General features: G+C 54.3%; 50 protein-coding genes, 7 tRNA genes, 1 other RNA gene and 6 pseudogenes (2 of these 64 cut by a window edge). 31 read left to right on the top strand and 33 right to left on the bottom strand.

Translation table 11 applies throughout. The features are described from left to right. Positions 1–474, top strand: partial view of a long-chain fatty acid transporter FadL gene (gene fadL, locus QFI97_RS08895; protein ID WP_095100484.1) — the 3' portion only. Its footprint begins 855 nt before the window's first position; only the last 474 of its 1,329 coding nucleotides appear in the window; the start codon falls outside the window, past its left edge; its stop codon occupies positions 472–474. 61 nt (positions 475–535) lie between these two features. Here fadL and mlaA read toward each other — a convergent pair whose 3' ends face one another. Further along, a complete protein-coding gene (gene mlaA / locus QFI97_RS08890) occupies positions 536–1,297 on the bottom strand; it encodes a phospholipid-binding lipoprotein MlaA (protein WP_095100482.1) in 762 nt (253 codons plus the stop codon). 270 nt (positions 1,298–1,567) lie between these two features. Here mlaA and QFI97_RS08885 point away from each other — a divergent pair, with 270 nt between their 5' ends. The 3 genes and pseudogenes from QFI97_RS08885 to QFI97_RS08875 all read left to right on the top strand — a co-directional run. After that, a complete protein-coding gene (locus tag QFI97_RS08885; RefSeq protein ID WP_095100480.1) occupies positions 1,568–2,473 on the top strand; it encodes a formate/nitrite transporter family protein in 906 nt (301 codons plus the stop codon). Positions 2,474–2,547: 74 nt separating this feature from the next. Continuing rightward, positions 2,548–2,622: transfer RNA gene (locus QFI97_RS08880), tRNA-Arg, on the top strand. Positions 2,623–2,825: 203 nt separating this feature from the next. Beyond that, positions 2,826–2,987, top strand: a pseudogene (locus QFI97_RS08875) (phage integrase central domain-containing protein); the annotation flags it as partial. A gap of 91 nt (positions 2,988–3,078) precedes the next feature. Here the strand turns inward: QFI97_RS08875 and QFI97_RS08870 are convergent. The 14 genes and pseudogenes from QFI97_RS08870 to QFI97_RS08805 all read right to left on the bottom strand — a co-directional run bounded on the left by QFI97_RS08870 (position 3,079) and on the right by QFI97_RS08805 (position 15,972). Further along, a complete protein-coding gene (locus tag QFI97_RS08870; protein WP_331834768.1) occupies positions 3,079–4,326 on the bottom strand; it encodes a hypothetical protein in 1,248 nt (415 codons plus the stop codon). A 219-nt stretch (positions 4,327–4,545) separates the two neighbouring features. Next, a pseudogene (gene tssE / locus QFI97_RS08865) lies at positions 4,546–4,969 on the bottom strand (type VI secretion system baseplate subunit TssE). A gap of 15 nt (positions 4,970–4,984) precedes the next feature. Beyond that, positions 4,985–5,521, bottom strand: a complete 537-nt coding sequence (gene tssJ / locus QFI97_RS08860; protein ID WP_346432077.1) for a type VI secretion system lipoprotein TssJ — start codon at positions 5,519–5,521, stop codon at positions 4,985–4,987. Beyond that, positions 5,502–6,605 carry a type VI secretion system baseplate subunit TssG gene (tssG, locus tag QFI97_RS08855; protein WP_346430961.1) on the bottom strand — a complete coding sequence of 368 codons (1,104 nt, stop codon included), beginning with the start codon at positions 6,603–6,605 and terminating at the stop codon, positions 5,502–5,504. The genes tssJ and tssG overlap by 20 nt, the downstream gene beginning before the upstream one ends. Next, positions 6,560–6,910, bottom strand: a pseudogene (locus QFI97_RS08850) (type VI secretion system baseplate subunit TssF); the annotation flags it as partial. The pseudogene QFI97_RS08850 and the gene tssG, both read right to left, overlap by 46 nt. Then, positions 6,909–7,106: pseudogene (locus tag QFI97_RS08845) on the bottom strand (PAAR domain-containing protein); the annotation flags it as partial. The pseudogenes QFI97_RS08845 and QFI97_RS08850, both read right to left, overlap by 2 nt. 55 nt (positions 7,107–7,161) lie before the next feature. Continuing rightward, the gene (locus tag QFI97_RS08840) at positions 7,162–7,728 is read right to left on the bottom strand and encodes a tetratricopeptide repeat protein (protein ID WP_346430960.1); all 567 of its coding nucleotides are present in this window, start codon (positions 7,726–7,728) and stop codon (positions 7,162–7,164) included. Positions 7,729–7,813: 85 nt separating this feature from the next. Next, positions 7,814–8,461: a DUF2931 family protein gene (locus tag QFI97_RS08835; protein ID WP_346430959.1), complete on the bottom strand. Its 648-nt coding sequence runs from the start codon at positions 8,459–8,461 to the stop codon at positions 7,814–7,816. Further along, complete coding sequence (locus QFI97_RS08830; RefSeq protein ID WP_346430958.1) at positions 8,458–9,042, bottom strand: hypothetical protein; 585 nt, start codon at positions 9,040–9,042, stop codon at positions 8,458–8,460. Before QFI97_RS08830 ends, QFI97_RS08835 begins: the two co-directional genes overlap by 4 nt. A 148-nt stretch (positions 9,043–9,190) precedes the next feature. After that, positions 9,191–9,955: pseudogene (tssK, locus tag QFI97_RS08825) on the bottom strand (type VI secretion system baseplate subunit TssK); the annotation flags it as partial. Continuing rightward, on the bottom strand, positions 9,952–10,329 hold the full coding sequence (locus QFI97_RS08820) for a type VI secretion system contractile sheath small subunit (protein ID WP_331834770.1): 378 nt from the start codon (positions 10,327–10,329) through the stop codon (positions 9,952–9,954). The gene QFI97_RS08820 and the pseudogene tssK, both read right to left, overlap by 4 nt. A gap of 638 nt (positions 10,330–10,967) precedes the next feature. Beyond that, positions 10,968–12,356: a carbohydrate porin gene (locus tag QFI97_RS08815; protein WP_346430957.1), complete on the bottom strand. Its 1,389-nt coding sequence runs from the start codon at positions 12,354–12,356 to the stop codon at positions 10,968–10,970. Between the two features lie 436 nt (positions 12,357–12,792). Then, positions 12,793–14,472 (bottom strand): glycoside hydrolase family 43 protein, encoded by a 1,680-nt coding sequence (locus tag QFI97_RS08810; RefSeq protein ID WP_346430956.1) that lies wholly within the window; start codon positions 14,470–14,472, stop codon positions 12,793–12,795. Between the two features lie 60 nt (positions 14,473–14,532). Further along, positions 14,533–15,972 (bottom strand): MFS transporter, encoded by a 1,440-nt coding sequence (locus QFI97_RS08805; RefSeq protein WP_189339875.1) that lies wholly within the window; start codon positions 15,970–15,972, stop codon positions 14,533–14,535. A 426-nt stretch (positions 15,973–16,398) separates the two neighbouring features. On the opposite strand from QFI97_RS08805, the pseudogene QFI97_RS08800 reads away from it, so the two are divergent. Both QFI97_RS08800 and QFI97_RS08795 read left to right on the top strand, forming a co-directional pair. Further along, a pseudogene (locus tag QFI97_RS08800) lies at positions 16,399–16,679 on the top strand (xylose isomerase); the annotation flags it as partial. Beyond that, positions 16,662–16,787 carry a hypothetical protein gene (locus QFI97_RS08795; protein ID WP_375215609.1) on the top strand — a complete coding sequence of 42 codons (126 nt, stop codon included), beginning with the start codon at positions 16,662–16,664 and terminating at the stop codon, positions 16,785–16,787. The pseudogene QFI97_RS08800 and the gene QFI97_RS08795, both read left to right, overlap by 18 nt. Positions 16,788–16,797: 10 nt before the next feature. On the opposite strand, the gene QFI97_RS08790 is transcribed toward QFI97_RS08795, so the two are convergent. Together QFI97_RS08790 and QFI97_RS08785 are read right to left on the bottom strand one after the other, a co-directional pair. Continuing rightward, the gene (locus QFI97_RS08790; protein WP_346430955.1) at positions 16,798–18,021 is read right to left on the bottom strand and encodes an arabinose transporter; all 1,224 of its coding nucleotides are present in this window, start codon (positions 18,019–18,021) and stop codon (positions 16,798–16,800) included. A 78-nt stretch (positions 18,022–18,099) separates the two neighbouring features. After that, on the bottom strand, positions 18,100–18,759 hold the full coding sequence (locus QFI97_RS08785) for an O-methyltransferase (protein ID WP_346430954.1): 660 nt from the start codon (positions 18,757–18,759) through the stop codon (positions 18,100–18,102). A 127-nt stretch (positions 18,760–18,886) separates the two neighbouring features. Between QFI97_RS08785 and QFI97_RS08780 the strand changes: the two genes are divergently transcribed. After that, the gene (locus QFI97_RS08780) at positions 18,887–19,534 is read left to right on the top strand and encodes a TetR/AcrR family transcriptional regulator (protein ID WP_346430953.1); all 648 of its coding nucleotides are present in this window, start codon (positions 18,887–18,889) and stop codon (positions 19,532–19,534) included. Between the two features lie 164 nt (positions 19,535–19,698). After that, a complete protein-coding gene (locus QFI97_RS08775) occupies positions 19,699–20,175 on the top strand; it encodes a WbuC family cupin fold metalloprotein (RefSeq protein WP_346430952.1) in 477 nt (158 codons plus the stop codon). Between the two features lie 83 nt (positions 20,176–20,258). Here the strand turns inward: QFI97_RS08775 and cynR are convergent, their stop codons facing one another. Next, positions 20,259–21,161 (bottom strand): transcriptional regulator CynR, encoded by a 903-nt coding sequence (gene cynR, locus QFI97_RS08770; protein WP_346430951.1) that lies wholly within the window; start codon positions 21,159–21,161, stop codon positions 20,259–20,261. 230 nt (positions 21,162–21,391) lie between these two features. Between cynR and QFI97_RS08765 the strand changes: the two genes are divergently transcribed. Next, a complete protein-coding gene (locus QFI97_RS08765) occupies positions 21,392–22,597 on the top strand; it encodes a cyanate transporter (RefSeq protein WP_346430950.1) in 1,206 nt (401 codons plus the stop codon). Between the two features lie 360 nt (positions 22,598–22,957). Then, positions 22,958–23,029 carry a membrane protein YpdK gene (gene ypdK, locus QFI97_RS08760; RefSeq protein ID WP_115193904.1) on the top strand — a complete coding sequence of 24 codons (72 nt, stop codon included), beginning with the start codon at positions 22,958–22,960 and terminating at the stop codon, positions 23,027–23,029. A 44-nt stretch (positions 23,030–23,073) separates the two neighbouring features. Here ypdK and alaC read toward each other — a convergent pair whose 3' ends face one another. Next, positions 23,074–24,312: an alanine transaminase gene (alaC, locus tag QFI97_RS08755; protein ID WP_095100452.1), complete on the bottom strand. Its 1,239-nt coding sequence runs from the start codon at positions 24,310–24,312 to the stop codon at positions 23,074–23,076. 399 nt (positions 24,313–24,711) lie between these two features. Between alaC and QFI97_RS08750 the strand changes: the two genes are divergently transcribed. Beyond that, positions 24,712–26,391, top strand: coding sequence for a LytS/YhcK type 5TM receptor domain-containing protein (locus tag QFI97_RS08750; protein WP_331834796.1), 1,680 nt, complete (start codon positions 24,712–24,714; stop codon positions 26,389–26,391). An 11-nt stretch (positions 26,392–26,402) separates the two neighbouring features. Continuing rightward, a complete protein-coding gene (locus tag QFI97_RS08745; protein ID WP_095101333.1) occupies positions 26,403–27,140 on the top strand; it encodes a LytR/AlgR family response regulator transcription factor in 738 nt (245 codons plus the stop codon). A gap of 40 nt (positions 27,141–27,180) precedes the next feature. Here QFI97_RS08745 and glk read toward each other — a convergent pair whose 3' ends face one another. Then, positions 27,181–28,146, bottom strand: a complete 966-nt coding sequence (gene glk / locus QFI97_RS08740; RefSeq protein ID WP_095100448.1) for a glucokinase — start codon at positions 28,144–28,146, stop codon at positions 27,181–27,183. 263 nt (positions 28,147–28,409) lie between these two features. Between glk and QFI97_RS08735 the strand changes: the two genes are divergently transcribed. Continuing rightward, positions 28,410–29,645, top strand: coding sequence for an ion channel protein (locus tag QFI97_RS08735; protein ID WP_331834778.1), 1,236 nt, complete (start codon positions 28,410–28,412; stop codon positions 29,643–29,645). Here the strand turns inward: QFI97_RS08735 and QFI97_RS08730 are convergent. Then, complete coding sequence (locus QFI97_RS08730; protein WP_346430949.1) at positions 29,642–31,303, bottom strand: alpha-keto acid decarboxylase family protein; 1,662 nt, start codon at positions 31,301–31,303, stop codon at positions 29,642–29,644. The genes QFI97_RS08735 and QFI97_RS08730 overlap by 4 nt on opposite strands. A gap of 176 nt (positions 31,304–31,479) precedes the next feature. Between QFI97_RS08730 and mgrA the strand changes: the two genes are divergently transcribed. Together mgrA and QFI97_RS08720 are read left to right on the top strand one after the other, a co-directional pair. Next, the gene (mgrA, locus tag QFI97_RS08725) at positions 31,480–32,472 is read left to right on the top strand and encodes an L-glyceraldehyde 3-phosphate reductase (protein WP_346430948.1); all 993 of its coding nucleotides are present in this window, start codon (positions 31,480–31,482) and stop codon (positions 32,470–32,472) included. Between the two features lie 127 nt (positions 32,473–32,599). Next, positions 32,600–32,947, top strand: a complete 348-nt coding sequence (locus QFI97_RS08720; RefSeq protein ID WP_095100440.1) for a DUF2502 domain-containing protein — start codon at positions 32,600–32,602, stop codon at positions 32,945–32,947. A gap of 61 nt (positions 32,948–33,008) precedes the next feature. Here QFI97_RS08720 and QFI97_RS08715 read toward each other — a convergent pair whose 3' ends face one another. Beyond that, a complete protein-coding gene (locus QFI97_RS08715) occupies positions 33,009–34,247 on the bottom strand; it encodes an Nramp family divalent metal transporter (protein ID WP_331834781.1) in 1,239 nt (412 codons plus the stop codon). 345 nt (positions 34,248–34,592) lie between these two features. Here QFI97_RS08715 and nupC point away from each other — a divergent pair, with 345 nt between their 5' ends. Then, positions 34,593–35,795 carry a nucleoside permease NupC gene (gene nupC, locus QFI97_RS08710; protein WP_095100436.1) on the top strand — a complete coding sequence of 401 codons (1,203 nt, stop codon included), beginning with the start codon at positions 34,593–34,595 and terminating at the stop codon, positions 35,793–35,795. Positions 35,796–35,836: 41 nt separating this feature from the next. Here nupC and QFI97_RS08705 read toward each other — a convergent pair whose 3' ends face one another. The 3 genes from QFI97_RS08705 to QFI97_RS08695 form a co-directional block, all read right to left on the bottom strand. Beyond that, positions 35,837–38,017: a sensor domain-containing phosphodiesterase gene (locus tag QFI97_RS08705; protein ID WP_346430947.1), complete on the bottom strand. Its 2,181-nt coding sequence runs from the start codon at positions 38,015–38,017 to the stop codon at positions 35,837–35,839. A 208-nt stretch (positions 38,018–38,225) separates the two neighbouring features. Next, positions 38,226–38,301: transfer RNA gene (locus QFI97_RS08700), tRNA-Ala, on the bottom strand. A gap of 40 nt (positions 38,302–38,341) precedes the next feature. After that, positions 38,342–38,417: transfer RNA gene (locus QFI97_RS08695), tRNA-Ala, on the bottom strand. A gap of 219 nt (positions 38,418–38,636) precedes the next feature. On the opposite strand from QFI97_RS08695, the gene QFI97_RS08690 reads away from it, so the two are divergent. Beyond that, positions 38,637–38,990, top strand: coding sequence for a YfeC-like transcriptional regulator (locus QFI97_RS08690; protein ID WP_346430946.1), 354 nt, complete (start codon positions 38,637–38,639; stop codon positions 38,988–38,990). 4 nt (positions 38,991–38,994) lie between these two features. Further along, the gene (locus QFI97_RS08685; protein WP_095101331.1) at positions 38,995–39,396 is read left to right on the top strand and encodes a YfeC-like transcriptional regulator; all 402 of its coding nucleotides are present in this window, start codon (positions 38,995–38,997) and stop codon (positions 39,394–39,396) included. Positions 39,397–39,441: 45 nt separating this feature from the next. On the opposite strand, the gene gltX is transcribed toward QFI97_RS08685, so the two are convergent. After that, positions 39,442–40,860, bottom strand: a complete 1,419-nt coding sequence (gltX, locus tag QFI97_RS08680; RefSeq protein WP_346430945.1) for a glutamate--tRNA ligase — start codon at positions 40,858–40,860, stop codon at positions 39,442–39,444. Positions 40,861–41,119: 259 nt separating this feature from the next. Here gltX and QFI97_RS08675 point away from each other — a divergent pair. The 5 genes from QFI97_RS08675 (at position 41,120) to QFI97_RS08655 (ending at position 41,697) form a co-directional block, all read left to right on the top strand. Continuing rightward, a tRNA-Val gene (locus tag QFI97_RS08675) sits at positions 41,120–41,195 on the top strand. A 44-nt stretch (positions 41,196–41,239) separates the two neighbouring features. After that, a tRNA-Val gene (locus QFI97_RS08670) sits at positions 41,240–41,315 on the top strand. Between the two features lie 47 nt (positions 41,316–41,362). Further along, positions 41,363–41,438, top strand: a tRNA-Val gene (locus QFI97_RS08665). A 4-nt stretch (positions 41,439–41,442) separates the two neighbouring features. Next, positions 41,443–41,518 (top strand) — tRNA-Lys (locus QFI97_RS08660). Positions 41,519–41,560: 42 nt separating this feature from the next. Then, a non-coding RNA gene (locus tag QFI97_RS08655) (RtT sRNA) lies at positions 41,561–41,697 on the top strand. Positions 41,698–41,761: 64 nt separating this feature from the next. Here QFI97_RS08655 and QFI97_RS08650 read toward each other — a convergent pair. Beyond that, positions 41,762–42,688: a LysR family transcriptional regulator gene (locus QFI97_RS08650; RefSeq protein WP_095100428.1), complete on the bottom strand. Its 927-nt coding sequence runs from the start codon at positions 42,686–42,688 to the stop codon at positions 41,762–41,764. An 89-nt stretch (positions 42,689–42,777) separates the two neighbouring features. Here QFI97_RS08650 and QFI97_RS08645 point away from each other — a divergent pair, with 89 nt between their 5' ends. Beyond that, the gene (locus QFI97_RS08645; protein ID WP_095100426.1) at positions 42,778–43,776 is read left to right on the top strand and encodes a bile acid:sodium symporter family protein; all 999 of its coding nucleotides are present in this window, start codon (positions 42,778–42,780) and stop codon (positions 43,774–43,776) included. On the opposite strand, the gene QFI97_RS08640 is transcribed toward QFI97_RS08645, so the two are convergent. From QFI97_RS08640 to zipA, 3 genes are all read right to left on the bottom strand, one after another. Further along, complete coding sequence (locus tag QFI97_RS08640; protein WP_346430944.1) at positions 43,773–43,991, bottom strand: DUF3820 family protein; 219 nt, start codon at positions 43,989–43,991, stop codon at positions 43,773–43,775. The two genes, QFI97_RS08645 and QFI97_RS08640, sit on opposite strands and share 4 nt — an antisense overlap. A gap of 1 nt (position 43,992) precedes the next feature. After that, a complete protein-coding gene (gene ligA / locus QFI97_RS08635; RefSeq protein ID WP_346430943.1) occupies positions 43,993–46,008 on the bottom strand; it encodes an NAD-dependent DNA ligase LigA in 2,016 nt (671 codons plus the stop codon). A gap of 74 nt (positions 46,009–46,082) precedes the next feature. Next, entirely contained in the window at positions 46,083–47,099 is a 1,017-nt protein-coding gene (gene zipA, locus QFI97_RS08630; protein WP_346430942.1) for a cell division protein ZipA, read from the bottom strand. 230 nt (positions 47,100–47,329) lie between these two features. Here zipA and cysZ point away from each other — a divergent pair, with 230 nt between their 5' ends. From cysZ to crr, 5 genes are all read left to right on the top strand, one after another. After that, on the top strand, positions 47,330–48,091 hold the full coding sequence (gene cysZ, locus QFI97_RS08625; protein ID WP_346430941.1) for a sulfate transporter CysZ: 762 nt from the start codon (positions 47,330–47,332) through the stop codon (positions 48,089–48,091). Positions 48,092–48,314: 223 nt separating this feature from the next. Beyond that, entirely contained in the window at positions 48,315–49,286 is a 972-nt protein-coding gene (cysK, locus tag QFI97_RS08620) for a cysteine synthase A (protein WP_346430940.1), read from the top strand. 381 nt (positions 49,287–49,667) lie between these two features. Beyond that, positions 49,668–49,925 carry a phosphocarrier protein Hpr gene (gene ptsH / locus QFI97_RS08615; RefSeq protein ID WP_000487600.1) on the top strand — a complete coding sequence of 86 codons (258 nt, stop codon included), beginning with the start codon at positions 49,668–49,670 and terminating at the stop codon, positions 49,923–49,925. Positions 49,926–49,969: 44 nt separating this feature from the next. Continuing rightward, positions 49,970–51,697, top strand: coding sequence for a phosphoenolpyruvate-protein phosphotransferase PtsI (ptsI, locus tag QFI97_RS08610; RefSeq protein ID WP_095100418.1), 1,728 nt, complete (start codon positions 49,970–49,972; stop codon positions 51,695–51,697). Positions 51,698–51,739: 42 nt separating this feature from the next. After that, positions 51,740–52,249: a PTS glucose transporter subunit IIA gene (gene crr, locus QFI97_RS08605; RefSeq protein WP_041146650.1), complete on the top strand. Its 510-nt coding sequence runs from the start codon at positions 51,740–51,742 to the stop codon at positions 52,247–52,249. 66 nt (positions 52,250–52,315) lie between these two features. On the opposite strand, the gene pdxK is transcribed toward crr, so the two are convergent. Then, positions 52,316–53,179 carry a pyridoxine/pyridoxal/pyridoxamine kinase gene (pdxK, locus tag QFI97_RS08600; RefSeq protein WP_095100416.1) on the bottom strand — a complete coding sequence of 288 codons (864 nt, stop codon included), beginning with the start codon at positions 53,177–53,179 and terminating at the stop codon, positions 52,316–52,318. 82 nt (positions 53,180–53,261) lie between these two features. On the opposite strand from pdxK, the gene ptsJ reads away from it, so the two are divergent. Further along, complete coding sequence (gene ptsJ, locus QFI97_RS08595) at positions 53,262–54,569, top strand: MocR-like B6 salvage transcription factor PtsJ (protein WP_346430939.1); 1,308 nt, start codon at positions 53,262–53,264, stop codon at positions 54,567–54,569. A 5-nt stretch (positions 54,570–54,574) separates the two neighbouring features. After that, complete coding sequence (locus QFI97_RS08590; protein WP_346430938.1) at positions 54,575–54,976, top strand: YybH family protein; 402 nt, start codon at positions 54,575–54,577, stop codon at positions 54,974–54,976. On the opposite strand, the gene cysM is transcribed toward QFI97_RS08590, so the two are convergent. Both cysM and cysA read right to left on the bottom strand, forming a co-directional pair. After that, on the bottom strand, positions 54,973–55,884 hold the full coding sequence (gene cysM, locus QFI97_RS08585) for a cysteine synthase CysM (protein WP_076947704.1): 912 nt from the start codon (positions 55,882–55,884) through the stop codon (positions 54,973–54,975). The two genes, QFI97_RS08590 and cysM, sit on opposite strands and share 4 nt — an antisense overlap. Positions 55,885–56,011: 127 nt before the next feature. Beyond that, a protein-coding gene (cysA, locus tag QFI97_RS08580; RefSeq protein ID WP_346430937.1) for a sulfate/thiosulfate ABC transporter ATP-binding protein CysA crosses the window boundary here: on the bottom strand, positions 56,012–56,824 show its 3' portion. It continues 282 nt past the right edge of the window; only the last 813 of its 1,095 coding nucleotides appear in the window; its start codon lies off the right edge, out of view — the gene reads right to left on this strand; its stop codon occupies positions 56,012–56,014.

The raw sequence follows: 56,824 nt of genomic DNA, 5'->3' as shown, positions 1-56,824 counted from the left end.
GGTTCTCTGACGCTGAACCTGCCAGAAATGTGGGAGTTGTCAGGTTACAACCGCGTCGCACCGCAGTGGGCGGTTCACTATAGCCTGACCTACACCAGCTGGAGCCAGTTCCAGGAGCTGAAAGCGACCGGCAGCAACGGCGAGACGCTGTTCTATAAAGATGAGAGCTTTAAAGATGCCTACCGCATCGCGCTCGGTACCACCTATTACTACGACGATAACTGGACCTTCCGTACCGGTATCGCCTTCGATGATAGCCCGGTACCGGCCTCCAACCGATCCATCTCCATTCCGGATCAGGACCGTCTGTGGCTGAGCGCGGGTACCACCTACGCCTTCAATAAAGATGCCTCTGTTGACGTGGGCGTATCCTACATGCATGGTCAGCACGTAGAAATTAAAGAAGGTCCTTACACCTTCCGTTCTGAAGGCAAAGCCTGGCTGTACGGCGCGAACTTCAACTACCGCTTCTGACAAGCTGCCGGCATAAAAAAGGGTGAACATCATGTTCACCCTTTTTATTTATATCACCCGATTACTGCGAGTCGATATCTTTCAGATCGCCCTGAATCGCCTGGGCGTTCGGATTATCTGCCGGCGTGAGCTTACCGCCGTTGGCGATAAAGTCATGACGCTGGAAGTAGGCTTCACGCACCAGGATATACGGATCTGAAGACTGGCGCAGCAGGCCATCGGAGTCCAGCAGCTGGGCTCGGGTCTCAACCCCTTCAACCGCCCATTTACCGATAGACATCGGCCAGGTCAGCCAGGAGAGCACCGGATACAGCCCATCAGCCATATCACCGCCTTCATCACGCAGCGTAAAGCTACCGTAGAACGGCAGCTGCACGTATGGGCCATAGCCGACGCCGTAGTGACCCAAGGTGCTACCAAAGCGATGCGGTTCAACCCGCTGCAGCTGCGGGTTCGCCATCCCGGCGACGTCAATCAGGCCGCCCATCCCGAGGAGAGTGTTGAGGAAGAAACGGGTAAAGTGCACCATACCTTTATAGGGATCGCCCTGCAGGAAGTAGTTTGCCATCACCGCCGGTTCTTCAAGGTTGCTGGTAAAATTACTCAGCCCATTACGCGCTGGCTGCGGGACATAGTCGCGCCATGCCACGGCTACCGGACGCAGAACGTACGGGTCCACCACGTTAAAGTTGAAGTTGAACATCGTACGGTTAAACCCTTCAAGCGGGTCTGAACGCCCCTGCGGCCGATCGCCAGAGCTGGAACTGGCACATCCCACCAGCAGTGTGGCGCCGAGCGCAAGCGCCGACAGGCGATAATTCATAGGTGTGTCTCCCTGTTAATTTTGGCTATCACTGTGGGTCATCCGGGGACTGCAGCCTCCATGAAGATATCGCCCGAAGCAAGGTGCACTCTGGTGCCTGCTTTCAGCATAGCCCTCTTTGGTATAAGTGTTGCGTCCTGATTCTATACATATTTTGCAATATTCGTATTGCTATTCTTGCCATTGCACAAAAAATAGGATGTTCACCAGCGCCGTACGCGAAAAATATCTCTACGCTTATGATAATGAAAAATCATCGAGGGAAATGGCATGACCCCACCCCCAAAATCGCCCGATCGCCACGACAGTGCAGAGATGGAGGTTGAGAGCGACGAGAAACAGCAGGGCGAGGAAATAGAGGTTGATGAGGATCGTCTGCCCTCACGCGCCATGGCTACCCATGAAGAGATCCGCCAGGAGGGGGAAAAGGAGCTTGAGCGCGACGGCATGGCTCTGCTTTGGTCAGCGGTCGCCGCGGGCCTGTCGATGGGCGCCTCGCTGGTCGCAAAAGGAATTTTTCACGTTCATCTTACCGACGTAGCGGGTGGGTTCTTACTGGAAAACCTGGGCTACACCTTCGGTTTTATCATCGTTATCATGGCCCGCCAGCAGTTGTTTACCGAAAATACCGTGACCGCCGTGCTGCCGATCATGCATAAGCCCACCCTCGGTAACCTCGGGCTGTTATTACGGCTGTGGGGCATCGTGCTGGCGGGCAACCTCATCGGCACGGCAATCGCCGCATGGGCCTTTGATGTCATGCCAATATTTGACCCGGCGACCCGCGACGCCTTTGAGAAAATCAGCCTGAAGGTAATGCAAAACACGCCGGGCGAAATGTTTGCCAACGCGATTATCTCCGGCTGGCTGGTGGCAACGATGGTGTGGATGTTCCCCGCCGCCGGAGCGGCAAAAATCGTGGTCATTATTATGATGACCTGGCTTATTGCGCTCGCCGATACCACCCATATTGTAGTTGGCAGCGTCGAGATATTTTATCTGGTCTTTAACGGCTCGCTACCGTGGCAGGAGTTCATCTGGCCTTTCGCCCTGCCGACGCTAGCCGGCAATATTTGCGGCGGGACGTTTATTTTCGCCCTGCTCAGCCATGCCCAGATCCGCAACGACATCAGTAACGAGAAAAAAGCGCGGGCCAAAGCTAAAAAAACGACCTAAGTGGCGATAGATTAAGCAGTCAGCCGATAGCTGCTTAACCTGTAAGGAAAAAAACGCTATAATCCCGCCGCTTCGTCCCCTTAGTTAAATGGATATAACGAGCCCCTCCTAAGGGCTAGTTGCAGGTTCGATTCCTGCAGGGGACACCATTTCGAGCTCTCCTGATATCTACCGAATTCGATAAAATCCCCTGATGGCCGGCAAAAAGCGCTTAACCTTGGGTGTAACGTCTACCCGATTCAGCGCGAATCAACAAACATTTGGCAGGCCGATCCCGTTCAATCTCCGGCGAGCCCCAAAGTGCCCGGGAATGCGCATCAGATAACCCAGAGACAATGCCTGAACCATCGGGCTTTTATCAGTACCGCAACATATAGAAAAGCGTGAAACGCCGGAGCTTACAAACAAAGTGCGCCAGTGTTGTAGTGAGGTCTTTCGCTATGCAATTGTAACAGGGCGGAGCGAATACAGCTCAGCGACCGATCCTGCTAGCGCGCTACAACGAGATGAGAAGATTGGGCGGCACCAAACAGATGCCCGGCGATCCGTTTGGCGGTGTTATCTGATTGAGTTTCGCTGGGTGGCTTTGCCGCTGAAAAACGCCATCACCTGTCAATCTGTTTTGTAATGCACGCCTTTATTTTCTTTTTTCTGATCAACAGGATCGCTGAACCAATGATGGATATAATGATAAATCCCCCTCCCATCACCGCAAGAGCTAATCCTTTAAAGAAGTCACCGACGTTACTCCTGATATTATTATTGAACTTACTTTTCAGCTTGCCTGAATACCAGTCAAATAACGACTGGGAGTATTGATAACGTTTGAGCCCCAGATCCACGCCCGTTTGAAAGCAGTCCTCGGCACATCTTTTCAGGCCAATTGTCTTAAAAATCTCGAGCGCGCGGTTATGGTCGTTAACAGACATGAAATACTGAACCAGAGCATAACGTTTATCACTGGAAGTAATATCCACCTGTAATAAATCAAGTAAAATCCTGGCATCATTTTTCGTTAATTTATGGTTAACGGCCTTTTCGTAATAATACCAACTACTGACAAATGCATCACCAGGATATTTTTTATACATAGCATCCAGGTCAGGTTTAATATTGGATATGGCGTAAGTCAGCGTAGAGTAAATATCTTCCACCCGAACTCCATTAAATGGAGTGTAGTACGAAGGGCTGAAGTTCTTTTCGTAAAAATCATGGCTAAGCTCTGGTACTTCACCCTTGTTATTTGATGATGTAGTTTCCCAATATTGAAAATGCCCGGTGCTATCCTTCCAGGCAAAAAAAGCATGAGATGGTGCATATATAATGTAAGCATCAATACCATGCAGATGAGCCGCATCCATCAACAGGTAAGTATTGGTATCGCAATCGGAACGATTTAAGGCATAGTTGTTTGATACCTCGATAGCGGGTGTGTAATAAAAATGTTGTCCGATAAGATGACCGGCACATGACACAAATGCCGCATTTCCATTATCGGAGCCATCAGATTTACATTGCCGGCCCACATTATTAAGATATTGATTAACTTTAGCTGTCGCGATTCTGGCGATAGTGTCATCAGCAATTCCCCGCAGACGATCGCTTACAATCAATTTGTGGGTGAGTAAATTCATGTCAAGATTAACATCAGGCAATATAGTGAGAGCATTATACTGTCGCTTATAAAAATCCTTTTTATAATCTCCCAGGTTTTTAAGGGACGAAAAGGCAACGGCGTAACTGATAAAGACAAAAAACAATCCAGCAGCGAAGCTTAGACACATTAACAACCAGTAGATTTGGCACTTCGATCGTTCGTTTATGAACTTGACTTCCCTTATTCTCATATTCATTCTGTTGAATCCGTTGATGGTAAATTATTTTTCACGCTCAATATATCGTATTAATTTCAGTATTCCGCCCAGCGTTCCTTCCGGTGTACAACATCCGTTACGCCACCTTAAATTTGTTAGCCATTCATTCAAACCTGACAGACAAGCCAGCTATATACGGGCAAGCCTGTACCTGAGGGCATAAGCAGGATATTGCAAAGACCGTAGCGCTATCGGGTCTTACATGCGGGTTGTTATATCGAGATACTGCTGCTTCAGGTGGCGTAACAGGACCCACCCTTCGGGCATAAACTCGGTACCGTAGCGCACCAGCCCAATACCTTTAAGTTCAGCATCAATGGCATAGCGCAGTTCACCGGGGACCTTTTGTTCCAGAAGGACAACGGCTATTTTTTTCAGACGGGGCTCATATTTGAGTAAGACGGCAGCTAATGTTCCCATTAGCTCATGGGCCGTACCCGGCATCCCCTGGAGAATTTTAGCCATATCAGGCAAGCCGTAGTCCGGCAGGTGCGCCAGCGTCCCGCACGGCAGTTAAGGATACGCTGCATGTTATCCAGAACTGACAGGATGACCTGTTCTGCTCGCTGACCTGATGCAGGTCGAGGCCGCCTGTAAAGTTGCCGTAAAGAGTTTCATACAGTGACGGACGGGGGGCTCATTCATCTTTCAGCGCCTTCAGGATCAACCGGTTGTTTCCCGCTTCGATAACGCGGGCTTTATCCGGGTCGAGGTCGTCACGGCTCAGCACCACACGCCAGGTATTGTTCATTTGGTCCGGCGACATAAACATGCCGGCCACAGCCACATACTGCGCATTTTCATCCATCGGCATATCCACCATCACCGCCCCACCCGGCTGCAGGCGAATATCTTTCTCCGCCACCAGGTCTGCTTTGATGGCCCGACCGTCAGCCTTAAACAGTGACGGGTAGTCCGTCGTATCGAAGGTTTTGCGCTCCTTGAGCTGGTAAATGCGTACGACGGTGGACAGCGCCACCCCGCCATCATTGTGGTTCACCGCCTCACGGGCCCGAATGTCGAGGCGAAGAGTTGTTACCTGTTTATAAAATATCGATTTGGTTACAGCAACGGTGCCATCCGTGACTTTCTGGGTCAGGCCACAGCCAGCCAGCATCAGCGAGATGCCCGCGGCCAGTGCAACCAGGAGAAATTTACCAGCGGTAATCGCCATCTTCATCAGTCTCCCTGCGGTGAATATTTTCCTGAACTCGCGCATAGCGGCCCAGGTTGATGGTTATTGTTTTGGCGGATATTACAGTATTCGCTACATTCAGCGGCCGCATCACGGCAGTGCGGCCCAGCTGCACGGCGCCAGTTTTGGGGTTAGTGTTCATCGTCGCGTCCGGCAGCAGGCTGCGGTCGACACACAGCTGCAGGCGGACATCCAGGCGAGCTCCAGGATACACATGCAGCAGCGCCATCAGGTCCGCATGAAGCTCTCCGCCCGGTAACCAGCCCTGCACTTCATCCGGGTCTGTGGTAGTGAGCAGCATAAGCACCCGGCTGTTCACGTCGGTGGCATAGCTGCCCATCACCGGCCGGTTTGTCAGGGTAGCAGGGTGACTGACACTCATAGTCAGTGGCTTCTTCAGCGGCACACGTCGTTTGTCGTGGTGCCAGATTTTAGCCTGCGTGTCGGGTGCCAGCAGTCGCACCAGGGACGCCAGGCCTTCTGCGGTGCGCCCCGGCAGCAACATCATCGGTAGCAGCGCGAGGAAACGTGACGCGGGGGCGGCGATGCTGTCCGTGCAGCCGTCAATACCAAGGCCTGCCAGTCCCAGCAGGTACTGCGATATATCGTCCTTGCCCCCTTCTTTAAAGCTCGCCGGGTACGAGTATTTCCGCCAGATGCGGTAGTACTGGGCAATCAGCCGGTGGTTGAAGATATCGAGAAAATCCGCCGTGGCTTCATATCCTTCCCGCCGCTGAGTGATGTCATCGATATAGTGCGTCGGCAGCGGGGACTGCACGCCATAGAGCCCCATAAAGGTGATGCGCACAGTGGGCGGCAGATGTGAATGTTCAGGCGGCTCAACCCCTTTGATTTCGGAAGCCGGGAAGCCCATCCCGGGGTGCGGCCTGAAGCGTACCGGCTCATGACGCACCTGCCAGGTGCTGCCGATGACCGGTTTATCCGGCTGGCTCTGTTCCAGTATCTGGCAGAAGCGATAAAAGTTCATGTACGGCAGATACTGCCGTAGCTGCTCCATCAGCCGGGCAGGCGTGGACTGTGATTCTCTTTCCACCGGATGCATTTTCCTTCTGGCTGTACGATGAGAGTGAGCTGGTTAAACTGGTTCATGTCGGCATACAGCGCAAAGAACCGATTGAGCATTTCGCCAAAGAGGTGAATATCACCCACCCCCGTAAACCCGTTGCTGTCGAGGGTGACTTCGATATCCAGACCTCGCAGCAGATAGCCCTGCTCAAAACGCTGAAGACGGTGATGCGTCACGTTCTGAATCGCCTCCAGACGCCGGGTGTTCAGTTCATCTTCCTGCCAGTTATAGAGCGCCAACGTCCCGCGCAGCACTTCAGCGGTGCTCATCATGTTCAGGAACCACAGCTTTACCGTCAGATGTCCATTCAGGCGATCCTTCAATAATGGCGTTAATGCCATGTCCCTCTTTTGGGCAGTTGACTTTATCGCCCACAAGGGCAACCTTTTTGCCATTAACTACCATTGTTGATGAGGCAGAAATGACCTGGCCGCCGTGCGTGGTGTTATCACCAATTAATACAAAGCCTTTAGACATACGAAACTCCATTTTTTGATTTCCGCATATGTATTTCTTTATGCAGATAAAAGCATTACTTCTCAGCTTTAATTTCTTTTAACTTATCACACGCATTAGAATCACCTGCAGAGCAGCTTTTTGGGAATAGCGGAATAGCCTTATTTTGATCTTTAGTTACCCCTTTACCATCAAAGTACATCGTTCCCAAATGATTCATAGCTGAAGGTTCGCCTTGTTTAACGGCAAGCTCAAGAAAATTTTTGGCTTTAGCATAATCCACAGCGACGCCCTTACCATTAAGATATGTGTAACCTAAATACATCTGAGCTTTAGCGTTGTTTTTTTTCGCAGCCTTCTCATACCAATAATTGGCCTTTTCGTAACTCTGAGGGGTTTCTTCTCCATAATAATACATGTCACCTAAATCGACCTGAGCATCCGTATTTCCGAGTTCAGCAGCAACCTGATAGAGTTCAAATGCTTTTTTCATATCCTTCGGAACACCCATGCCCAAACGATAAACATTAGCCATTGAGTTTGCATCGTCTGCTTTAGTAGTTGATGTTGAGTCTATAGTGATAGTTTCAGCAAAACACAGAGCGGAGATAAAAAACAACATTAATACGTAAAATGGTTTCATAAAAACACCTTTCACAAAAGCATGATAGATCATTAATGGTTAATGATGCTCATCATTACAAATCACTATTTACAACGATTACCAGTTACCAGTTACCATAAGGGTATGTCTTACCTTTGATAAAATCAGGAGTATCTCCATAGTAAACATAACCATTAGAGTGCCCTGTCACTCCTTTACACATATCAAGGTTTTTACCTGAAACAGTCGTTATTTTTGTATCATTCAATGAGATGTCCGAATGGCCATATTGCCTCAACCAGACCCGTACTTTTCCTTCCGGCGCCAATCCTATTAACATCGTTTGTCGATATGCACTCTTCCCAGGCTCTAATACATCAGGATAAGGAGTGATCATTTTATCCCATGTATTCTGAGAGAAAAACAAAGTTGATTGATATGTTTTTTTATCAATAATCGAGTCCCAGCAAAAAATCATTATCTGAGGCAATCTATCGGCTTTGTTAAACTGCGTACTCCCCGCGGAGTTCCTATCACTCCATTTTTCAACACTGATTCCACGCGGCTGATCAATAGTTCTATATGTAGATGCATATCCATCAATATCCAACAACTTCAATAGTGTAACCTGTGCAGGTAAAGCTTTTGGGGTAGTAAAGGCGAAATACCATTTATCCCATGGAGTTTTTAGACTCTTAGGTTGTTCACTGGCACAGGCGTTAGCAAAAGCCACAAGTAATAAAACCGAAGTTATTCTGGTGATTGTTTTCATGATTTCCCTCCCTGCATATTCCAGACAGATCGAAGCCAACCCGGATTTGGACGATTGATATAAAAAAACAAATCAGATGATTTCACTGCCCCGTAGATAGTTTTCACTTTATTCCCGTCCAGCCAGACATCTTTTACAACCACAGGGTTCCAGTGAGCGGAGCAGTGAATATATTTCCCAATCAACTGTAATTCCGGTGAGATAAAAGGTGTCGGCACACCACCACCTCTTACAGCCTTTCCCTGGTCAAGCGCTTTTTGACACAACGGCTCAAGCTCAGGTGGAAGTATCATATCTGGTGATAAAGGGTCGTAAGCCTCAAAAATCCCTCCAGCCTCCTGAGCCGCATCCAGCATCACTCGTAAACTAACTTTGCTCCAGTCATTAGTTACTACCCTTTCAATAGTTACTGCCGCCCCAACACGCTTTTGTGTAATGCCACCGCGTTTTTTATCCTCGTTAACAAGATAGTCGTACCAGGTTTCTGCCTTTACTTCACCACTCGGAATTATCGCACTTAGCGCTGGCAGGCTCTTTAAGTCAGGTATTTCAGCCGCTGAACGCCGGTAGATATCAGTCACTTCAGAAGGAATACTTTCACTGACTGTTTCGTTTTGGGGCTGAGTCAGAAAAAGATACTCCTTTTCCTTTGGATTATAACCACCTCCGATATCCGAATGAACTCCCGGTAAAGCCAGTTCCGGCCAGGATTCCTTGATACTGTTCAGGCTGCAGCAGTTCCGTCAGCACCGGCTCGGCGCTGTTCAGGGCATTGAGCAACCAGAACAGAGAAACATCCGCCACCGCAAAGTCGGCCATCCGCGCATTGCTCTCACGACGCATGCCCATCAGGTGGCGACGGCGGGCCTGCAGCCGAACCAGTAAGTCCCCCATTTCTGCCGTCAACGGCGGGCAGGCAGAGACGCAGAGCATCGGTGGAATGAAGGATAAGTCACGGCTCCACAGTCCCTGGGCGTTACGCACCAGGCGGGCCACCGGACAGGTCAGGTATGCGGCGTTCTCCTGGCTGGACAGACGCAGCGTCAGGGCATTACGCAAAATGGCGAGCTCTCCGCTCTCGTACCCCGCGAGCTCCTGAACCACCACGCGCTCGGCTTTCCAGCGACGAGGACGCTCACTGTCCTGTCCGTTATCCAGGTTACCGCCGCTGGCGCTCAGCAGCGGCAGCGCGACAACCACGTCAACGGCCTCACTGCCGGCGGCAACAGACAAATCACAGACCGGAGGAAGATTGTCAGCCATGCCTGTATCAACCAGGGTACCGTCCTGGAAGCGCACCACCAGGCAGGTGGCGTTCAGGCGTGAGAGTGCCAGCGCGGCATCATCAAATTCTGCTGCAATCACCCCCCAGGGATGAGAGATTCCCATCCGGGCGACCATGTCGGCAACGTGTTCACTCCAGCGGGCCTGCTGCTGAAACTGCTGGGGGGCCAGAGCGGCCCCGTCCTCCCAAAGGGGACGGTAAATTTTCATCGCTGGTTTCCCCTGCCCTTATGACCTGGATTTCGGCATCCGGCGACCCCGTAATGGGCGGTCATCCATGACTTCCACCGGGAAGTGCAAAATGTCAGACTGATGTTGTTTTCGCTACCGTCATCAGCAAGGCTATTCTTAACGGTAAAATTCCCTTTTGGGGAATATTCGGAAAGAATAGCGTTGAAGTTATTTTTATTAACATTGTCTTTTTCACACGCTGATAATGGCGCAGTCAGCTGACCGTTACTTAAATCAACCGCAACCATTAAGTTCAGTGGTAACTCTATTTTCTTGCTCGCCCTGCACATCGAAAAATAAAACTTTATATTAACGCGCGAATTTGACACCCAATTCTGGAAACTTTCAGCCATCTAATCATCCCTCTGCTTATCACGATGCACGCTTTCACATTTCGATTCCTTAGAGGAGATAATAGAATGATGATTATTAAAAGATCAAAGCTAAATACACTCAAACCAAAACAATAAAATCACCAGGATTTTTCGTCTAATTATTAATAATGAGTTACGCTGGATCAGCAGGAAAACAAACTATCACCATCCAAAATAAACAATCATTTATATCTAAGAAGACAATACCGTCAGAACATTGTTAAAAATAGACTCCTGGGTTGATGTAAATCAACACTTGAAAAACAAAATCATCAATTGATAACAAGGGTAAATATATGCGGAGTGAAATATTAAAGGGGGAAATAAAACTTGCAATAAATGAATTTGACACCTTAAAACTATGATCGCAGAACCTGTCAGTAAGTTTGTGTAACTACCATCGTATTTAAAATCGTTCGCTCAGGCGATGTCCCCTTCCTTACAGCCCTTACAGAGGCAGAACTTCCTGAGGTTTTATGCAAACTCGCAAATGACTCAGGAAGTCTCATCCCTCTTCCTGCAGGCGGCAGTGACCGACAGGAACTCTCATCCCTGCAGGTCACTCAGCCGTATGCAACTACTCCATTCAGGTCCTGACACAAGATACTCAAACTAACTTAGAACCAGGCCTCGAACATGCCGCCGACGTTCAGCGAGTCCAGCTGGTCGCTGCTGGTGCCGTTGACCTTAGCGGTATGCTGATTATCCACCTGGCCGCCGGTGACGTAGAAGCGCAGCATCGGCCGGAACTCAGGCCCCATACCAATCGCGATGTTCTGCGACAGCGTCAGCTTCCAGCCCTTGTTGTCGCCACCCCGATCGTAGTCAACGCACTGATAGCCGGCTTCCAGCCAGGTTGAATGCACGTCGTTCCAGAAATACATCGGACGGATAATCGCGCCGTAGTTTTTACGGTTATCGGTATTGTCCTTACCGTTGTCGTAATCATGGAAGGCCAGCAGGTATTCAACCTGTGCCTGCCGGGTGAACTTATAGTTGCCTTCGAAGCTGGCATAGATTGCCGACAGCCCGTCGGTTTTGTTATAGACGCTGTTATCCGAGTTATCGGAATAGCGCAGGATAACCTTGTTCACACCGCTGTCGTCGCCGTTGGTGTGACTCAACAGCAGGCCGCCCTGCCAGGCATCGAGCTGCGCGTCGTTATCCACCGCTTTTGAATCAAAGCCGTAGTTGGCGTACACCTCAACGTCGATTGGCCCAGCCTTCATATTGTGGATTTTTGACGTCAGCGCATAGTGGCCATTATCGCCGGTGCCGGAGCCGCCGGTACAGGTGATGCGCGACGGGTTGGACTCATCGGCCATCACCTCCGGGCTGCAGGACTCAACCTGTGAGACCCCCGCCACGTCAAACTGCACGCCGCCGATATCAAAGTTTTTCACCCCGGCGCCCTGGCCGTCGTGGTTCATCCAGAAGTAATCGTTGATCCCCTGCTGCGGACGCTGGTGGAAGTCGCGACCGGCCCAGATATAGGCGTTAGGGTTTGATTCCAGGACGTTAGTGACGCCGACGTAGGCCTTTTTCAGGTTAACTTCATCGCTCCAGTGGTCGAACATGACGTTAATATCCCAGATAGCGCCCTGGCTGCTTTTAAAGGCTTTGGTTATCTGGAATTCGCCGCCGTTGCCTTCGTTGCCCAGACGGCCGATAGCCGACGCGCCGTTATAGGAGCCGTCGACGCCGACGAACTTCTGATCGCCGGTCTGGAACTGGGCGCCGTAGCGGGCGTAGCCGCTAAACTTGAGGCCGAACGGGATAGCCATATCCGGCGAGGCCGCGGTGGTCTGAGGGTTGGTAATGACGTCCACCTTTTTATCGGCGGCGGCATCGATTTTGGCCTGACGGTCCGTCAGGGCTTTATCGACGGCTTTGGCGACAATGGCGTCGATTTGTTCCTGAGTAAACTCTTGTGCCATTACAGAGGAAAGCGGGCACAGGGCGGCAATAACCGCCATCGCTAAGGGAAGTTTTTTTACAGTTATCATGGTTATCTCAAATTAATAAATTATATTTTCAGACAATAACCATCCCGTTCTGGGGTAAATGGAAAAGATACCGCCAAAACAAGCTGATTTTATTTTTATTTGCGCAGAGGTACAGTTAAATAAATCGGGTAATAGGCTTCTCCATATTCGGCATAATTAAATATCAGCATGGCTATAAATTAATAATCTGTTCTAATGCTCCACGCACGAGCAAAAATAATGGTGGCCCGACATCTGCACCATAATCGAGGTAATAAACTGCAGCGTTTCGCTTACAACCTTGCCACTCTGCCGGGTCTACCGTGGTGCGCCAGCAGGCTTTCTGGCATTCTCTATAGCGCCCTGGCGGGAGGCGGGAGGCGCTCATCAGTATCCTCCCATTCCTCGCGGTCTTAAGCGGGTGTTTCGCTTATTATCTGAGTTCACGCATCACTATTTAATTAAGGCGTAATTCGCCTGCGTCCCAGCCATAATTGCCAGTCGACGTTAACGAATCACCGAGCTCCTGATAAGTGAAATCATAAAAATCTGCGCTGACCTCATAGCCAGAGTAGTCGACTGCCGCCAGGCCAACGAATGCTCCGGTAAAGAATCCGCCATAGCTTTGCAGAACATAATCGTCTGAAAGGATTACGGCATCTAATGTGACAGGAATTTCAGTGAAGTTGACCCCGTTAAAGCTGTATTCATAACTGTACGTTTGTTTGCGAACTTTGGTGCGGAACCAGACATACTCGGTTCCTTCCGGGATCTTGATGGCATCATCTTTTAAATAAGAAGTGTATTTTCCGCGATTATTTTCACCTATTTCGATGACTGAGCCATTAATTTCATTCCAGGTGATGAACACAAAGCTCCAATGACGATCGTTGTAGAAATTCGTTAACCCCGCCATTTGTTGATAACTAAATGGATTAAATTTGACCTTAACCTGGGCATCAAAATAGAAGGCTTGCCAACGTCGGGCAATAAGCGACAGGTCATGGGTATTCGCTAAAGAACCCTGACCAATTAACGTCAGTTTGCCATCGCCTGTGGTACCCATTTTTTTTGTGAACGGAACACGGAGCGTATTCCAGTTGCACTCGAGTGCCGGCGTTGTAAACGCATCATGCTGGCTACGATCTTTGGCGCTTGCGGTGTAAATGGCATCCTCTGGGCCTTCAACAAACGTTTTTCCGCCGTGGCCGCCTTCAACGCGCGGCCAACCTTCTTCATCCCAGTACACTTTTTGGATAGAGGTTTCTCTGCCCAGAGTTGACCAGCCGCGAGGATCATAGACTGACTCGCCAGGACGATTCCACGGACGCGCGCAGAGCGAAGCGTAATACCATTCGCCAGCAGGCGTTGAAACCAAAGAACCGTGGCCCTGCTTCTGGATGTAACTGTCCGGCGTATCGACGTTAGTTAAGAAAACATCTCCTGGCGCCGTTACAAAACTGTGGGCATCTAAGGTCTTAGAACGCGCGACAACCTCCTGATGGGTAAATACGGTCCCCCCCTGAGCGGCGAAAAGATAATAATATCCGTTCAGTTTGTAGAGATGCGGCCCTTCTACAAGCGCAACGGCAGTGCCGCGATAGAGGGTTCGTGCTGTTTCCGGTTTTAACATTAATGTCCTGGTATCAAGTTCAGTTAACGTAATGCCATCGAATGGATGATGATATTCTCGATGGTCCCAGGTTTGCTGAACGATATATTTACGCCCGTCATCGTCATGGAAAAGTGAAGCATCGAAGCCCACGCCATTCAGTTTGATAGGATCCGACCATGGACCACGAATATCCGTAGCGGTGGTCAGATAGTTGGTCATGTCTTTAAAGGCACCTTCTGTGATTTTCACATCTGTATACACTAACCAAAATTTGCCATCAGCATAAGAGAGAGCCGGAGCCCAAATTCCACCTGATGAAGGATTGCCTTTCATATCTAAAAGCGCGGTTGTGGACAACGGGCTGGGGAGAAGATCCCAGTGCTGCAGGTCCTTTGACTCGTGTAAACGCACGCCAGGGAACCACTCAAATGTAGAGTTTGCGATATAGTAGGTGTCATCTACACGGATAATACTGGGGTCCGCATTAAATCCAGGTAATACAGGGTTTTGAATAAGAGTCATATCAATCTTCCTTTATATAATTCTCTAATTTATATTTTCGAAATTTAATACAAATTTTAACTATACCCGTACCTCGTCAAGCTGACGATTAATCTCTGTGACGTTTTTATCTGAGATAGGATAGAATTGAATAACGATCATCGAAACAACGGATAAAAAGATAGGGATCCAAACCGCTGTCATAATAATGCCATCGATCGCATTGGCACTTTGTTGAGCACCCGTTTCGCTAAAGCCATACGCAGCCAGTAGCCACAGTGGAATAGCGCCGCCAATAGTAAACCCAATCTTGAAGAAGAGGCCCATGATCGCATTAATAATCGCAGCATTTCGCTTGCCGGATTTCAATTCGCCATAGGCAATCACTTCAGGAACCAGCGCCCACATAAAGCCCGTAGCCGAGGTTAAGCCCCATTGTTTAATGAATGTTGCGATGTAAGCAAGCCAAAGGGCGTCATGCATTCCTTCACGTGACCAAACGTAAGTCAACAATTCACCCACAATAAACATGGCAAGGAAAAGATGGAAGAACCCTTTTTTGCCAAAAATTTTCTTGAGTCTGGGCCAAAAAACAGGTAAGACAATGCCCGGAATTGAGGCGACAAGACCAACCGCCCCCATCCATTCTGAATGGCCAACAACAAACTGATTGAAGAAGCCATTCACCGTGTTCATGAAGAACATGAAGGTAAAGGCCAGCATGAAAAACAGCCCCAAAATGACAAGCGGTCGGTTATTTTTCAGTTCAAGAAATAGATCGGTCGTTTTTACGTTGGCCGTTTGTTCTGCCGTCGCGACAACACGTTCTTTGGTGAATTTATAACAGAAGAAAAGTGCCGCTGCGCCTAGTACCATATAAATTGAGTATACGCCAAACCACGCGTAATTCGCAGACGGATCGGTATAGTTACCCATATTGAGTTCAAAGCCAAAAAAACCGGTATCCTTGAGGCTTCGATCTTTGGGTGAAGCAATTTGTACAAACATCGGGAACAGGGTATAGACAAGCAGGTTCGCACTGTTTGCCAGCATCATTCGCGTACTGGTCAGTTTATCAATGGACTCAGGATCGCGTGTCAATGACGCGTTAAGAGAACCATAAGGAATATTCACCACTGAATAGACTAAATCCAGTGCCAAATAAATAATAAAGGCAAAAGGAACGGAACCCCGGACGCCAGGGATAGGAGCAAACAGCAATGCGGCAAGAATAACGAGCGGAATACCCGCTCTTAAAAGCCAGGGGCGATATTTGCCAGCACTTGAACTTCTTCTGTCAACGTAGGTTCCGACCATTGGATCCCAAAAAACGTTAACTATTCGGACAAAAAGAAATATAAACCCGGCCGTTGCGGTACTAATGGTATTTACCGTCAACATGTGTAGAGCAAGAAAACCGCCAATTGTACCAAAGACGAGGTTTTGCGCAAAATCCCCCATTCCATAACCAATGCGCTCGCCCCGCGTTAATTTGTGGTATTCGTCATGCCGATTTTGAATTATGTTTTTACGCATTCTAATCAGGTCTCCGATCGTTTTTGTAAATGTGAAGCACTTTTTGACACAGATAACCGCGGAGAATCTATTGCGTTTTTATATTAATTAGTTACGTTTTTTTACTTTTGTGATCATTAAAACGCAGGTTTTCTTAGTCCACGCAACAAAAGTATGGACTTTATATCCCCCTCAATGTCCGGGCAGGACGTATGCACTCTACAAAACCGGCATTTTATTTCAGCGCGGGTCAGCGCCCCCCGAAAACTGAATTCTACATGACCGTCAGCAAAGGGAATACATAACTCAACTTTTTGCGAGATTGCTCACATTTAAGCAATCTCTTAATCTGCGAATGAAATAACGTAATTGATCAATCGATGATGGAAAATAGAGGATAGCCGCAGTCATTGACTTTCCGCGCCCTGAATGATGGAGTTCATTGTGCAAACTTATTTCGATCAGCTCGACGGCGTACGTTTTGCAGCCCCTAAGGCAACAAACCCGCTGGCTTTTCGCCATTGTAACCCGAATGAAATCGTGCCGGCAAACGGCTGGCAGAGCATCGACGCTTTGCCGCCTGTTATTGGCACAACTTCTGCTGGAATGGCGCAGATAGGTTTGGTAATGGTTCTTTTGAACGCCCTTGGCTGCAGGCTGGCGATCGGCAAGAGTGGCAGAGAGAGTGCGCGAAAATGGAGCTGGCCGGTTTTACCCCCGTGAGCTCATTTAATCCATACTGGGATGTTAACGGGCGCACCTTTGCCGATGACGATGGCTATCGGGTCGTCCTGCAAAATAGATCATGGTCATCGGTTTAGAATCAGCTCGTTATACCCGCGAACGCTTTACCCCTCCGTTAAGCAGCGCCAGCGCGACGGCGGCGGAGAGCGCAACGGCCGCCGCGCTCGCCAGATAGACGGCGTTAATTCCCCAGTGACCCGCCAGGGCGCCGGCCAGCGGAGCGGTGATCCCTAAAGAGATATCGAGAAAAGCAACGTACGCCCCCATTGCCAGGCTGCGGGTTTGGGGAGGAGCGCGACGCACGGCTTCCACGCCAAATCCGGGAAAAGCCAGCGAGTAGCCAAAGCCGGTGAGCGCCGCGCCAAGATAGGCCAGGGAGGGCGTATCGGCCCGCCAGATAAGCAGCTGACCCAGGGCCTCAATCACCACGCAGATCAGCGCAACCCGCGCGCCGCCCAGCTTATCGGGTAGATGACCGAAGGCAATCCGCGCGGCAATAAAGGCCAGGCCGAAAGCAGTAAAGGCCAGCGAGGCGTTACCCCAGCTATGGGCGGTAAACAGCAGCGCGATAAACGCTTCGATAACGCCGAAGCCAACGCTGCACAGCGCGAGGCCAAGCCCCGGTTTCCAGACGGCATTAAGTACGGTATAGAACGAGGTTTTTTCCGTAGCGAGCGGAGCAACGCCCCGAACTCTGGCAATAGCCAGCAAAGCAATAAAGGGTACCAGCAGCACGGCAAGCGACAGGCCGAAGAAGCCGCCCCAGGCGTTAAAAGCGACCCCAAGCGGAGCGCCTGACGCGTAGGCGCCGTACATCGCAATACCGTTCCAGGACATCACTTTCCCGGCATTACGCGGGCCCACCAGCCCTATCCCCCAGCCCATTGCGCCGGTAACCAACAGGCTTTCGCCCAACGCCAGCACAATGCGCCCGGCCAGCAAAATCCACACGCTAACGCCAGCACTGGCAATAAACAGCAGCGAGAGCAGATACAGAATCCCTGACCCGGCCGTCACCAGCAGGCCTATAACCATCGCGCGTTTCGCGCCGTGTATATCGGCAAAGTTACCGGCCCAGGAGCGCGAAAGCAGAGCGGCTACGAACTGCGATCCGATGACCAGCCCCACCACCAGCGTGCTCTGCCCCAGGGTGCCGTGCAGATGCAGCGGTAATACCGGCAGCTGCATGCCAATAATCAGGAAGCCAATGTAAACCGATATCACAATCGGCAGTAAGGTCAAAAATACGGACCTGACCTGCGGTACGGCGTGATTAAACGCCGCGGAAGTTTGATTTTGTTGTTCAGTCATAAGTGAATTCATTCAATACGGGGATAAATACCGGGCTGAAGGGGAGCCGCCTCTTTGCCTGTACTGCGGGCTATTTTTTCATCTCGTCCGCAATGAGAGTTCGACGTCATCAGCGAAAGGCACGGACAGATAACCGTTTTGCGGATCACGCACGTACTCCAGATATTCGGCGCTGTAGTCGGCATTGTCGGCGATGATAAACGCGCCGGGACGCAGGCGGCTTTCGAGGAGAGCCAAAATCTCCGGATACAGCGCTTTTGCGCCATCCAGCAGCACCATATCGATGGTCTCCGGCAGACTCACCGCCAGGGTTTGCAGCGCATCGCCTTCACGAAAATCGACCAGAGCATCCAGCCCGGCCTCTTTCAGGTGCTCGCGGGCCCGGGCCACTTTATTCGGCTCAAACTCGCTGGTTATCAGCAGGCCACCGCCGTTATCTTTCAGCGCGGCTGCCAGATGCAGGGCTGAAATACCAAACGAGGTCCCGAACTCAACAACGTGCTGCGCCCGAATGCTGCGGGCCAGCATATAAAGCAATGTCCCGGTCTCCGCCGCGACGGGGAGCCAGAGATCTTTCAGATGACCATAAAGCTCACGATATTCGGTTTTGCTGGTCATCATCCGTTCGCGTTCGGCGCGAGGAATGCTGGAGAACGCCGCGCTTGCGGCCCCGTTTGCCTGCTTAAATAGTCTTTCTAATAATGCGGCCAGCGGCGCGGATGTCAGCGTGGTTGACATAATAAATCCTTCAAAAGTTGTGTGGTTTACGCCAGCGGCATAAAATGCGAATGATTCATCATCTTTTAAAGAATACGATCAATTATTCGCATTAACTATTCGCATTCCGGCTCGGGAGAGAAGCGCCATGTCGCCTGCTAAAAGTAATTTGATTTCATTGAGAAAAAAGCCAAAACAGGCTCGCTCAACCGAGCTGGTATCGGCGATTATTCAGGCGGCACTTCAGGTTTTAGAAAAAGAAGGAGCGGTACGCTTTACCACCGCAAGGGTGGCGGAAAAGGCGGGAGTTAGCGTCGGGTCGGTATATCAATATTTTCCCAATAAAGCGGCAATTCTGTTTCGTTTGCAAAGTGATGAATGGCAGCAGACAACGGCCATGCTCAGCGAGATCCTCGGTAACGCCGATAGTCCTCCGCTCGACAGATTGCGCACGCTGGTGCACGTATTTATCCAGTCGGAGTGCGAAGAGGCGGGACTGCGTCAGGCGCTCAACGACGCGGCGCCGCTCTATCGCGACGCGCCTGAGGCCAAAGAAAATCGAACCACGGCCGATAGCGTCTATGGTCAATTTATTGAGGAAGTCCTTCCCGACGCGTCGGCGGCCAGGCGACAGCTGGCCTGCGAGCTGTTGACGACAACGCTAAGCTCGGTGGGCAGCGGTTTCTCATCCAGCCCGCGCACGGCTGAAGAAATTAGCCGCTTCTCTGATGCGATGGCGGATATGTTCAGCGCCTGGCTAAGAGAGACCGCGCAGGAGGACGCCGCGCAGCCGTAATGCCAAACTCTCTGCCCGCAGGGTGCCCGCGGAGGCCGCAAATTTAGCCCGACATTTTAGGGTTTAATGCGTACAATGCGGCACCCGGTCTTGCTGACAAAAAGGCCCGCTTCTCTCGTTACCGCACAATGCTCCCGTTTTCAGACCTGATACCCGGCGGATAAATGAAACAAATCACCCTCAGCGATATGCAACAACAGCGCGAAGCGGCGGCGAATTCTCCGCGCCTGCGCGCTCATCGTAACTTTCATCCACAATTGAGCGATCCGGTACAGCGTTTAGCCATTGCGATGGAGCCCGGAACCTACGTTCGCCCCCACCGCCACCCGCACACGTTTGAGCTGCTGCTGCCGCTTAGCGGACGCTTTGTGGTGTTGAACTTTGATGACCAGGGCTACGTCACCCGCCGGGTTATTTTAGGGGAAGAGTGTACGGCGCTGGAGATGGATGCCGGGACCTGGCATGCGGTACTCTCGTTAGATCGCGGCGGCATTATTTTCGAAGTGAAGCACGGCGGCTATCGGCCGGTGGCGGCCGAGGATTATGTCTCCTGGGCGCCGGCTGAGGGCGACGCGGGCAGCGCAGAGCTGATGGAATGGTACCACCAGGCGCAGGTCGGTGACGGCGGTTTTACCCTGTAGATCCGCCGGATTCGCCGGCAAAACGTTCTATCGTCCAGCACAGCGACGGCATTCTTGCCGTCGGCTACACCAGGTGAACCGCGCTATCGCAGGGCTCCTTCAGCGTCCAGCCCTGCTGCCACCTCCAGCGCCATGGCGCTAAACGCCCGTACGGCCGCGCTCTGCCAGGCGTCCTTATGCTGTAGCAGACAGGCCGTTCTTTCCAGCAGCGCCGGCGTTAGCTCAATGGCCACCAGATCGTCGCGCTCCCGCACAACGGCGGCCGGCAGCAGGGTCGATAGCGGGGTACGCTGAATCACGGTCAGTACCGCGCTGATAGAGTTCGCCTCCATCCGAACCTTTGGCTCAATCGCGTACTGGCAGCAATAGCGATCGATCCGATCCCGGGTAGCAAACTCCCCGCTGAGCAGTATCAGCGACTCCTGATTCAGCATTTCCCGCTTTACGCGCCGCAGCGCCGCCAGCGGATGGTGCCGGCCCACCACCAGCGCCAGCGTTTCAGTCAGCAGAGGTCGGGACACAATATCGCGCGCGCCGCCATCGTCAAAGGCAATACCGAGATCCAGCTCATCATTGCGCAGCAGGGCTTCCATCCGGTCCTGATCCATTTCGCGCATGGTCAGTGAAATATTGGGGTAACGCTGATAAAAAGAGCCCACCAGCGGCCCCATAAAATAGGTCGTAAAGGTCGGCATCATCGCCACCCGCAGCGTCCCTCGCCGGAGATCCTCCACATCATGGATGGCGCGTTTTCCCTCTTCTAAATCCTGCAGCGCCCGACGCGCATAGATCAGCCACACCTCTCCGGCATCCGTTAAGCGTATGCTGCGGGCGCTGCGGTCAAAAAGCTGAGTCCCCAAAGCCTCTTCGAGCTGGCGGACCTGCTGGGATAGCGCCGGCTGTGAGATATGGAGCGCCGTTGCGGCACGCGTAAAGCCGCGATGTTCGGCAACCGCCAGAAAGCAGGTGAGATGGCGCAGCAGCATGCCGTAATCCATAAGTAATTCAAATTGAACTCATCATAAATAAGTCTTTTAACTTATGAAATAAGATACGTAACCTGTCTGCACTTTTCATCGCAACGCTTCCCCCGCGCCGCGTCAATATTTGCAGGAGCCTTTATGTCCACCTACGTTAACTTCCTTCCGCATGCGCCCGTCGGCCACCTTCGTCCGCAGCCCAGGGGAGCGTATCCGCGCCGGACGGGCGAGTCGCGATGAGCCACGCAGCGCGCAGCCGCCTGATGCTGCTGGTACTGGTTCTCGTCGGCATCAATATGCGTCCCCTGCTGACCTCAATCGGCCCCCTGCTTCCCCAGCTACAGCAGGCCAGCGGTATGAGTTTTACCCTCATTTCGCTACTCACCGCCATCCCGGTCATCGCGATGGGCGCGCTGGCGCTGGCCAGCCCGTGGATTGACCGCCATCTCAGCGAAAACCGCGGGATCGCGCTGAGCCTGCTGGCGATCGCCGCCGGCGCGCTGCTGCGCGAACTCGCTCCGCGCAGCGGGCTGCTGCTAAGCAGCGCCCTGCTCGGCGGGATCGGCATTGGCATTATTCAGGCGACGATCCCGCGAGTGATAAAACGCCGGTTTCCGCAGCACACGCCCCAGGTGATGGGGCTATGGTCAGCAGCGCTGATGGGCGGCGGCGGTCTGGCTGCGGCCTTGACGCCGTGGCTGGCGCAGCGCAGCGCCGTCTGGTATCACGCCCTGGCCTGGTGGACGCTGCCCGCGGTGCTGGCGCTCTTCGGCTGGTGGTCCGTCAATCGCCCGCTTGCGTGCGGGACGTCTACAGCTTCAGCCGGGCCAGAAGCCGCTATTTTCCGCCGCCGCCGCGCCTGGACCCTCGGACTGTACTTCGGCCTCATTAACGGCGGCTACGCCAGCCTGATCGCCTGGCTGCCGCCCTACTATATGCAGTCAGGCTACAGCGCTCAGCTTAGCGGCACCCTGCTGGCCGTCATGACGCTTGGCCAAACCGCCGGCGCCCTGCTGCTGCCGATGCTGGCCCGGCATGAAGACCGGCGCAAACTGCTGATGCTGACGCTGCTGCTGCAGCTGATTGGCTTCTGCGGGTTTATCTGGCTGCCGCTGTACCTGCCGCAGCTGTGGGCGATAAGCTGCGGTATTGGCTTAGGCGGCGCGTTTCCTCTGTGCCTGGTGCTGGCGCTCGACCACTCCCGACATCCGGAGATTGCCGGACGGCTGGTGGCCTTTATGCAGGGAATTGGCTTTATCGTCGCCGGCCTCTCGCCGTGGCTATCGGGCCTGCTGCGTAGCCTGAGCGGGAATTACGTGCTGGACTGGGCCTTTCACGCCGCCTGCGTGGCGCTGCTGATGGTCATAACGCTGCGTTTTGCACCGGCACGCTACCCGCAGGAGTGGCGAAAAACGCAGCCGGCTGGCGATCGTGCGCGATAATTTCAGGTGTGGAGGGCCCGCTTGCGCATCATTCCCGAAGAGAAAAAAGCCAAAAATCAAACCGCTACCCGCGGCAAAACCATCGCCGCCAGTAGCCTTCGCCAGAATCGTATTTATTACCGAATGAAATTAATGTGTCGCCGAATCACGACACTCGTAAGTAACTAAAAATTAATAAAAAAATGCCTCTTGTTTCCCCCATTTTTTAGGCGTACATTAGCGCCAGCTGGAGCAGTTACAGCATAGAATTCCGAACCGCCGCAGCCGCCAGAAGCCTCTGGTTTTTCCTGCGACAGTTCATGGAAAACGATGAAAACAAAATTCGTTTGGCGTTTCGCCGAGAATGCGGAGTAATGAGACGTGAAATACTTTTTTATGGGCGTGTCTTTTATGGTCATCGTTTGGGCCGGCACCTTTGCCCTGATGATCTAAGCAAGGTGAATAGCTAAAAAAAGGGAGCCAGCGGCTCCCTTTTTTTATTCCAGGCTTTCGCCCGTCGATTTACCTGCGGCAGGAAGGAGTCCGTCCGCGCGGAACATCGATTTAATGCCGCGAATAGCCTGACGGATACGATCGCGGTTTTCAATTAAGGCGAAGCGCACATGGGTGTCGCCGTAGTCGCCAAAGCCGATGCCCGGCGATACGCACACTTTGGCATCCTGAAGCAGCTTTTTGGCGAACTCCAGCGATCCCATCGCCGCATACTGCTCAGGGATCTTTGCCCACACGTACATGGATGCTTTCGGGCACTCCACCATCCAGCCCGCTTCGTGCAACCCCTTAACCAGCACATCGCGACGGCGCTTGTACTGTTCCGCAATATCGCGCACGCACTGCTGATCGCCTTCCAGCGCGGCGATTGCCGCCACCTGCAGCGGGGTGAAGGTACCGTAATCGTGGTAGCTCTTAATTCGCGCCAGCGCATTTACCAGCGTTTTATTCCCAACCATAAAACCGATGCGCCAGCCGGCCATATTGTAGCTTTTCGACAGCGTGAAGAACTCAACCGCCACATCGCGCGCGCCGGGGACTTCCATAATGGAAGGCGCCTTCCAGCCGTCATAGACAATATCGGCATAGGCCAGGTCATGCACCACCAGCACGTCGTAGCGCTTCGCCAGCGCCACCACTTTTTCAAAGAATTCCAGCTCGACGCACTGCGCGGTCGGGTTAGAGGGGAAGCCAAGGATCATCATTTTCGGCTTTGGATAGCTTTCGCGGATCGCGCGTTCCAGTTCGTTGAAGAAATCAACGCCTTCCACCAGCGGCACCGAACGCACCTGTGCGCCTGCAATCACCGCGCCATAAATATGAATAGGGTAGCTGGGATTAGGCACCAGTACCGTATCACCGTGATCCAGCGTCGCCAGCATCAGGTGCGCCAGCCCCTCTTTCGAGCCGATGGTCACGATGGCTTCCGATTCCGGGTCAATGTCGACGTTATAGCGATCCTGATACCAGCGCGATATCGCCCGGCGCAGGCGTGGAATGCCGCGAGAGGTAGAGTAGCCGTGGGTATCCGGTCGTTGGGCAACGGTGCACAGTTTTTCAACGATGTGCGGCGGCGTCGCGCCGTCAGGGTTGCCCATGCTGAAATCGATAATATCTTCGCCGCGCCGACGCGCAGCCATTTTCAGTTCAGCGGTAATGTTAAATACGTACGGGGGGAGACGATCGATACGCGTAAAGCGGCGTTCAGGACTGAATTCAGCCATAGATTCCTCGGATTAACGTGAGCGCCCGGACCGTCCGAGCGACGCTGCCGCTGTTGCGGCACGTTTAGAAAATAACCCGAAAAAAATAACGCTGTCGAGAGGGCAGAGAAAAAATAAAATCTGGCAGGAAAAACGGGTACTCGTTCCAGCAAATACGGCAGCGGTCGATCCGGATTTAGCCAACAGGATCGTTGAAAGTAACATCTTAATATCTTTTACATTACCTTATTTTAGCCTCAGCGCCCCCGCGTTCGCTGCCGCGCGGCACTTACCGTCAATCCCCTTTTTAAAGTGCGCCTTTTCCCTATTATTGTCTGCGGCTGGCCTTCTGGGGCCAGGTTTTTTATCATATCGTTTTCCCGCGAATGACACGGCGCCTCCATGCACGAAATATTCACCATGCTGCTCGCAGTTTTTGACCGCGCGGCACTGATGCTGATTTGTCTTTTTTTCCTCATCCGCCTGCGGCTGTTTCGTGAGCTGCTGCATAAATCTGCCCATACGCCGAAGGAGCTGCTGGCCGTCACCGCCATCTTCTCCCTGTTTGCCCTGTTCAGTACCTGGTCAGGCGTACCGGTGGAGGGATCGCTGGTCAACGTTCGTATCATCGCGGTGATGTCCGGCGGCATCCTGTTTGGCCCGTGGGTCGGCGCTATCGTTGGCGTCATTGCCGGGGTGCATCGCTATCTGATCGATATCGATGGCGTTACCGCGATCCCCTGCTTTATCACCAGCATCATCGCCGGGCTATTGTCCGGGTTGATCGGCCGTAGGGTTCCCAAGGCCCAGCGCTGGAAGGCCGGGATCCTCGCCGGGATGCTCTGCGAAACGCTGACCATGATCCTCGTGGTGCTGTGGGCGCCCTCGTTGTCACTGGGCCTGGATATCGTCTCGAAAATCGGTATTCCGATGATCCTCGGCAGCGTCAGTATCGGTTTTATCGTTCTGCTGGTGCAGAGCGTTGAGGGAGAAAAAGAGGCCAGCGCCGCGCGCCAGGCCAAGCTGGCGCTGGATATCGCCAACAAAACGCTGCCGCTGTTTCGCCACGTCAACAGCGAGTCGCTCCGCCAGGTCTGCGACATTATCCGCCGCGATATCAACGCCGACGCGGTGGCGATTACCACCACCGATCGGGTACTGGCCTACGTTGGCTTCGGCGAAGGCAACTATCACGATCGCGACAACGCCATTAGCCCCACCACCCGCCAGGCGATTGAGAGTGGAAAAATTATCATCAAGAACAACGATGAGGCGTACAGAACCCCTGAAATTCACTCGATGCTGGTGATTCCATTGCGGGAAAAAGGCATCGTCACCGGGACGCTGAAAATCTACTACTGCCACGCGCACCGTATTACGTCGTCGCTGCAGGAGATGGCGATAGGCCTGTCGCAAATCATCTCGACCCAGCTGGAGGTTTCCCGCGCGGAACAGCTGCGGGAAATGGCCAACAAGGCCGAACTGCGCGCGCTGCAGAGCAAAATCAATCCGCACTTCCTCTTTAACGCGCTCAATGCCATTTCATCATCGATTCGCATGAATCCGGATACCGCGCGTCAGCTTATTTTTAATTTATCGCGTTATTTACGCTATAACATTGAATTAAAAGACGACGAGCAGATTGATATTAAAAGAGAGCTGTACCAGATCAAGGACTACATTGCCATTGAACAGGCGCGTTTTGGCGACAAGCTCACCGTTATCTATGATATCGACGATGAAGTCAGCTGCGTCATACCCAGCCTGCTGATCCAGCCGCTGGTAGAAAATGCCATTGTTCACGGCATCCAGCCCTGCAAGGGAAAAGGCGTGGTCACTATTGGCATCAATGAGTGCGGGAAGCGGGTGCGGATTAGCGTCCGTGATACCGGCAACGGTATCGATCCGGCCGTCGTCGCCCGGGTGGAGGCCGATGAGATGCCGGGTAATAAAATCGGCCTGCTTAACGTCCATCACCGGGTCAAACTGCTGTACGGCGAAGGGCTGCATATCAGGCGTATGACCCCAGGGACGGAGATTACCTTCTACGTACCAAACCGCAACGCCCCCCAGTCCACGCCGGCGTCGCTGCTGCCATGAGCGGAGAAAAAATGAAAGTCATCATTGTTGAGGACGAGTTCCCGGCGCAACAGGAGCTCAGCTGGCTGATTAACACCCACAGCCAGATGGAGATTGTCGGTACCTTTGACGACGGGCTGGACGTGCTGAAGTTTCTACAGCACAACAGGGTCGATGCCATTTTTCTCGACATCAATATCCCCTCGCTGGACGGCGTTCTGCTGGCGCAGAACATCAGCCAGTTTGCCCATAAGCCGTTTATTGTGTTTATCACCGCCTGGAAAGAGCACGCCGTAGAGGCATTTGAGCTGGAGGCGTTCGATTACATCCTCAAGCCCTATCAGGAATCACGTATTATCAACATGCTGCAAAAGCTGAGCAGCGCCTGGCAACAGCAGCAGCTTCCAGCAGCCGGCGCGGCGCCAAATCCGCAGCGGGAAAACGACACCATCAATCTGATCAAAGATGAGCGGATTATCGTCACCAGCATTCATGATATTTACTACGCGGAAGCGCATGAAAAAATGACGTTTGTCTATACCCGGCGGGAATCGTTCGTGATGCCAATGAACATTACGGAGTTTTGCGCCAGGCTACCGCCGGCGCACTTTTTCCGCTGCCACCGCTCCTACTGCGTCAATCTGAACAAAATTCGCGAGATTGAGCCGTGGTTCAATAACACCTATGTCCTGCGGCTGCGGGATCTTGAGTTTCAGGTGCCGGTGAGCCGCAGCAAGGTCAAAGAGTTCCGCCAGCTGATGCACCTGTAGCCGGCGGCTTATCCGGACCCTCAGGCCCGGAGGCGCTATTTTAGAGGATTTGGCCCAGCGTCTGGCGCATATGCGCGCCGGAGCCCAGCAGCCCCGGATTGTCGTGGACAATCAGGTACACCGGGATATCCTGCACGAAGGCTTTAAACCGCCCTTTATCTTCAAAACCGCCGCGGAAACCGGACGCCTTAAAGAATTCGAGGAAGCGCGGCACGATACCGCCCGCGATATACACGCCGCCAAAGGTCGCCAGCGTCAGCGCCAGGTTGCCGCCAAAACGGCCCATAATCACGCAGAACAGCGACAGCGCGCGGCGGCAATCGGTGCAGGAGTCGGCAAGCGCGCGTTCGGTAACGTCTCTCGGCTGCAGATTTTCCGGTAAACGGCCGTCGGATTTCACTATCGCGCGATAAAGGTTGACCAGACCCGGGCCTGACAGCACGCGTTCGGCGGAAACGTGTCCCAGCTCGGCGCGCAGCTCTTCCAGAATAATCCCCTCTTCTTCGCTGTTCGGCGCAAAATCGACGTGGCCGCCCTCTCCCGGCAGGCTCACCCAGCGTTTATCAACGTGGACCAGATGCGCCACGCCGAGGCCGGTTCCCGCGCCATAGACGGCGATAGGTTTCCCTTCCACCGGCGCCGTGCCGCCAAACTGAATCAGATGCTCAGCTTTTAGCATCGGAATCGCCATCGATACCGCCGTGAAGTCGTTAATGATCTCCAGATGCGCAAACCCGAGGTTGCTTTTCATTTCGGCGATGGAAAACGCCCAGGTGTGGTTGGTCATCGCCACCCAGTCGCCGGTGATCGGGCAGGCTATCGCAATGCAGCCATCCTCGACTTCAACGTTGTGCTCGTCGAGATAGACGCGAACAACGGCTTCAAGACTGGGATAATCGAGCCCGGAATAGGTTTTTGCACGGGAGATATCCCCGCTCGCGATATCACATAATGCCAGTCGGGCATTGGTTCCGCCGACATCTCCTACTAAAGCAAATTTTGTCATTCCGTTACGGCTCCACTAAAGTCAAAATGATTCTTTTGGCACACTGTAAATTCATGATGCCTTAACAACAACGACCAACGTATAAGTGCCCACAGTTTAGCGACCTATATCACATTTAGGCTGTAATCTGTGAAAAATGGTTTACCCCGCGCCGCCGGGATCGTCAGGCATAGCCTTAACTTTATCGTTTCAGCACCATCTGCCTCGATGCCCTCCTGCGGCGAAGGCAAAGTAGTGCTTCAAACCTTCAAAAGGAAATTTTCATGCTGCATCCGCGCGCCAGAACAATGCTGTTGCTATCGATCCCGGCGGTTATCATCGGGATTGCGTCCAGCCTGGTATTGATTGTGACGATGAAGGTTGCGAGCGTCCTGCAAAATATCCTCTGGAGCGTTTTGCCGCTAAGCCTGGGCCTGAACGCCGGCGGGCCTCTCTGGACCATTGCCACTCTGACGCTCACCGGTATTGCCGTCGGTCTGGTCATCCGCTTTAGCCCAGGCCACGCCGGGCCCGATCCGGCGTCTGAATCATTAGTGGGCGCGCCCGTCAGCACCAGCGCCCTGCCGGGCCTGATTGCCGCGTTAATTCTAGGCCTGGCGGGCGGCGTCAGCCTGGGGCCGGAGCACCCCATTATGGTGGTCAATATCGCCCTCGCGGTGGCCATCGGTTCGCGCCTGTTTCCGCGCGTCAGCTCCCTCGACTGGACGATCCTTGCCGCCTCCGGCACCATCGGCGCGCTGTTTGGCACGCCGGTTGCCGCAGCGCTGATCTTTTCGCAAACCCTTAACGGCGGTAACGACGTCCCGCTGTGGGACCGCCTTTTTGCTCCCCTGCTGGCGGCGGCGGCCGGCGCCCTGACAACGAGCCTGTTCTTCAATCCCCATTTCTCGCTCCCGATCCCGCACTATCCGCAGATGCGGTTGGTGGATATCTTTAGCGGCGCCGTGGTCGCGCTTATCGCGATTGCCGTAGGAATGGTCGCCGTCTGGTGTTTGCCGCGCCTGCATGCGCTGATGCACCGCCTGAAAAGCCCCATTTTAACGCTCGGGGTCGGCGGTTTGCTGTTAGGCATCCTCGGGACCATCGGCGGGCATATCACGCTGTTTAAAGGGCTGGATGAGATGCAGCAAATGGCTTTCAGCCAGACCCTGACCGGCGGCGACTTTATGCTGATTGCGCTGGTAAAACTGGCGGCGCTGGTGCTCGCGGCCGCCAGCGGCTTTCGCGGTGGGCGGATTTTCCCGGCGGTATTCGTCGGCGTGGCGCTGGGCCTGATGCTGCACGCGCACGTTGACGCCGTCCCGGCGGCGATTACGGTCTCCTGCGCGATCCTCGGAATGATGCTGGTGGTCACCCGCGACGGCTGGCTGAGCCTGTTTATGGCCGCCGTCGTGGTGCCGGACACCACGCTGCTGCCGCTGCTGTGTATTGTGATGCTCCCGGCCTGGCTACTGCTGGCCGGGAAGCCGCTGATGATAACCAGACGACGTCCCGACTAGACGCGGCTGTTGCGCTCTTCCAGGGCCTGCGTTACCGCCCGTAGAAAGTCGGGGATATCCATTTTGGGCAGCATCACCTCGACCAGCGTCAGCCGGTCGGAGCCCATGCTGTCATTCATCGCCTCCTTCAGCTCCGCCGTGCGCGTCACCCGCCAGCAGCGCGAAGGGACGTCGGGGGCAAACGCCTCCGGCAGACGGTTCCAGTCCCACAGGGCGATATCGTTATAGCGCTGCTCCGCTCCATGGATCGCGCGCTCGACCGTGTAGCCTTCGTTGTTAAGCAGCAGAATAAGCGGGCTCTGTTTGTCGCGTAGCATCGACCCCATCTCCTGTATCGTGAGCTGCGCCGCGCCATCGCCGATGATCAATACCACCCTTCGGTCCGGCGCGGCGGTCTGCGCGCCGTAGGCCGCCGGCAGCGTAAAACCGATCGATCCCCACAGCGGCTGAACCAGCAGCGTCGCATCCGAGGGCAGCCTCAGCGCCGCAACGCCGAATGCCGCAGTTCCCTGATCGGCGAGAATAATATCCCCCGGCCGCAGCTGCTCCTGCACGGTGCTCCAGAAGTTTTTCTGCGTCAGCATGCCGCCTTCAGCTCCGCCAACCTCCGGCACTGAGACCGGCGGGAGCGTCCATTCCGCCGCCAGGCTGGCCGACAGCTTGATCAAGACCGCCAGCGCCTGATCCATCGGGATCCGGCTGAACCAGCGCTCGCCCACCCTGACGGCGAACGGCTGAATCTCTATGGTGTGTTCAGGCGGTAAATGCTGGGTAAATCCGGCGGTAATTGTATCGGTAAAGCGGGTTCCGACGCAGATGATGGTATCGGCGTTTTCAATCATCTCGCGGGTCCCGGACGCGCTGGCGATACCGCTGTAGGTCCCGACAAAACCGGGATGCTGCTCGTCAAAGAGCCCTTTCCCCATCAGCATGGTGGCGTGAGCAATCGGCATTTTTTCGACCCACGTTCTTAGCGTTTCCTGCAGGCCGTAGCGCTGGGCGAGAAAATCCGCCAGCAGCGATACCCGCCGGCTGCTCCGCAGCAGCTGTCCCGCATGCTCCCGGAATCCGGCCAGCTGATTCTCATCCGCAGGCGGCCCCTCAATCACCAGGCGACGCGCCGGCGGCATGGCGCTGGCCCTTGCGACGTCGGCAGGCAGCATCAAATAGCCGGGGCGATGGTGGGCCAGCATGTCGCTGAGGACGCGATCGATTTCATGGCAGGCGTTGCCCGCCGTCAGGGCGGCCTGAGTGCAGGTTATCTGCTCGCTCATCCGCGCAAAATGCGTAAAATCGCCATCCCCCAGCGTGTGGTGCAGCAGCTCGCCCCGCTGCTGGGCGCCGCTGCAGGGGGCGCCAACGATATGTAGAACCGGGACGTGTTCGGCATAGCTGCCCGCCACGCCGTTAAGCGCGCTCAGCTCGCCAACGCCGTAGGTCGTCAGCAGCGCGCCGGCGCCTTTAATACGCGCATAGCCGTCGGCCGCATAGGCGGCATTCAGCTCGTTGGCACAGCCGACCCATCCCAGCGCTTCATGCGCGATAACACGATCGAGGAACTGTAGGTTGTAATCTCCCGGTACGCCAAACAAGCGGTCTATGCCGCAATCTACAAGGCGATCCAGCAGATAATCGCCAATAGTGTAAGTCGGTTGCATAGCCATACTCCTCATCCCGTGCAGGTAATTTGAGTATTGAATAAGCGATCGAACTGTCCAGATTGTGTTGAATATATGAGGTGGAAAGCAAAATTTACGACTCTGGGGTGTGTACTCCGCGTTGAACATTCTTTAGTGTAAACGTATACACAAGCTGTTTTATCTGCGGAGGAAGTATGGTTTACCAGGCAAATGCGACGCGATATCAGACAATGGAGTACCGCCGATGCGGTCATAGCGGACTAAAGCTGCCGGCAGTTTCTCTCGGCCTTTGGCATAACTTTGGTGACGAAACGCGGGTAGAAACCAGCCGCCAGCTGCTGCGCCACGCCTTCAACCTCGGCATTACGCACTTCGATCTGGCCAACAACTACGGGCCGCCGCCGGGTTCCGCCGAGAGCAACTTCGGCCGCATCCTGCGGGAGGATTTTTTACCCTATCGCGATGAGCTGATTATCTCCAGCAAAGCCGGCTACACCATGTGGGACGGGCCTTACGGCGACTGGGGTTCGCGCAAATATCTGATTGCCAGCCTCGATCAGAGCCTGAAACGGATGGGGCTGGAATACGTCGATATCTTCTATCATCACCGCCCCGATCCCGAGACTCCGCTGCTGGAAACCATGCGCGCGCTGGACCATATCGTGCGTCAGGGTAAAGCGCTTTACGTCGGGCTATCGAACTACCCTCTCGCCCAGGCGACGGAGGCGGTGGGCATCCTCAACGACCTTGGCACGCCGTGCATTATTCATCAGCCAAAATACTCTATGTTCGAACGCTGGGTTGAAGATGGGCTGCTGGATTTCCTGCAGACGCAGGGAGTCGGAAGCATTGCGTTTTCACCGCTGGCCGGCGGCCAGCTGACCGACCGCTATTTACACGGCATCCCGGCTGATTCCCGGGCAGCCAGCGGCAGCCGCTTCCTGCAGGCGGATCAGCTGACGGCGGAAAAACTGGAGAAAGTCCGCCGGCTGGACGCCCTGGCGCAGGCTCGCGGACAGAAGCTATCGCAGATGGCGCTGGCCTGGGTGCTGCGCGGGGAAAAAGTGACTTCGGTGCTGATCGGCGCCAGCAAAACGGCCCAGCTTGATGATGCCGTCGGGATGCTCGCCAACCGTCACTTCAGCCCGGAAGAGTGCGCGAAAATTGACGCGATTCTTGCGGCGTAAACAAAAACTTACTTTAGCAAAAAGTGCTCTTATCCGCGATTTAGGAGTTCATCCAATGCTGCGGGGCTTAACGGCTCCGTACTATCACGTTAACAAGCCGCAAGGCTCGATCGTGAAGGAGAAGAGTATGTTCAGGTCACTGATACTGGCTGCAGTGCTACTGGCCTCAGCGCCGTTAGTTGCTAACGCTGGTGAAATCACCCTGCTGCCATCTGTAAAATTACAAATAGGCGATCGCGACAACTACGGTAATTACTGGGACGGTGGCGGCTGGCGCGACCGTGATTACTGGCGTCGTAACTACGAATGGCGTGATAACCGCTGGCGGCATCATGACAACGGCCGTCACCGCGGCTGGGATAAGCGCAAAGCCTACGAACGCGGCTATCGCGAGGGCTGGAACGATCGCGACGACCGTCGCGGCGGCTGGGGACGGGGACCGGGAGGTCGTGGACCCGGCCACGGCCATCACTAAATGTCCTTCAATCAGTTTAATCAAATTGGGGAGCCGTAAGGCTCCCCAATTTATTATCGACTTATAAGCCGAACGCCGTCCCCACCAGCAGCCAGCCGTTCAGCAGAACCACAATCGCCACGATGACCCAGCCGGTTCGCTTAATCCATGCGCTATTCACCAGATCGCCCATCAGCTTCGGGTTGCTGGTAAAGATCAGCAGCGGCACCAGCGCCAGCGCAATACCAAAGCTCAGCAGTACCTGACTCATCACCAGGATGCGGGTCGGATCGAGCCCCATCATAATGACGATGAACGACGGCAGCATGGTGATCGCCCGGCGAAACCACAGTGGGATATGAAAACGAATAAACCCCTGCATCACCACCTGACCCGCCAGCGTGCCGACAACCGTCGACGACAGCCCGGCAGCCACCAGGCTGAGGCCGAATATAGTTGCTGCGGCGTGGCTCAGCAGCGGCTCCAGCGTCAGGTAGGCGGCATCAAGATCGGCGACGCCGGTATGGCCGTTAAAGTGAAACGCGGCGGCGGCGGTGGCCATCATCGCCAGATTGACAAAGCCGGCAATCGTCATCGCAATCGCCACATCCCAGCGGGTTGCGTTATAGCGCTCTTTGCGCGAGCCGTCATGCAGATTCTGGGTCAGCGACGAGTGCAAATAGATAACGTGAGGCATAATGGTTGCCCCCAGAACCCCGGCCGCCAGGAACACCGCTTCCCCGTTCGGCAGGCTCGGGATAATCATCCCTTTTGCCAGCGGCGCCAGCGCCGGCTGAGAGAAAATCAGCTCCGCGATGTAGGCCCCGGCAACAAACAGCAGCAGCCCACCAATCACTTTCTCCAGCGGCTTTTGCCCGCGACGCTGCAGCATCAAAATCAGAAACGTGGCGATACCGGTCAACACCGCGCCCTGTAGTAAAGAGACGCCAAGAAGCAGCTTAAAGCCGATCGCCGCGCCAATAAACTCGGCCAGATCCGTCGCCATGGCGATAATTTCCGCCTGCACCCAATAGAACCACACCACCGGGCGCGGATAGTGATCGCGAATCTGCTCCGCGAGATTTTTACCCGTCGCAATTCCCAGCTTTGCCGACAGAACCTGAATCAGCATCGCCATCAGGTTTGCCCACACCACCACCCACAGCAGCTGGTAGCCAAAACTGGCGCCCGCCTGGATATTGGTCGCAAAGTTACCGGGATCGATATACCCGATGGCAGCAATAAAGGCAGGCCCCATCAAAGCGAGCTTCATCTTGCGCGCTGCGCGACCGCTGCTATTCTCAACGCGACTGCTTGTCATTTTCTGCCTCAGAAATATAGCCTTTGCTATGTTTGATGCTACCAAAATGCGAATGATTATCAAGTTCATTTATAACGGCGATAATTATTGCTTTGATAGGGGGGAACGATAGCGGCTAACAACGAAAAGGTGGCAGTGATGGAAGTACATCTCGCCTGGTCATCAGATTAGTACAACTAAGCAACTTTTAAAACCTTTACGCAACATAACAAAAATGTATGTTTGATCACTATTTTGGTGATTAGTCACAGTTCCTTGCAATAGTGTGGATTTGATCTCGTTTTCTTTGGGCTTGTTACATAGAATGTGCACAGAAATTTAACCTGCCTCATATTTGGAGCAAATATGGACCGCGTCCTGCACTTTATCCTCGCGATCGTCGTGGTGGCTATTTTGGCCCTTTTGGTCAGCCACAACCGTAAGCAGATTCGTATTCGTTATGTTATTCAATTGCTAGTCATTGAAGTCTTGCTGGCCTGGTTCTTCCTGAACTCCGATATCGGTCTGGGCTTCGTGAAAGGATTCTCCGAGATGTTCGAAAAACTTCTCGGCTTTGCTAACGAAGGGACCAACTTCGTCTTCGGCAATATGAACGATAAAGGCCTCGCCTTCTTCTTCCTCAAGGTTTTGTGCCCAATCGTCTTCATTTCCGCGCTGATCGGTATTTTGCAGCATATCCGCATCCTGCCTATCGTCATTCGCGCGATCGGTACCGTGCTGTCCAAAATTAACGGCATGGGTAAACTGGAATCATTCAACGCAGTCAGCTCGCTGATTCTGGGCCAGTCGGAAAACTTTATCGCGTATAAAGATATCCTCGGCAAAATGTCGCGTAACCGCATGTACACCATGGCGGCTACTGCGATGTCCACCGTTTCCATGTCTATCGTCGGCGCGTACATGACGATGCTGCAGCCGAAATATGTCGTTGCGGCGCTGGTGCTTAATATGTTCAGCACCTTTATCGTACTGTCGCTGATTAACCCGTACCGCGTTGATGAAAGCGAAGAAAATCTGCAGATGTCGAATCTGCATGAAGGCCAGAGCTTCTTTGAAATGCTGGGTGAGTACATCCTGGCAGGCTTTAAAGTAGCGATTATCGTTGCCGCGATGCTGATCGGCTTCATCGCGCTGATCTCTGCGCTGAACGCCCTGTTCGCGACCGTTACCGGTTGGTTCGGTTACAGCATCTCCTTCCAGGGCATCCTCGGCTACATCTTCTACCCGATTGCATGGGTGATGGGCGTGCCGGCTGGTGAAGCGCTGCAGGTCGGCAGTATTATGGCCACCAAGCTGGTTTCAAACGAATTTGTCGCAATGATGGATCTGCAGAAAATTGCCAGCACGCTCTCTCCGCGCGCGGAAGGCATTATCTCCATCTTCCTGGTCTCCTTCGCCAACTTCTCCTCAATCGGGATTATTGCCGGGGCGATTAAAGGCCTGAACGAAGAGCAGGGTAACGTTGTTTCCCGTTTTGGCCTGAAGCTGGTTTACGGCTCGACCCTGGTGAGCGTGCTCTCAGCGTCTATCGCCGCGCTGGTACTGTAATTTCTTAAGGTTGTGCAAAAGCCGGGCTGGTCCCGGCTTTTTTACGCCTGTAATTCCTGAAGCGGCCGAGGCTTGCCGATCAGGTAGCCCTGCAAATAGTCGACGCCGAGCGCCAGCAGCCGCGCCTTCTGCTCTTCCGTTTCCACGTACTCCGCCACAACCGTCAGATTTTTCACCCTCGCCATCTCGATAATGGATTTAATAATGATCGCATCCAGAGGATCGGTCTCCACGTCGCGCACGAAGCAGCCGTCAATCTTCACGATATCCGCCTGGAGCCTTTTCAGTCGCTCATAGTTCGCATAGCCGGTACCGAAGTCATCGATAGCAATGGCGCAGCCAAAATCCCGCAGCTGCTGGATGTTGTGCAGGCTGGTTTGCTCATCGCAGAATGCCTGCTCTTCGGTAATTTCGATGGTAATCGCTTCGCCCTGGAGCTGGTAGCGCCTGAACAAAGCAATAATCTGCGCCGCGCTATCGCGCTGCATCAGGGTGTAGGGCAGCAGATTAACGGAGAAGTGCTGGCCCGGATGCCGGTGTAGCGTGCTGAACAACGTTTCCAGCACCAGCATGTCGAAACGCTGGCTCAGGTTGAACTGCACGATGAGCGGAATAAACCGCTCCGGCGTAATGACGGTTTCTCCGCACTGCATCCGCGTAAGCACTTCATAATAGCCCTCCCCCGCCGCGTTCCGGATCGGCTGGGCATACAGCACGAGATCGCGTTTATTGAGCGCCTGCTTGATCCGGGTCAGCATACGCACCTGCTCGCTGGTTTGATCGGAAACCTGCTCCTGCGCCGCATCCAGCGCCAGCACCCGCTGCGTGGCGCCGGCCTGCTCCGAAAGCCAGCTCAGCTGGCCCAGCATCGGATGAAGCTCGGCCTCGACGCCGTGATGCCTGCCCCACGATGCGCCAAACTCCAGATCCAACGCCTGGTTATTCCAGATAAATTTCTTGTGGTTAAGAATCGCCACGATGTGGCCTAGCCGCGCCTCGGGTTCCGGCCCGCACAGCACCAGCAGCAGCTCGCTACCGGGTAGCTGAAATATTTTATCTCCCGGCCCCAGCAGCGGCTGTACCTTAGCGGCAATTTGCCGCTTGCAGTGCACGCGCATCATCATGCCGTAATGGCGGCTGAGGAAATCCAGGTTATCAATTCGCAGGCTGCTGATGGCTACTTCGGGGTTGCGGCGTAAATGACACTCCAGCGCGCGAAGATTAGGCAGTCCGGTCAGCGGGTCCTCCTGCGCCTGATCCCGCCATCTGAGCTTGATTCGCTCGTTCTGAGCGTAAATATCCAGCATATAAAACAAGCAGATGGTGAATGAGATGAGTACCGAGAGAACAAATGATAATGCGTATTCTGTCTTTACGCCCTGCAGGAAATTTTGATTATACGCGACCAGTAAAAATGCTGAAACGGACCATGAAATACGAATCAGCGCATGGCCCAGCCGGCTAATACCAATAAAATAAAGGATGAAAATAAGTGGTACCAAATAACCGGCAATAAAAACAGAGTTATAAGGTGCACAGAGCACCAGTAATATTGCCACGAGCGCTATGAACCAGTACAGCGTAAATATCCGACGCTCGCGCGTAAGCCACGGTTGACAATGATGGAGCCAGAATGTGCGGGCAAAACGCGGATTGATAATCATCCGCAAAGGATAATAAAAGAAGGTGGTAAAAATTAATGCAGCACAAATCAAACTCTGAATATCTATAATGGTATAAATTGCCGGCATATCTTTGAAATAGCTCGATATAACCAGAGGGAAAGAAAAAAACACCCCCGCCAGATACATGGTAACTTTCATGAGCACGGGAGCAAAAAATCCGCCCCAAAAGATTCTGATGCCCATCCGCTTCGCCGTTAACCCGCTGCGCCACGCTTTACCAAGCAGCATGCGGACAACGGCGCATGAGGCCAGCACCGAGAACAGCTGGCAGAATAATAAGATTGCCGCCTGCGGTACCGTCAGCGGGATTATCCAGGCGTTGGTGATAGCAAAGGCGATAATCAGCGGGCCAATCGCATAGCGGCCAAAAATAAAGATAACCGCGTACATCATACTTAGCGGTAACCAGGCGAGAAATATTTGGTTACCGTCAATCATTGCCTGAGGTGAAATAAATCTGGCTAATGGAATTGTAATTAAACAAACGATCAACGCGAGTAAAGATCTTCTGATGTTAATGTTAAATTTGCCTGTCATTATTGTTAATTAAAGCTCCCGCGCCGGAATTATATTTAATATACAAATAGTATGTTGGTTAATTATGGCAGGCAAGGTAATAAGCCAGGGAAAAATCTTAAATTACATTTCACTCTAATAGCAGGAGATTTTCTGACGTAAGCACAGAGTGCTTTACGTTGGCAGGAGGAAAACAAAAAACCCCCGCCGTAGCGAGGGTTTCGATATTTGGTGGAGCTAAGCGGGATCGAACCGCTGACCTCTTGCATGCCATGCAAGCGCTCTCCCAGCTGAGCTATAGCCCCAACAGAACGTTTTAAAACCAAACCTGATGGGAACAGGATTTGGTGGAGCTAAGCGGGATCGAACCGCTGACCTCTTGCATGCCATGCAAGCGCTCTCCCAGCTGAGCTATAGCCCCGTAACATAAAACGTGTCGTGTTGACGGGCCGCATAATATGAATTCCTTCGTCAGGTGTCAACGGCAAAATCACCCCTCTTAATTTGATCGCTGAAAAAGCAGGCAAATAGCTGACATTGCGAAGCTTATCGCAGGGAGAAGTTAAACATGTCACTCTTTCATGTAAAAGGATGCTATAACATGAACAACTAATTCCCACATTTTTACTCAGGAAATAGTATGCTCAAGGAACGAATGACACCTGAAGAAATCGCCCATCTCACTGGCTTCAGCCGGCAGACGATCAATAAGTGGGTACGCAAAGAAGGATGGCAAACATCCCCCCGACCCGGCGTGCAGGGAGGCAAAGCTCGCCTCGTGCACGTAAACGAGCAGGTGCGCGATTTTATTCGCAGCGCCCAGCGCGTGGCGGAAACGCCTTCCCCTTATGCCACCGTAGAAAACGACCTTGAGCCGCTGCTGCTTACGCTCAGCAAAGAGATGACCCCCGGCGAACAGAAAAAGCTGATGTCACTTCTGCTGCGTGAAGGTATTACCGGCTTACTCCATCGCCTGGATATTCGCGACCAGTAACATGATGATGAAATTAAAAGATAAGATGACCCCGGCAGAGCTTGCGGAATGTCTTGGCCTCGCCAGACAAACGATTAACCGCTGGGTCAGAGAGCAAAAATGGCGTACGGAGGCTATTCCCGGCGTCAAAGGTGGGCGTGCCCGTCTCATCGTTATCGACAGGACGGTTCTCGATTTTCTGGCAAATATTCCCGCGCTGCGGCATCTGATTGCCGATTATCAGCTGGCTGAACCGCCTGGCCACTATTTTATTAATGATGCAGGGGCTATCTGGCGACAAATTGCCGAGACGCTCCATCTGATGACACCAGAAGAACAGCAGCATTTGCGGGACTTTCTTGCAAGAGAAGGCATCAGCGGATTTTTATCGCGTCTGGGAATTAGCGGCGAGCGGTCGAAAGAGTAAAAAAACGGCAGGAATATACCTGCCGTTATGCGTAGCTTATGATGCTCAGGACTGCTGGCTTTCGCGTTCAGCAATAAATGCCAGCGCTTTGTTTATGCGTTCTACGCTGCGGGATTTACCAATCGCATGAACGGTCACGTCGAGAGCCGGGGATTGTCCAGCGCCGGTAACCGCAACGCGCAGCGGCATCCCGACTTTACCCATCCCGACTTCCAGCTCGTCCGCCGTTGCCTGAATAGCGTGATGAACGTTCTCTGCCGTCCAGCCGGTCACCGCAGCCAGCTTATCGCGCACGACTTCCAGAGGCTGACGCGCAACCGGGCGCAGATGTTTTTTCGCCGCGTCGGCGTCAAACTCGTCGAACTCTTCATAGAAGTAACGGCAGCTCGCCGCCATCTCCTTCAGCGTTTTGCAACGCTCGCCGAGCAGCTTCACCAGTTCAGCCAGCTGCGGGCCGTTACGGGTATCGATATTTTCCTGCTCGATATGCCATTGCAGATGCGTTGCCACATACTCCGGCGCCAGAGAGTTAATGTAGTGATGATTCAGCCACTGCAGCTTCTCGGTGTTAAACGCGCTGGCGGATTTGCTGACCGCGCCGAGGGAGAAGAGCTTAATCATCTCTTCACGAGAGAAGATCTCCTGATCGCCGCTGGACCAGCCCAGACGTACCAGATAGTTCAACAGCGCTTCAGGCAGGTAGCCATCGTCGCGGTACTGCATCACGCTCACCGCGCCATGACGCTTGGAGAGCTTTTTGCCGTCATCGCCATTGATCATCGAAACGTGCGCATATACCGGTACCGGCGCGTTCAATGCCTTAAGGATATTGATCTGGCGCGGGGTATTGTTGATATGGTCTTCACCACGGATCACGTGCGTGATCTCCATATCCCAGTCATCCACGACAACGCAGAAGTTATAGGTCGGAGAGCCGTCGGTGCGGCGGATGATCAGATCGTCCAGCTCCTGATTACTGAATTCAATCGGTCCGCGGATCTGATCGTCAAAGATGACGGAACCGTCCTGCGGGTTGGCAAAACGCACCACGCACGGTTCGTTATCCGCATGGTGTTCGTGACCATGGCGACAGCGCCCGTCATAGCGAGGTTTTTCGCCATTTGCCATCTGCTCTTCGCGCAGAGCGTCCAGACGCTCTTTAGAGCAGTAGCATTTATAGGCCGTGCCCGCTACCAGCATTTCATCAATAACGGCGTTGTAACGGTCAAAACGTTTAGTCTGGAAATACGGACCTTCGTCCCATTCCAGATTCAGCCAGTTCATCCCATCCATAATGGCTTCAATTGCTTCCGGCGTGGAGCGCTCAAGATCGGTGTCTTCAATACGCAGTACAAACTCACCGTTGTTATTGCGGGCAAAAAGCCAGGAGTAGAGAGCAGTACGCGCGCCGCCAACGTGCAGATAGCCTGTCGGGCTGGGCGCGAAGCGAGTTTTGATTTTCATGAAATGGCCTTACGTTTAATAAAGATGCCGACAACCGGCAGAGTCTGTTGGTATTTATGGCTCAATATTCTAACACCGTAGGCTGATTCCTCAATGGAGTTCCCGTCTGAACGTCACGCTTTGCCATTTTTGTTTATAAATCATGCGCTGCGGATGCTTTCGCGATCGTTTTGTTTAATTTTACGACGAACAAACAAATTATTTAGAAAAGGCGTTGACTCATTTTCAACTCTCCCTATAATGCGACTCCACACAGCGGGGGTGATTAGCTCAGCTGGGAGAGCACCTCCCTTACAAGGAGGGGGTCGGCGGTTCGAACCCGTCATCACCCACCAACTACTTTAAGTAGTCTCCGCCGTGTAGCAAGAAATTGAGAAGTGGGTGATTAGCTCAGCTGGGAGAGCACCTCCCTTACAAGGAGGGGGTCGGCGGTTCGATCCCGTCATCACCCACCACTTTCTCGCCAGCTGGATTTCTTGTTAAAAATGTGAAGTACCGAAGTGGGTGATTAGCTCAGCTGGGAGAGCACCTCCCTTACAAGGAGGGGGTCGGCGGTTCGATCCCGTCATCACCCACCACTTCGGGTCGTTAGCTCAGTTGGTAGAGCAGTTGACTTTTAATCAATTGGTCGCAGGTTCGAATCCTGCACGACCCACCATATTCAGAAAAAGCGCCTTTAGGCGCTTTTTTCGTTTCTGCACACCATGCTTAACCGTGCAGGATGAGAACCTGCCGCAGGTTCGACAAAATCGTCGGGAACGATTTTGCATCGCCACCTGTGGCGACCCGCAGGGCGAGTCTCAGGATGAGACGAGTGATATCCTGCACGACCCACCACTCATATCCTTCACACCCGCTTTTTCGTTTCTGAATACCACGCCCGTCTCCACGGACTCACGCCTCACCGCTGATACAGCGGATCGTCAGCTCTGCCCGCGGTCAGCGTATTCCCCTCTTCACGCACCACTTCCCACAGCGCCTGCGCGGCGGTTGAGAGCGAGCGTTTCTTACGCTGCGCCAGCATCAGCTGACGCTCAACAACCGGGGTTAGCCGCTTGACCCGCAAATGGCTGCCTTGAGGCAGCGGTAGCGCCAGCGCCGGTAGAATACTGATGCCAATGCCTGACTCCACCATCGGAAACAGCGTAGCCGGATGCCCAATCTCCTGCACAATATTGGCATCAATGCCAAAGCGCGCCAGCGCGGCATCAATCAGCGGCCGGCTGCCGGAGGCGTAATCCTGCAATACCAGCCGCTGCCGGTGAAGATCCTGCCAGCTCACCGATGCCCTTTCGGCAAAAGGATGGTCCTCCCGACATAAAAGCAAAAAAGGTTCCGACAGGACCGTCTCACACTGCAAATCCGTAGCGGCGCCGGGATCGATAACAATGCCAAAATCTACCTCACCCTGGCGAATACTCTCCAGAACCCACTGCTGAGGGCGATCGTGCAGCACAAAATCAATCTCCGGGTAGCGCTGATTGCTGTGCGCAATACACTGGGGGATCAGATGGGCGGAAATCGTCTGGCTGGCGGCAACCCGCACGGTTCCCGTCAGCTGCTGACCCACGCGTCCGGCGTCGCGCAGCGTACTGTTCAGCTCGTCCAGCAGCCGCTCAAGCCGACCCGCCAGCTGATGCCCCGCCTCCGTCAGCACCACCTCCCGGGTGGTTCTGTCCAGCAGCCGCACGCCGGTCTGATGCTCCAGCTCCTTGACGCTATGGCTCACCGCCGACTGGCTGAGCCCAATCATCTCCCCTGCCCGGCTGAAGCTTCTCGCCCTGGCGACGGTGACAAATACCTTTAACTGACGCAGCGAATAATTCATCTTTTTTATTCATGAATAGATGCAATAAATCAATTTTATTTCTCAAACTAAAAAAAGCACAATAGCGAAATCGATTTTCAGGAGCGATTATGAAATTTTTCCGCATTCTTGACCCATTTACCCTTACCCTGGTTACCGTCGTCCTGCTGGCCTCCTTTTTCCCGGCGCGCGGCGAATTTGTCCCCTTCTTTGAGCACCTCACCACCGCGGCCATTGCCCTGCTGTTCTTTATGCACGGTGCAAAGCTCTCCCGCGAGGCGATTATCTCCGGCGGCGGCCACTGGCGTTTGCATCTGTGGGTGATGTGCAGCACCTTTATCGTCTTCCCCGTTTTGGGGGTGCTGTTTGCGTGGTGGGCGCCGATAAACGTCGATCCTGCGCTCTATACCGGCTTTATTTATCTCTGCATTCTGCCCGCTACCGTGCAGTCAGCGATCGCTTTCACTTCGCTGGCTGGCGGAAACGTAGCGGCGGCCGTATGTTCAGCCTCGGCATCGAGCCTGCTGGGAATTTTCATTTCACCGCTGCTGGTCGGGCTACTGATGAATCTGCACGGCGCCGGCGGCAGCCTGGAGCAGGTCGGCAAGATTATGCTGCAGCTTCTGCTGCCGTTCGTCCTCGGTCATCTGTCCCGTCCGTGGATCGGCGCATGGGTGGCGCGGCATAAAAAATGGATTTCAAAAACCGATCAGACCTCTATCCTGCTGGTCGTCTACTCGGCGTTTAGTGAGGCGGTGGTGAACGGTATCTGGCATAAAGTCGGTCCAGGCTCGCTGCTTTTCATCGTCGCCGTCAGCATCGTGCTGCTGGCCATCGTTATCGCCATTAACATCTTTGTGGCGCGCAAATGCGGCTTCAATAAAGCGGATGAAATTACCATTGTCTTCTGCGGATCGAAAAAGAGCCTGGCAAACGGGATCCCGATGGCCAATATTCTCTTTCCAACCTCGATTCTGGGGATCATGGTGCTGCCGCTGATGATTTTCCATCAGATCCAGCTGATGGTGTGCGCCGTGCTGGCACGACGCTATAAACGACAGGCGGAAGAGCGGCTGGCGCGTGAAAACGCCAGCGCGCCAGAGGCTTAACGCGGCTGCTTGAGGGGCTGAACCAGCTGGGTCAGCCCTTCGGTTTTAATCAATAAGGTTAACGCCATCAGCTCGCCAAGATGCCCGGCGGGAAACTGCTCCTTACGGGCAAACCACAGCAAATACTCTTCAGGCAGGTCAATCAAACGACGACCTTTATATTTGCCAAACGGCATTTCCGTATTGGCTATCTCGATAAGCCGTTCTTTATCCACGTTAATCTCCCAACAGCCGCAGCATTTCGGCTTCATCGATCACCGCAATCCCCAGCTCCTGCGCTTTAGCCAGCTTCGACCCCGCCGCTTCCCCGGCAATCACCAGATCGGTTTTCTTTGACACGCTGCCCGCCACTTTCGCCCCCAGCGCCGCCAGCCGCGCTTTTGCATCATCACGGGACAGCAGGCTCAGGCTACCGGTCAGGACCACGGTTTTGCCGGCAAACGGGCTATCGATCTCTTCGGCATTGACCACCACCGGCGCGGGCCAGCGGACGCCCTCCGCGAGCAACTGAGCGATAACCTCGCGGTTGCTCTCCTCAGCAAAGAAATTGCGCACGTGGGTAGCCACCACAATGCCGACATCAGGCACCTTCTGCAGATCGTCAACTGATGCCTGCTCGAGCGCCTCAATCGTTGCAAAATGCGCCGCCAGCCCTGCGGCCGTTGCCTCGCCGACCTCACGAATGCCAAGCGCGTACAGGAAGCGGGCAAAGGTCGTCTCTTTCGATTTTTCCAACGAATTGACCACGTTTTGCGCCGACTTTGGCCCCATACGCTCAAGGCCGGTGAGCTTACCTGGGCTTAAGCGGAACAGGTCGGCCGGCGTGTGCACATACTCTTTCTCAACCAGCTGGTCGATGATCTTCTCGCCCATGCCCTCAACATCTAACGCGCGACGGGAAACAAAATGCTTTAAGGCCTCTTTACGCTGCGCGCCGCAAATTAGTCCGCCGGTACAGCGCGTCACCACTTCGCCTTCAACGCGCTCAACGTCCGAATGGCACACCGGACAATGGGTCGGGAAGAGGATTTCACGCGTATCCTCCGGGCGTTCGGACAGCACAACGTTAACCACCTGAGGAATAACGTCTCCGGCGCGGCGGATCACCACCTTATCGCCAATTCGTAGACCAAGTCGTTCAATTTCATCGGCGTTGTGCAACGTGGCGTTACTCACCAGCACTCCGGCCACATGGACCGGCTCGAGGCGCGCCACCGGAGTGATTGCTCCGGTACGGCCGACCTGGAACTCAACGTCGCGTACGAAGGTCATCTGCTCCTGAGCGGGGAACTTAAAGGCGACGGCCCAGCGCGGGGCGCGGGCAACAAAGCCGAGCTGCTCCTGAAGCGCCAGAGAATCTACTTTGATGACCACGCCGTCGATATCGAAACCTAACGTCGGGCGGTCCTCCTCAACCTTACGATAGTAAGTAAGCACTTCCTCTGGAGTGCGGCAGAGCTTTACGCGCTCGCTGACCGGCAATCCCCAGGCCTTAAACTGCTGCAGACGCCCGGAATGGCTCGCCGGCAGCTCGCCGCCTTCCAACGTACCCACGCCGTAGCAGAAGAAAGTAAGCGGTCGCTTCGCCGTAATCCGCGAATCGAGCTGACGCAGGGAGCCGGCGGCCGCATTGCGCGGGTTAGCGAAGACTTTCCCGCCGCTGCGACGCGCCTCTTCGTTAATTTTTTCGAACCCGGCCTGCGGCAGGAACACCTCGCCGCGTACTTCCAGACGCGCAGGGATATTGTCACCGCGCAGCTTCAGCGGGATCGCGCGAATCGTCCGCACATTAGAGGTAATATCCTCGCCGGTGGTGCCGTCGCCGCGCGTTGCGGCCTGCACCAGCACGCCGTTTTCGTACAGAATACTCACGGCCAGCCCGTCCAGCTTCAGCTCACAGCAGTAGACCAGATCGTCGCTGCTTTTCAGCCGGTCCTGAACGCGCTTGTTAAAAGCCAGGAAGCTCTCTTCGTCAAAAACGTTATCCAGCGAGAGCATCGGGACTTCATGACGAACCTGGCTAAAGGAGGCCAGCGGAGCCGCCCCCACGCGTTGAGTCGGCGAGTCGGAGACGATGAGCTCGGGATGCAGGGCTTCCAGCTCGCGCAGTTCGCGCATCAGCCGGTCGTATTCCGCATCGGGCACTTCAGGGGTATCCATAACGTGGTACAGATATTCATGATGGCGAAGCGTGGTTCGCAGTTCAGTCAGTTTTTGTTCGATCGGTTCCATATCGCACCATCAATGATAAAAAACCCCCGACGGGCGGGGGTTCAGGATTGGGAGACGAAACGCAGGTCGGTGAATCAGGCGTTAGCCTCTTTCACTTCACGAATACGGTCTTGATATTCACGCATTTTCTGCGGAGTCATCATCCGACGCTGATCGTCCAGCACCACGCCACCGACTTCGTCGGCGATGTACTGCGCAGATTGCAGCATCAGCTTAAAGTTTTGCAGCTCATCGCCGAAGGACGGCACCTGCATAAAGATAGTGACCCCAGGCGTCGTCATATTCGCCATGCTGTCCGGATTAAAGGTACCGGGTTTCACCATATTAGCCAGGCTGAACAGGACCTGGCCGCTGCCGTCCGGGCTAAGATGACGATGGAATATATTCATATCGCCAAATTTGAAGCCCGCCTGCTGGATGCTGTTAATCAACACTTCACCGTTGATCTGCGAGCCTTGATGCGCTGACACGTTCATCACGATGACCGTCTCTTTACGCTCTTTTGGCTGCGGGGCCGGCTGCGGTGGTTCGGCGACAACCGGTTCAGGCGCTGGCTGAGACGGTGCGGCGGCTGGCTGGACCGGAGCAGGCTGCTGCGGTGCGCTCTGAACTATCGGCTGCTGAGGCGCCTGCTGCGGCTGCGCTACGGGCTGGGGTTGATGCGGCACAGGCTGCTGCGGCGCGGGCTGGCGCTGAGGCGCGCTGGTTTGCGGCTGCGGGGCCTGCTGGTGGTGATGAGCAGGCTGCGGCTGACGAACGGGCTCTTCCGCACGCACGGGCGGCTGCACCTGACGTTCGTAAGGCGGCTGATACTGGTGTTGTGGCGTCTGACGAGGTGCCTCTTGCTCCCCATTGTGGCCATTTGGGGCGTGATTAACCCGGTGAACGCGAACCTCACCTACGCCTTCAACATCGTCATCAAAGCCATCGCTTTCAGACTCTTCGTCATCGCGAGACTTCATACGTTTTAGTGGGCGATCGCGAAACATCGAGGAACGTTCTTTACGGCTGGTCCAGAAACCGTGTACCAGTAAAGCGATTATGGCGATCGCGCCAACAATGATTAATATCAGACGCAAATCCTGCATCATTATATTCTCTGTTGTTCTAACACCTTGCCACCACGGCAAACATTTACTTACTAAGAGTATTTGTCGATTACGCCGAGTGCAAGTGGGTCTACCGCTTTCACTACATAAAGATGAACTAAATCGTGCTTTTTGCTGCTTTTTCGAACATTTCCTAACTGGTTATTGTCCGGCAACCCGATAAAATAAGCGGGCATTCAGCCTGAATGTCAAAAAAGGAGCATTGCCTGACCATGGTTTCATCATCCGCAACTTCCCCGCGTAGCGGCGTTTACTATTTTTCGCAGGGCTGGAAACTGATCGGGCTGCCGGGAATTCGTCGTTACGTATTTTTGCCTTTACTGGTCAATATTATCCTGATGGGCGGCGCCTTCTGGTGGCTGTTCACGCGCCTTGATAGCTGGATCCCCTCGCTGATGAGCCACGTGCCGGAATGGCTGAACTGGCTAAACTATCTGCTTTGGCCGGTGATGGTCATCTCGATTCTGCTGGTCTTCGGCTACTTTTTCTCAACCATCGCCAACTGGATTGCCGCCCCGTTTAGCGGCCTGCTGGCGGAACAGCTGGAAGCGCGCTTAACCGGCGCAACGCCTCCGGACGTCGGCGTATTTGGCATCATGAAAGATGTCCCGCGCATTATGAAACGCGAATGGCAAAAGTTTTGCTGGTATCTGCCGCGCGCCATCATCCTGCTGATCCTTTACTTCATTCCCGGTATCGGCCAGACCGTTGCCCCGGTGCTGTGGTTCCTGTTCAGCGCGTGGATGCTGGCCATTCAGTACTGCGACTACCCGTTTGATAACCACAAGGTTCCGTTTAAAACCATGCGCGAGGCGCTGCGTACGCGCAAAGTCACCAATATGCAGTTTGGCGCGCTGACCAGCCTGTTCACCATGATCCCGGTCCTCAATCTGGTTATCCTGCCGGTGGCCATTTGCGGCGCAACGGCGATGTGGGTCGACTGCTATCGCGATAAACATGCGATGTGGAAATAAGCCCAGACGGATGCGCGCAGGCCTATGGATGGGCCAAAAATCGGGACTGCGAAACCCCACATTTTCAGCACCATCGGGCGGTGGCTTATGCCTCACCTTATTCCTTCTGGCTTGCCATTATTTCCCTTACGAATATAGATATGCTAAATCCTTACTTCCGCATATTCTTTAAGCGGGTATGCTGGAGCCGTACTCCCAAATTTCATACAGTTAAGGACGGGCCATGAGTAAGATTTTTGAAGATAACTCCCTGACTATCGGTCATACGCCGCTAGTCCGACTGAACCGAATCGGTAACGGACGCATCCTGGCAAAGGTTGAATCTCGCAACCCGAGCTTTAGCGTCAAATGCCGTATCGGTGCCAATATGATTTGGGATGCTGAGAAACGCGGAGTATTGAAAGCTGGCGTTGAGCTGGTAGAACCGACCAGCGGCAACACCGGTATCGCCCTCGCCTACGTCGCCGCAGCGCGTGGCTACAAGCTGACGCTGACCATGCCGGAAACCATGAGCATCGAACGACGTAAGCTGCTGAAAGCGCTGGGTGCCAATCTGGTACTGACCGAAGGCGCGAAAGGCATGAAAGGGGCGATTCAAAAAGCCGAAGAAATCGTTGCCAGCGACCCGGAAAAATATCTGCTGCTGCAGCAGTTCAGCAACCCGGCTAACCCGGAAATTCATGAAAAGACCACCGGCCCGGAAATCTGGGAAGATACCGATGGTCAGGTTGACATCTTTATCTCCGGCGTCGGCACCGGCGGTACGCTGACCGGCGTGAGTCGCTACATTAAAGGCACTAAGGGCAAAAAAGATCTGATTACCGTTGCGGTGGAACCGACCGATTCACCGGTGATCGCTCAGGCGCTGGCTGGCGTTGAGCTTAAGCCTGGCCCGCACAAAATTCAGGGTATCGGCGCCGGCTTTATTCCGGGCAACCTCGATCTGAAGCTGGTCGATAAAGTTGTGGCCATCACCAACGAAGAGGCTATCTCGACCGCCCGTCGTCTGATGGACGAAGAAGGTATCCTCGCCGGTATCTCTTCCGGAGCCGCCGTTGCCGCAGCCCTCAAGCTGCAGGAAGATGAGGCCTTTACCAATAAGAATATAGTGGTTATCCTACCGTCTTCTGGTGAGCGTTATTTAAGCACAGCGCTGTTTGCCGATCTCTTCACCGAGAAAGAACTGCAACAGTGATGCCAGCTTGTAGGTATCGTGTAAAAAAGCACCTTTTTAGGTGCTTTTTTGTGGCATACGTCAAAGTTTTACCCCTCCTGGCATTGATTCACCGCGTAGGGTCTGGTATTTAACCAGCACATTTATTTTGATGCGCGAAATTATTCAGAATTGGATTTCCATAAGCTGAATCGATTTTATGATTTGGTTCAAGTCTTCCTTTCGCGGCATAATGTTTAATGACGTGCCAGACGTCAACGGCCAGATGGTCTGCGCAGCGATTACCCGCTGCTGACACCTTAGCCAGACACGTAACGCCGGCGCTAACAATACAGGCTAAAGCCTTGCCGTTAGGCTAGACTTTAGGTCCACAACACTAAACCTATAAGTTGGGGAAATATAATGTTCCAGCAAGAAGTTACCATTACCGCTCCGAACGGTCTGCACACCCGCCCTGCTGCTCAGTTTGTTAAAGAAGCTAAAGGCTTTACTTCTGAGATCACTGTTACCTCCAACGGCAAAAGCGCCAGCGCCAAAAGCCTGTTCAAACTGCAAACTCTGGGTCTGACTCAGGGTACCGTAGTCACCATCTCCGCTGAAGGCGAAGATGAGCAGAAAGCAGTTGAGCATCTGGTAAAACTGATGGCTGAACTCGAATAAGTTCACGGGTTCTTTTTAATATCAGTCACAAGTAAGGTAGGGTTATGATTTCAGGCATTTTAGCATCCCCGGGTATCGCTTTCGGTAAGGCTCTCCTGCTGAAAGAAGACGAAATTGTCATCGACCGGAAGAAAATTTCTGCCGATAAGGTTGAGCAGGAAATTGAACGTTTCCTGAGTGGCCGCACCAAGGCCTCCGCCCAGCTGGAGGTCATAAAAACCAAAGCTGGTGAAACTTTCGGTGAAGAAAAAGAAGCCATCTTCGAAGGGCACATCATGCTGCTGGAAGATGAGGAGCTTGAGCAGGAAATCATAGCCCTGATTAAAGATAAGCACATGACTGCCGACGCGGCGGCCAATGAAATTATCGAAGGCCAGGCTATCGCTCTGGAAGAGCTGGATGATGAATACCTGAAAGAGCGTGCGGCTGACGTACGCGATATTGGTAAGCGCCTGCTGCGTAACATCCTCGGCCTGGCTATCATCGATCTGAGCGCGATTCAGGATGAAGTCATTCTGGTTGCCGCCGATCTCACCCCGTCGGAAACTGCACAGCTGAACCTGAACAAGGTGCTGGGCTTTATCACCGACGCGGGCGGCCGTACTTCCCACACCTCCATCATGGCGCGCTCCCTTGAGCTGCCGGCAATTGTGGGCACCGGTAGCGTAACCTCGCAGGTGAAAAACGGCGATTATCTGGTTCTTGACGCGGTCAACAACCAGGTTCTGGTTAACCCGAGCAACGAACAAATTGAAGAGCTGCGCGATCTGCAGGCCCAGGTTGCTGAAGAAAAAGCCGAGCTGGCGAAGCTGAAAGATCTGCCGGCCATTACGCTCGACGGCCATCAGGTTGAAGTCTGTGCCAACATCGGTACCGTTCGCGACATCGACGGCGCTGAACGTAACGGCGCGGAAGGCGTAGGCCTGTACCGTACCGAATTCCTGTTCATGGACCGCGACGCGCTGCCGACTGAAGAAGAACAGTTCGCGGCCTACAAAGCGGTAGCTGAAGCGTGCGGCTCTCAGGCTGTTATCGTTCGCACCATGGATATCGGTGGCGACAAAGAGCTGCCGTACATGAACTTCCCGAAAGAAGAGAACCCGTTCCTCGGCTGGCGTGCCGTGCGTATCGCGATGGATCGTAAAGAGATCCTGCGTGACCAGGTTCGCGCCATCCTGCGTGCCTCTGCTTTCGGCAAACTGCGCATCATGTTCCCGATGATCATCTCTGTTGAAGAAGTGCGTGCACTGAAGAAAGAGATTGAAATCTACAAGCAGGAACTGCGCGACGAAGGTAAAGCATTTGACGAAACAATCGAAGTTGGCGTGATGGTTGAAACACCGGCCGCCGCCACGATTGCGCGTCACTTAGCGAAAGAAGTTGATTTCTTTAGCATCGGAACCAATGATTTAACGCAGTATACTCTGGCAGTTGACCGTGGTAATGATATGATTTCACATCTTTACCAGCCAATGTCACCATCCGTCCTGACGCTGATTAAGCAAGTTATTGATGCTTCTCACGCTGAAGGTAAATGGACTGGCATGTGTGGTGAGCTTGCGGGCGATGAACGTGCTACACTTCTGTTGCTGGGTATGGGGCTGGACGAATTCTCTATGAGCGCCATTTCCATCCCGCGTATCAAGAAGATTATTCGTAACACGAACTTCGAAGATGCGAAAGTATTAGCAGAGCAGGCTCTTGCTCAACCGACAACGGACGAGTTAATGACGCTGGTTAACAAGTTCATTGAAGAAAAAACAATCTGCTAATCCATAAGATGCGCGGCCCAAATTACTGCTTAGGAGAAGATCATGGGTTTGTTCGATAAATTGAAATCTCTGGTTTCTGATGACAAAAAAGACACCGGAACTATTGAGATTATTGCTCCGCTCTCTGGCGAGATCGTTAACATCGAAGACGTGCCGGATGTGGTTTTTGCAGAAAAAATTGTGGGTGATGGCATCGCCATCAAACCTACCGGCAACAAAATGGTTGCGCCGGTAGACGGTACCATCGGTAAAATCTTTGAAACCAACCATGCGTTCTCTATCGAATCCGATAGCGGCATTGAGCTGTTCGTTCACTTCGGTATTGATACCGTTGAGCTGAAAGGCGAAGGCTTCAAGCGTATTGCCGAAGAAGGCCAGCGCGTGAAAATCGGTGACCCGGTTATCGAATTCGACCTGCCGCTGCTGGAAGAGAAGGCCAAGTCTACCCTGACTCCGGTTGTTATCTCCAACATGGACGAGATCAAAGAGCTGATCAAACTGTCCGGTAGCGTAACCGTGGGTGAAACCCCGGTGATTCGCATCAAGAAGTAATTCTTGCCGCAGAAAAATGGCGCCTCCTGGCGCCATTTTTTTATCTCAGCATCGCCGCGCCTGCAGCTACCCTCTTCCCGCCGGCGGCAAAATCAGCTCATCGCTGCCGCGCTCCGCAGTCCAGGTCATCACCGCCAGCACCCGCTGCGCCGCTGCCCGCGTCGCTTCACCTAACGCCAGTCCGCAGACTAAACCGCTGATAAGCTCGGCGCAGAAAAGGTCGCCCGTTCCCTTCAGATCCGTTTCTACCCGCGGATGGACGACCACCTCCACCGAATCTGCCGTCACCACCAGCACATTGATCGTGGCGTTATCGAGGCCCGGCGCGCTGGTGATCACCACCCATTTTAGCGTCCCGGACAGCAGGCTACGCGCGGCGTTAACCGCCTCCTGCTGGCTGCGGCAGGACATACCGCTTAGCGTTTCCAGCTCAAAAAGGTTAGGCGTGATCCCCTGGGCCAGCGGCAGCAGGTGGCGACGGTAGGCCTGAGGGATTTCGGCCTTAACGTAAATGCCGCTATCAACGTCGCCAATCACCGGATCGACCAGAATACACAGCTGCGGATGGCTTTCGCGGATCCGCAGCAGCCACTGCGCCAGCCGCTCAATCTGCACCGCGCTACCCATATAGCCTGCGGTAACCGCCCGCAGCTCGCGTAACGCATCGCGCTCTTCCAGCGCGCGCAGATAGCCAACAAACCACTCTTCAGGGATCACCCCGCCGTAGAACGTATCGTAGTGCGGCGTATTGCTGAACAGCACCGTCGGCACCGCCATTACCCGCAGGCCGTGCTGCTCGATCGCCGGCACCGCGATGCTGTTGCCCACGCTGCCATAAACGACCTGCGACTGCACAGCAACGATATCGACCTGCAGCGCCCGGCTTTTATCATTGAAGAGCACCGATTGTATTTCGTCTTGCTGGCCCATCCTGTCTCCTCCCGCTGGACAGCGGGTTATACCCTGATTATCATTCGTCTTATGCTAAAATTCATTTTGTCATAGGTCAATAATGTTCGCCGGAAAAACCGCCAATGATATCTTTGATAACATCCGTCATCTGGTGCAGAGCGGGACGTTACAGCCCGATGACATGCTGCCTCCGGTTCGCGAGCTGGCTGCCAGACTCGCCGTTAACCGCAATACCGTTGCCGCCGCCTATAAGCGCCTGGTGACCTCCGGCCTGGCCGTCAGCCAGGGACGCAACGGTACGGCAATCAAAGCCGCCAGCGCGCCAGTAGTGCTGGAAGGCAGCGCCCAGGGCTCCGCGCTGCACGATATTTCCAGCGGCAACCCCGACCCTCAGCGTCTCCCCGATCTCAACCGCTACCTCAGCACCCTCAGCCCGGCTTCGCGCCTGTACGGCAGCGCGGCAGTCGACCCGAGGCTGGCCCGCTGGGCCCAGGACCGGGTGCAGAAAGACGCCGGGGTTGAGAGTGAAATCAATCTCACCAGCGGCGCGATTGACGCGCTGGAGCGGCTACTGTGCGCGCTGCTGCTGCCCGGCGATCGGGTGGTGGTGGAAGACCCCTGCTTTCTCAGCAGCATCAATATGCTGCGCTATGCCGGTTTTAACGCCTGCCCGGCGCCGGTTGATGGCGAAGGCATGCAGCCCGCCGCGCTGGAGGAGGCGTTACGTCAAGGCGCCCGGGCGGTGATTATTACGCCACGCGCGCATAATCCCACCGGCTGCAGCCTTAGCGAAGCGCGGGCGGCAGCGATCCGCGAAATACTGGCCCGCTACCCGCAGGTGCTGGTGATCCTCGACGATCATTTCGCGCTGCTGTCATCCACGCCGTGGCGATCCCCTCTGCCTGCGCAAACCCAGCGCTGGGCGCTGATCCGCTCGATGTCAAAAGCGCTGGGACCCGATTTACGTCTGGCGGTTGTCGCCAGCGATCCCACAACTTCAGCGGCGCTGAGGCTGCGGCTCAACTCGGGTAGCCAGTGGGTCAGCCACCTGCTGCAGGATTTGGTGCTGGCCTGCCTGAATGATAGTGCGTTTATCGCCTCCCTGACGGCAACCCGTCGCGCTTACCGCCAGCGTAACGAAAGGCTGGCCAGCGCCCTTACCCGCCGCGGTATCGAAAACCCAGGCCCAGGCGATGGCCTGAACTTTTGGCTTCCGCTAGCGGCGCCGAGCCAGCCGCTGGCGCTGCGTTTAGCCCGCGCGGGTTGGCTGGTGCGCGAAGGAGAGCCCTTTGGCGTTCGCGCGCCGTCGTATGGATTACGGCTCTCGCTCGCCACCCTCACTCCTGATGAGATTGACCGGCTGGCAAACGATCTCCATCACGCGCTGTCCCCACAAAAACCGGAGTAAGTATCATGTCAAACCCGCAGCTAAAAGCCGTCATCGAAGCCTGCGACCGGGCTATCTCGCAGGAAGACTACGCCACCTTAATGGCTTTCTACGCTGAAGACGCCGTGCTGGTCGTTAAGCCGGGAATGGTGGTCAGGGGCAAAGAGAACATCCGCAAGGCTTTTGTGGCGATTGCCGACTATTTTCAACATCGGCTGGTCGTCACCCAGGGAAAAATGGAGATTATTGAAGGCGCGGGGAATGCGCTGGTGATTATGGAAACCCGTCTGGATATCCCCGCCGCGGAAGGCGGCTCAACACGGGTCACGCGCCGCGCGACCTATGTTTTCCAGCTGCAGAACGAACGCTGGCTGTGTACCGTTGACAACTCTTACGGCACCGACCTGCTGGACCAGCCGCCGGCTTAGATACCCGCGCCCTGGGCAAAGTGCTCTTCGCCAAACACGCCGGTGGAGAGATAGCGATCGCCGCGATCGCAAACGATCGCCACCACCACCGCACCGGGGTTTTCCCGGGCAATGCGCAGCGCTCCGGCTACCGCCCCGCCGGAGCTTACGCCGCAAAAAATGCCTTCGCGGATCGCCAGCATGCGCATGGTGTTTTCCGCATCCTGCTGATGAATATCCAGCACCGCATCCACCAGCGAGGCGTTAAAAATGCCCGGCATATACTCCGCCGGCCAGCGGCGGATACCCGGGATGCTGCTCCCCTCCTCCGGCTGCAGGCCCACGATACTCACCGGCTTATGCTGTTCGCGCAGGAAGCGTGAGACGCCGGTAATCGTACCGGTCGTTCCCATGCTGGAGACGAAGTGACTGATGCGCCCCTCGGTCTGCTGCCAAATTTCCGGCCCGGTCGTGGTGTAGTGCGCGTAGGGGTTATCGGGATTATTGAACTGGTCCAGCAGCTTGCCTTCGCCACGCTGCGCCATCTCAGCGGCGAGGTCGCGCGCGCCCTCCATTCCCTGCTCTTTGGTGACCAAAATCAGCTCAGCGCCGTATGCCCGCATGGCGGCGCGGCGTTCCTGGCTCATATTGTCGGGCATCAGCAGCTTCATCTGATAGCCTTTCAGCGCCGCAATCATCGCCAGCGCGATGCCGGTATTGCCGCTGGTCGCTTCAATCAGCACGTCGCCAGGCGCGATTTCGCCGCGTTTTTCCGCCTCAACGATCATCGAAAGCGCGGCGCGGTCCTTAACGGAACCCGCCGGATTATTGCCTTCCAGTTTGACCCAGATTTCACTGCCGTTGTCCGGCCCCAGGCGCTGCAGTTTAACCAGAGGAGTATTGCCGATGGTTTGTTCTAATGTATTCACGGTTTTTACCCAATAAAAAGGCCGGGACGTTAGTTTACCCGGCCTGCAAACGTCTCCGGATGATAGTGCATCCGGGTTACCCAATCCCTGCCGTCGCCTGTACGACGATAAACTGAGGCTTAAGCTATCAGGCAGATTCTGCCAGAGCAAGCTCCTCACGCGGCTCGATGCGCTCGTTGCCGTTATACAGCCGCGCGTTTTGTAAGCCAACGAACAGGCGCTCGCCGCGATACGGCGCCTCATCGCCCGCCAGGACCACGGTCAGCGGCTCGTCATACCACCCTAATGGCTGCACGACTAATTGGGTGTAGTGCCCTTTCGGGCTGGCTTCCAGCACCTGTACCGGCAGCGGTGAATCAAGGCTGGTTCGACGGCTGATATCGACCTCCCACGGGCGCAGGAACAGATCGACCGGCCCCTGATACGCTGGGGTATAGCCCAACGGCCAGCGGTGGGCGCCAACGTGGAACTGGCCGCCGCGGATGGTGCCCTTCAGGCGGTTAACTTCGCCCATAAACTCCAGCACGAAGCGGGTAGAGGGTTCGCGCCAGACCCGTTCCGGGGCGTCGGCCTGCTCGATACTGCCCTGGCTCATGACCACCACGCGATCGGCGACTTCCATCGCCTCTTCCTGATCGTGAGTCACAAACACGCTGGTAAACTTCAGCTCTTCATGCAGCTGACGCAGCCAGCGGCGGAGCTCTTTACGCACCTGGGCATCCAGCGCGCCGAAGGGCTCATCAAGCAGCAGAATCTGCGGCTCAACGGCCAGCGCACGCGCAAGGGCCACGCGCTGTTTCTGACCGCCGGAAAGCTGCGCCGGATAGCGATCGGCAAGATGCGCCAGCTGCACCATTTCCAGCAGCTTCGTCACCTTGGCCTTGATCCCGGCGGCGTTCGGCCGTTCGCGGCGCGGCAGCACCGTCAGACCAAAGGCGAT

The organism is Klebsiella scottii (assembly GCF_036561945.1).
Lineage (GTDB): Bacteria > Pseudomonadota > Gammaproteobacteria > Enterobacterales > Enterobacteriaceae > Klebsiella > Klebsiella scottii.
Note: the sequence above shows the minus strand (reverse complement) of the source record. Positions and strands in the feature narration are given on the sequence as shown.

What these genes read in the sequence shown, in the direction of transcription:
- QFI97_RS08840 (WP_346430960.1), bottom strand. Translation starts at nt 7,728, where the DNA reads ATGAAACCATTTTACGTATTAATGTTGTTTTTTATCTCCGCTCTGTGT.
- tssJ (WP_346432077.1), bottom strand. Translation starts at nt 5,521, where the DNA reads ATGGCGATTACCGCTGGTAAATTTCTCCTGGTTGCACTGGCCGCGGGC.
- QFI97_RS08775 (WP_346430952.1), top strand. Translation starts at nt 19,699, where the DNA reads ATGAAACAAATCACCCTCAGCGATATGCAACAACAGCGCGAAGCGGCG.
- QFI97_RS08720 (WP_095100440.1), top strand. Translation starts at nt 32,600, where the DNA reads ATGTTCAGGTCACTGATACTGGCTGCAGTGCTACTGGCCTCAGCGCCG.
- QFI97_RS08645 (WP_095100426.1), top strand. Translation starts at nt 42,778, where the DNA reads ATGAAATTTTTCCGCATTCTTGACCCATTTACCCTTACCCTGGTTACC.
- QFI97_RS08715 (WP_331834781.1), bottom strand. Translation starts at nt 34,247, where the DNA reads ATGACAAGCAGTCGCGTTGAGAATAGCAGCGGTCGCGCAGCGCGCAAG.
- QFI97_RS08780 (WP_346430953.1), top strand. Translation starts at nt 18,887, where the DNA reads ATGTCGCCTGCTAAAAGTAATTTGATTTCATTGAGAAAAAAGCCAAAA.
- ptsJ (WP_346430939.1), top strand. Translation starts at nt 53,262, where the DNA reads ATGTTCGCCGGAAAAACCGCCAATGATATCTTTGATAACATCCGTCAT.
- QFI97_RS08835 (WP_346430959.1), bottom strand. Translation starts at nt 8,461, where the DNA reads ATGAAAACAATCACCAGAATAACTTCGGTTTTATTACTTGTGGCTTTT.
- cynR (WP_346430951.1), bottom strand. Translation starts at nt 21,161, where the DNA reads ATGCTGCTGCGCCATCTCACCTGCTTTCTGGCGGTTGCCGAACATCGC.
- crr (WP_041146650.1), top strand. Translation starts at nt 51,740, where the DNA reads ATGGGTTTGTTCGATAAATTGAAATCTCTGGTTTCTGATGACAAAAAA.
- pdxK (WP_095100416.1), bottom strand. Translation starts at nt 53,179, where the DNA reads ATGGGCCAGCAAGACGAAATACAATCGGTGCTCTTCAATGATAAAAGC.
- QFI97_RS08790 (WP_346430955.1), bottom strand. Translation starts at nt 18,021, where the DNA reads ATGACTGAACAACAAAATCAAACTTCCGCGGCGTTTAATCACGCCGTA.
- QFI97_RS08785 (WP_346430954.1), bottom strand. Translation starts at nt 18,759, where the DNA reads ATGTCAACCACGCTGACATCCGCGCCGCTGGCCGCATTATTAGAAAGA.
- QFI97_RS08730 (WP_346430949.1), bottom strand. Translation starts at nt 31,303, where the DNA reads ATGCAACCGACTTACACTATTGGCGATTATCTGCTGGATCGCCTTGTA.
- ptsI (WP_095100418.1), top strand. Translation starts at nt 49,970, where the DNA reads ATGATTTCAGGCATTTTAGCATCCCCGGGTATCGCTTTCGGTAAGGCT.
- mgrA (WP_346430948.1), top strand. Translation starts at nt 31,480, where the DNA reads ATGGTTTACCAGGCAAATGCGACGCGATATCAGACAATGGAGTACCGC.
- QFI97_RS08705 (WP_346430947.1), bottom strand. Translation starts at nt 38,017, where the DNA reads ATGACAGGCAAATTTAACATTAACATCAGAAGATCTTTACTCGCGTTG.
- QFI97_RS08735 (WP_331834778.1), top strand. Translation starts at nt 28,410, where the DNA reads ATGCTGCATCCGCGCGCCAGAACAATGCTGTTGCTATCGATCCCGGCG.
- cysZ (WP_346430941.1), top strand. Translation starts at nt 47,330, where the DNA reads ATGGTTTCATCATCCGCAACTTCCCCGCGTAGCGGCGTTTACTATTTT.
- zipA (WP_346430942.1), bottom strand. Translation starts at nt 47,099, where the DNA reads ATGATGCAGGATTTGCGTCTGATATTAATCATTGTTGGCGCGATCGCC.
- gltX (WP_346430945.1), bottom strand. Translation starts at nt 40,860, where the DNA reads ATGAAAATCAAAACTCGCTTCGCGCCCAGCCCGACAGGCTATCTGCAC.
- alaC (WP_095100452.1), bottom strand. Translation starts at nt 24,312, where the DNA reads ATGGCTGAATTCAGTCCTGAACGCCGCTTTACGCGTATCGATCGTCTC.
- QFI97_RS08820 (WP_331834770.1), bottom strand. Translation starts at nt 10,329, where the DNA reads ATGGCTGAAAGTTTCCAGAATTGGGTGTCAAATTCGCGCGTTAATATA.
- mlaA (WP_095100482.1), bottom strand. Translation starts at nt 1,297, where the DNA reads ATGAATTATCGCCTGTCGGCGCTTGCGCTCGGCGCCACACTGCTGGTG.
- QFI97_RS08650 (WP_095100428.1), bottom strand. Translation starts at nt 42,688, where the DNA reads ATGAATTATTCGCTGCGTCAGTTAAAGGTATTTGTCACCGTCGCCAGG.
- ligA (WP_346430943.1), bottom strand. Translation starts at nt 46,008, where the DNA reads ATGGAACCGATCGAACAAAAACTGACTGAACTGCGAACCACGCTTCGC.
- QFI97_RS08885 (WP_095100480.1), top strand. Translation starts at nt 1,568, where the DNA reads ATGACCCCACCCCCAAAATCGCCCGATCGCCACGACAGTGCAGAGATG.
- QFI97_RS08765 (WP_346430950.1), top strand. Translation starts at nt 21,392, where the DNA reads ATGAGCCACGCAGCGCGCAGCCGCCTGATGCTGCTGGTACTGGTTCTC.
- QFI97_RS08810 (WP_346430956.1), bottom strand. Translation starts at nt 14,472, where the DNA reads ATGACTCTTATTCAAAACCCTGTATTACCTGGATTTAATGCGGACCCC.
- glk (WP_095100448.1), bottom strand. Translation starts at nt 28,146, where the DNA reads ATGACAAAATTTGCTTTAGTAGGAGATGTCGGCGGAACCAATGCCCGA.
- QFI97_RS08745 (WP_095101333.1), top strand. Translation starts at nt 26,403, where the DNA reads ATGAAAGTCATCATTGTTGAGGACGAGTTCCCGGCGCAACAGGAGCTC.
- QFI97_RS08795 (WP_375215609.1), top strand. Translation starts at nt 16,662, where the DNA reads ATGGAGCTGGCCGGTTTTACCCCCGTGAGCTCATTTAATCCATACTGG.
- QFI97_RS08590 (WP_346430938.1), top strand. Translation starts at nt 54,575, where the DNA reads ATGTCAAACCCGCAGCTAAAAGCCGTCATCGAAGCCTGCGACCGGGCT.
- QFI97_RS08870 (WP_331834768.1), bottom strand. Translation starts at nt 4,326, where the DNA reads ATGAATATGAGAATAAGGGAAGTCAAGTTCATAAACGAACGATCGAAG.
- nupC (WP_095100436.1), top strand. Translation starts at nt 34,593, where the DNA reads ATGGACCGCGTCCTGCACTTTATCCTCGCGATCGTCGTGGTGGCTATT.
- cysK (WP_346430940.1), top strand. Translation starts at nt 48,315, where the DNA reads ATGAGTAAGATTTTTGAAGATAACTCCCTGACTATCGGTCATACGCCG.
- ptsH (WP_000487600.1), top strand. Translation starts at nt 49,668, where the DNA reads ATGTTCCAGCAAGAAGTTACCATTACCGCTCCGAACGGTCTGCACACC.
- QFI97_RS08690 (WP_346430946.1), top strand. Translation starts at nt 38,637, where the DNA reads ATGCTCAAGGAACGAATGACACCTGAAGAAATCGCCCATCTCACTGGC.
- QFI97_RS08750 (WP_331834796.1), top strand. Translation starts at nt 24,712, where the DNA reads ATGCTGCTCGCAGTTTTTGACCGCGCGGCACTGATGCTGATTTGTCTT.
- tssG (WP_346430961.1), bottom strand. Translation starts at nt 6,605, where the DNA reads ATGCATCCGGTGGAAAGAGAATCACAGTCCACGCCTGCCCGGCTGATG.
- QFI97_RS08685 (WP_095101331.1), top strand. Translation starts at nt 38,995, where the DNA reads ATGATGAAATTAAAAGATAAGATGACCCCGGCAGAGCTTGCGGAATGT.
- QFI97_RS08815 (WP_346430957.1), bottom strand. Translation starts at nt 12,356, where the DNA reads ATGATAACTGTAAAAAAACTTCCCTTAGCGATGGCGGTTATTGCCGCC.